At 60.6% G+C, this 55,565-nt stretch carries 49 protein-coding genes and 10 pseudogenes (2 of these 59 running past the window's edge); 34 read left to right on the plus strand and 25 right to left on the minus strand.

Translation table 11 applies throughout. The features are described 5' to 3' along the window. Both ACE10W_RS04640 and gmd read right to left on the minus strand, forming a co-directional pair. Positions 1-948 carry the 5' portion of a GDP-L-fucose synthase gene (locus ACE10W_RS04640; protein WP_011084445.1) on the minus strand. Its footprint begins 60 nt before the window's first position, so only the first 948 of its 1,008 coding nucleotides appear in the window; the start codon lies at positions 946-948; its stop codon lies beyond the left edge, outside the window. After that, positions 920-2,005, minus strand: a complete 1,086-nt coding sequence (gene gmd / locus ACE10W_RS04645) for a GDP-mannose 4,6-dehydratase (protein WP_014498053.1) — start codon at positions 2,003-2,005, stop codon at positions 920-922. Before gmd ends, ACE10W_RS04640 begins: the two co-directional genes overlap by 29 nt. Before the next feature lie 1,332 nt (positions 2,006-3,337). On the opposite strand from gmd, the gene glmS reads away from it, so the two are divergent. Then, complete coding sequence (glmS, locus tag ACE10W_RS04650; protein WP_011084447.1) at positions 3,338-5,164, plus strand: glutamine--fructose-6-phosphate transaminase (isomerizing); 1,827 nt, start codon at positions 3,338-3,340, stop codon at positions 5,162-5,164. Between the two features lie 320 nt (positions 5,165-5,484). On the opposite strand, the gene ACE10W_RS04655 is transcribed toward glmS, so the two are convergent. Together ACE10W_RS04655 and ACE10W_RS04660 are read right to left on the minus strand one after the other, a co-directional pair. Beyond that, complete coding sequence (locus ACE10W_RS04655) at positions 5,485-5,718, minus strand: cold-shock protein (RefSeq protein WP_018647867.1); 234 nt, start codon at positions 5,716-5,718, stop codon at positions 5,485-5,487. Positions 5,719-6,557: 839 nt separating this feature from the next. Continuing rightward, positions 6,558-6,914: a hypothetical protein gene (locus tag ACE10W_RS04660; protein WP_014498051.1), complete on the minus strand. Its 357-nt coding sequence runs from the start codon at positions 6,912-6,914 to the stop codon at positions 6,558-6,560. 376 nt (positions 6,915-7,290) lie between these two features. On the opposite strand from ACE10W_RS04660, the gene ACE10W_RS04665 reads away from it, so the two are divergent. After that, the gene (locus ACE10W_RS04665; RefSeq protein WP_011084450.1) at positions 7,291-7,701 is read left to right on the plus strand and encodes a tyrosine-type recombinase/integrase; all 411 of its coding nucleotides are present in this window, start codon (positions 7,291-7,293) and stop codon (positions 7,699-7,701) included. Between the two features lie 17 nt (positions 7,702-7,718). On the opposite strand, the gene ACE10W_RS04670 is transcribed toward ACE10W_RS04665, so the two are convergent. Further along, positions 7,719-8,027 (minus strand): hypothetical protein, encoded by a 309-nt coding sequence (locus ACE10W_RS04670; RefSeq protein WP_244437128.1) that lies wholly within the window; start codon positions 8,025-8,027, stop codon positions 7,719-7,721. A gap of 463 nt (positions 8,028-8,490) precedes the next feature. Between ACE10W_RS04670 and ACE10W_RS04675 the strand changes: the two genes are divergently transcribed. From ACE10W_RS04675 to ACE10W_RS04685, 3 genes and pseudogenes are all read left to right on the plus strand, one after another. Next, the gene (locus ACE10W_RS04675; protein ID WP_014498049.1) at positions 8,491-8,790 is read left to right on the plus strand and encodes a type II toxin-antitoxin system RelE/ParE family toxin; all 300 of its coding nucleotides are present in this window, start codon (positions 8,491-8,493) and stop codon (positions 8,788-8,790) included. Between the two features lie 51 nt (positions 8,791-8,841). Then, positions 8,842-9,147, plus strand: a pseudogene (locus ACE10W_RS04680) (HigA family addiction module antitoxin). Positions 9,148-9,736: 589 nt separating this feature from the next. Then, positions 9,737-9,952: a hypothetical protein gene (locus ACE10W_RS04685; RefSeq protein ID WP_018647863.1), complete on the plus strand. Its 216-nt coding sequence runs from the start codon at positions 9,737-9,739 to the stop codon at positions 9,950-9,952. A gap of 954 nt (positions 9,953-10,906) precedes the next feature. Here the strand turns inward: ACE10W_RS04685 and ACE10W_RS04690 are convergent. After that, positions 10,907-11,104, minus strand: a pseudogene (locus tag ACE10W_RS04690) (transposase); the annotation flags it as partial. Positions 11,105-11,609: 505 nt separating this feature from the next. Between ACE10W_RS04690 and ACE10W_RS04695 the strand changes: the two are divergent. Both ACE10W_RS04695 and ACE10W_RS04700 read left to right on the plus strand, forming a co-directional pair. Continuing rightward, on the plus strand, positions 11,610-12,098 hold the full coding sequence (locus tag ACE10W_RS04695) for a hypothetical protein (RefSeq protein ID WP_026312792.1): 489 nt from the start codon (positions 11,610-11,612) through the stop codon (positions 12,096-12,098). 136 nt (positions 12,099-12,234) lie between these two features. Then, positions 12,235-12,808, plus strand: a pseudogene (locus ACE10W_RS04700) (transposase). A gap of 30 nt (positions 12,809-12,838) precedes the next feature. Here the strand turns inward: ACE10W_RS04700 and istB are convergent. The 3 genes and pseudogenes from istB to ACE10W_RS04715 all read right to left on the minus strand — a co-directional run bounded on the left by istB (position 12,839) and on the right by ACE10W_RS04715 (position 15,845). Beyond that, positions 12,839-13,543 carry an IS21-like element ISFK1 family helper ATPase IstB gene (istB, locus tag ACE10W_RS04705; RefSeq protein ID WP_038952402.1) on the minus strand — a complete coding sequence of 235 codons (705 nt, stop codon included), beginning with the start codon at positions 13,541-13,543 and terminating at the stop codon, positions 12,839-12,841. Positions 13,544-13,551: 8 nt separating this feature from the next. Beyond that, positions 13,552-14,928 (minus strand): annotated as a pseudogene (istA, locus tag ACE10W_RS04710) (IS21-like element ISFK1 family transposase); the annotation flags it as partial. 128 nt (positions 14,929-15,056) lie between these two features. Next, on the minus strand, positions 15,057-15,845 hold the full coding sequence (locus ACE10W_RS04715; RefSeq protein ID WP_231166594.1) for a hypothetical protein: 789 nt from the start codon (positions 15,843-15,845) through the stop codon (positions 15,057-15,059). 322 nt (positions 15,846-16,167) lie between these two features. On the opposite strand from ACE10W_RS04715, the gene ACE10W_RS04720 reads away from it, so the two are divergent. Beyond that, a complete protein-coding gene (locus tag ACE10W_RS04720) occupies positions 16,168-16,890 on the plus strand; it encodes an EAL domain-containing protein (protein ID WP_231166593.1) in 723 nt (240 codons plus the stop codon). 336 nt (positions 16,891-17,226) lie between these two features. Here ACE10W_RS04720 and ACE10W_RS04725 read toward each other — a convergent pair whose 3' ends face one another. Beyond that, positions 17,227-17,418 carry a hypothetical protein gene (locus tag ACE10W_RS04725; protein ID WP_014498042.1) on the minus strand — a complete coding sequence of 64 codons (192 nt, stop codon included), beginning with the start codon at positions 17,416-17,418 and terminating at the stop codon, positions 17,227-17,229. 411 nt (positions 17,419-17,829) lie between these two features. Between ACE10W_RS04725 and ACE10W_RS04730 the strand changes: the two are divergent. Both ACE10W_RS04730 and ltrA read left to right on the plus strand, forming a co-directional pair. Beyond that, positions 17,830-18,608: pseudogene (locus tag ACE10W_RS04730) on the plus strand (IS5-like element ISBj2 family transposase). Between the two features lie 387 nt (positions 18,609-18,995). Further along, on the plus strand, positions 18,996-20,471 hold the full coding sequence (gene ltrA, locus ACE10W_RS04735) for a group II intron reverse transcriptase/maturase (RefSeq protein ID WP_370205531.1): 1,476 nt from the start codon (positions 18,996-18,998) through the stop codon (positions 20,469-20,471). 98 nt (positions 20,472-20,569) lie between these two features. Here ltrA and ACE10W_RS04740 read toward each other — a convergent pair whose 3' ends face one another. Beyond that, entirely contained in the window at positions 20,570-21,919 is a 1,350-nt protein-coding gene (locus ACE10W_RS04740; protein ID WP_038951335.1) for an IS701-like element ISBj6 family transposase, read from the minus strand. 899 nt (positions 21,920-22,818) lie between these two features. Between ACE10W_RS04740 and ACE10W_RS04745 the strand changes: the two genes are divergently transcribed. Next, the gene (locus ACE10W_RS04745) at positions 22,819-24,357 is read left to right on the plus strand and encodes a DUF1521 domain-containing protein (RefSeq protein WP_014498039.1); all 1,539 of its coding nucleotides are present in this window, start codon (positions 22,819-22,821) and stop codon (positions 24,355-24,357) included. A 714-nt stretch (positions 24,358-25,071) separates the two neighbouring features. Here ACE10W_RS04745 and ACE10W_RS04750 read toward each other — a convergent pair. Together ACE10W_RS04750 and ACE10W_RS04755 are read right to left on the minus strand one after the other, a co-directional pair. Then, entirely contained in the window at positions 25,072-25,275 is a 204-nt protein-coding gene (locus ACE10W_RS04750; protein ID WP_011084467.1) for a hypothetical protein, read from the minus strand. 628 nt (positions 25,276-25,903) lie between these two features. Then, positions 25,904-26,146 (minus strand): annotated as a pseudogene (locus ACE10W_RS04755) (hypothetical protein); the annotation flags it as partial. A gap of 398 nt (positions 26,147-26,544) precedes the next feature. On the opposite strand from ACE10W_RS04755, the pseudogene ACE10W_RS04760 reads away from it, so the two are divergent. The 3 genes and pseudogenes from ACE10W_RS04760 to ACE10W_RS04770 all read left to right on the plus strand — a co-directional run. Continuing rightward, a pseudogene (locus ACE10W_RS04760) lies at positions 26,545-27,351 on the plus strand (IS6 family transposase). A 288-nt stretch (positions 27,352-27,639) separates the two neighbouring features. Beyond that, positions 27,640-28,446, plus strand: a complete 807-nt coding sequence (locus tag ACE10W_RS04765; protein ID WP_011084471.1) for a hypothetical protein — start codon at positions 27,640-27,642, stop codon at positions 28,444-28,446. 85 nt (positions 28,447-28,531) lie between these two features. Continuing rightward, positions 28,532-28,732 (plus strand): annotated as a pseudogene (locus ACE10W_RS04770) (transposase); the annotation flags it as partial. A gap of 209 nt (positions 28,733-28,941) precedes the next feature. Here ACE10W_RS04770 and ACE10W_RS04775 read toward each other — a convergent pair. Beyond that, positions 28,942-29,694: a DUF1488 family protein gene (locus tag ACE10W_RS04775; RefSeq protein WP_304550869.1), complete on the minus strand. Its 753-nt coding sequence runs from the start codon at positions 29,692-29,694 to the stop codon at positions 28,942-28,944. A 986-nt stretch (positions 29,695-30,680) separates the two neighbouring features. Between ACE10W_RS04775 and ACE10W_RS04780 the strand changes: the two genes are divergently transcribed. The 3 genes from ACE10W_RS04780 to ACE10W_RS04790 all read left to right on the plus strand — a co-directional run bounded on the left by ACE10W_RS04780 (position 30,681) and on the right by ACE10W_RS04790 (position 32,395). After that, positions 30,681-31,292, plus strand: coding sequence for a DUF2441 domain-containing protein (locus ACE10W_RS04780; protein WP_375762507.1), 612 nt, complete (start codon positions 30,681-30,683; stop codon positions 31,290-31,292). Between the two features lie 84 nt (positions 31,293-31,376). Then, complete coding sequence (locus tag ACE10W_RS04785; RefSeq protein WP_375762508.1) at positions 31,377-32,057, plus strand: hypothetical protein; 681 nt, start codon at positions 31,377-31,379, stop codon at positions 32,055-32,057. 191 nt (positions 32,058-32,248) lie between these two features. Next, a complete protein-coding gene (locus tag ACE10W_RS04790) occupies positions 32,249-32,395 on the plus strand; it encodes a hypothetical protein (protein WP_375762509.1) in 147 nt (48 codons plus the stop codon). Between the two features lie 373 nt (positions 32,396-32,768). Here the strand turns inward: ACE10W_RS04790 and ACE10W_RS04795 are convergent, their stop codons facing one another. After that, positions 32,769-32,981: a hypothetical protein gene (locus ACE10W_RS04795; RefSeq protein ID WP_375762510.1), complete on the minus strand. Its 213-nt coding sequence runs from the start codon at positions 32,979-32,981 to the stop codon at positions 32,769-32,771. A 627-nt stretch (positions 32,982-33,608) separates the two neighbouring features. On the opposite strand from ACE10W_RS04795, the gene ACE10W_RS04800 reads away from it, so the two are divergent. After that, positions 33,609-34,283, plus strand: coding sequence for a methyltransferase (locus ACE10W_RS04800; protein WP_375762511.1), 675 nt, complete (start codon positions 33,609-33,611; stop codon positions 34,281-34,283). A 257-nt stretch (positions 34,284-34,540) separates the two neighbouring features. Here ACE10W_RS04800 and ligD (ACE10W_RS04805) read toward each other — a convergent pair whose 3' ends face one another. Together ligD (ACE10W_RS04805) and ACE10W_RS04810 are read right to left on the minus strand one after the other, a co-directional pair. Next, the gene (gene ligD / locus ACE10W_RS04805; RefSeq protein WP_375762512.1) at positions 34,541-35,488 is read right to left on the minus strand and encodes a non-homologous end-joining DNA ligase; all 948 of its coding nucleotides are present in this window, start codon (positions 35,486-35,488) and stop codon (positions 34,541-34,543) included. Next, positions 35,485-35,823, minus strand: a complete 339-nt coding sequence (locus tag ACE10W_RS04810; RefSeq protein WP_375762513.1) for a hypothetical protein — start codon at positions 35,821-35,823, stop codon at positions 35,485-35,487. Before ACE10W_RS04810 ends, ligD (ACE10W_RS04805) begins: the two co-directional genes overlap by 4 nt. A 342-nt stretch (positions 35,824-36,165) precedes the next feature. Here ACE10W_RS04810 and ACE10W_RS04815 point away from each other — a divergent pair, with 342 nt between their 5' ends. Beyond that, positions 36,166-37,293 (plus strand): AI-2E family transporter, encoded by a 1,128-nt coding sequence (locus ACE10W_RS04815; protein ID WP_375762514.1) that lies wholly within the window; start codon positions 36,166-36,168, stop codon positions 37,291-37,293. Positions 37,294-37,492: 199 nt separating this feature from the next. Here ACE10W_RS04815 and ACE10W_RS04820 read toward each other — a convergent pair whose 3' ends face one another. Beyond that, a complete protein-coding gene (locus ACE10W_RS04820) occupies positions 37,493-38,785 on the minus strand; it encodes an Nramp family divalent metal transporter (protein ID WP_375762753.1) in 1,293 nt (430 codons plus the stop codon). A 200-nt stretch (positions 38,786-38,985) separates the two neighbouring features. Between ACE10W_RS04820 and ACE10W_RS04825 the strand changes: the two genes are divergently transcribed. The 4 genes from ACE10W_RS04825 (at position 38,986) to ACE10W_RS04840 (ending at position 41,399) form a co-directional block, all read left to right on the plus strand. Next, on the plus strand, positions 38,986-39,330 hold the full coding sequence (locus tag ACE10W_RS04825) for a DUF1236 domain-containing protein (protein ID WP_375762515.1): 345 nt from the start codon (positions 38,986-38,988) through the stop codon (positions 39,328-39,330). 90 nt (positions 39,331-39,420) lie between these two features. Next, complete coding sequence (locus ACE10W_RS04830; RefSeq protein ID WP_375762516.1) at positions 39,421-39,840, plus strand: hypothetical protein; 420 nt, start codon at positions 39,421-39,423, stop codon at positions 39,838-39,840. A 555-nt stretch (positions 39,841-40,395) separates the two neighbouring features. Further along, positions 40,396-40,599, plus strand: a complete 204-nt coding sequence (locus tag ACE10W_RS04835) for a hypothetical protein (RefSeq protein ID WP_375762517.1) — start codon at positions 40,396-40,398, stop codon at positions 40,597-40,599. Positions 40,600-41,168: 569 nt separating this feature from the next. Beyond that, positions 41,169-41,399, plus strand: coding sequence for a DUF6894 family protein (locus ACE10W_RS04840; protein ID WP_375762518.1), 231 nt, complete (start codon positions 41,169-41,171; stop codon positions 41,397-41,399). 284 nt (positions 41,400-41,683) lie between these two features. Here ACE10W_RS04840 and ACE10W_RS04845 read toward each other — a convergent pair whose 3' ends face one another. The 3 genes and pseudogenes from ACE10W_RS04845 to ACE10W_RS04855 all read right to left on the minus strand — a co-directional run. Further along, a complete protein-coding gene (locus ACE10W_RS04845; RefSeq protein WP_375762519.1) occupies positions 41,684-42,643 on the minus strand; it encodes a sensor histidine kinase in 960 nt (319 codons plus the stop codon). Positions 42,644-43,083: 440 nt separating this feature from the next. After that, a complete protein-coding gene (locus tag ACE10W_RS04850; RefSeq protein WP_375762520.1) occupies positions 43,084-43,932 on the minus strand; it encodes a carbohydrate porin in 849 nt (282 codons plus the stop codon). 59 nt (positions 43,933-43,991) lie between these two features. Continuing rightward, positions 43,992-44,378: pseudogene (locus ACE10W_RS04855) on the minus strand (carbohydrate porin); the annotation flags it as partial. A gap of 324 nt (positions 44,379-44,702) precedes the next feature. Here ACE10W_RS04855 and ACE10W_RS04860 point away from each other — a divergent pair. The 5 genes from ACE10W_RS04860 to ACE10W_RS04880 all read left to right on the plus strand — a co-directional run bounded on the left by ACE10W_RS04860 (position 44,703) and on the right by ACE10W_RS04880 (position 47,872). Beyond that, positions 44,703-45,665, plus strand: coding sequence for a DUF3618 domain-containing protein (locus tag ACE10W_RS04860; protein WP_375762521.1), 963 nt, complete (start codon positions 44,703-44,705; stop codon positions 45,663-45,665). Between the two features lie 10 nt (positions 45,666-45,675). Continuing rightward, entirely contained in the window at positions 45,676-46,344 is a 669-nt protein-coding gene (locus tag ACE10W_RS04865) for a hypothetical protein (RefSeq protein WP_375762522.1), read from the plus strand. Then, a complete protein-coding gene (locus ACE10W_RS04870; protein WP_375762523.1) occupies positions 46,341-46,757 on the plus strand; it encodes a phage holin family protein in 417 nt (138 codons plus the stop codon). The genes ACE10W_RS04865 and ACE10W_RS04870 overlap by 4 nt, the downstream gene beginning before the upstream one ends. Further along, positions 46,754-47,485: a hypothetical protein gene (locus tag ACE10W_RS04875; RefSeq protein ID WP_375762524.1), complete on the plus strand. Its 732-nt coding sequence runs from the start codon at positions 46,754-46,756 to the stop codon at positions 47,483-47,485. Before ACE10W_RS04870 ends, ACE10W_RS04875 begins: the two co-directional genes overlap by 4 nt. A gap of 198 nt (positions 47,486-47,683) precedes the next feature. After that, positions 47,684-47,872 carry a hypothetical protein gene (locus tag ACE10W_RS04880; RefSeq protein WP_375762525.1) on the plus strand — a complete coding sequence of 63 codons (189 nt, stop codon included), beginning with the start codon at positions 47,684-47,686 and terminating at the stop codon, positions 47,870-47,872. Positions 47,873-48,140: 268 nt separating this feature from the next. Here the strand turns inward: ACE10W_RS04880 and ACE10W_RS04885 are convergent, their stop codons facing one another. From ACE10W_RS04885 to ACE10W_RS04895, 3 genes and pseudogenes are all read right to left on the minus strand, one after another. Next, entirely contained in the window at positions 48,141-48,701 is a 561-nt protein-coding gene (locus tag ACE10W_RS04885; protein WP_375762526.1) for an MOSC domain-containing protein, read from the minus strand. Beyond that, a pseudogene (locus ACE10W_RS04890) lies at positions 48,701-50,384 on the minus strand (helix-hairpin-helix domain-containing protein). The gene ACE10W_RS04885 and the pseudogene ACE10W_RS04890 overlap by 1 nt, the downstream one beginning before the upstream one ends. Continuing rightward, entirely contained in the window at positions 50,385-50,585 is a 201-nt protein-coding gene (locus ACE10W_RS04895; protein WP_375762527.1) for a hypothetical protein, read from the minus strand. Between the two features lie 269 nt (positions 50,586-50,854). On the opposite strand from ACE10W_RS04895, the gene ACE10W_RS04900 reads away from it, so the two are divergent. The 4 genes from ACE10W_RS04900 to ACE10W_RS04915 all read left to right on the plus strand — a co-directional run bounded on the left by ACE10W_RS04900 (position 50,855) and on the right by ACE10W_RS04915 (position 52,655). After that, positions 50,855-51,175 carry a hypothetical protein gene (locus ACE10W_RS04900; protein WP_375762528.1) on the plus strand — a complete coding sequence of 107 codons (321 nt, stop codon included), beginning with the start codon at positions 50,855-50,857 and terminating at the stop codon, positions 51,173-51,175. A gap of 35 nt (positions 51,176-51,210) precedes the next feature. Beyond that, positions 51,211-51,831 carry a hypothetical protein gene (locus ACE10W_RS04905; RefSeq protein WP_375762529.1) on the plus strand — a complete coding sequence of 207 codons (621 nt, stop codon included), beginning with the start codon at positions 51,211-51,213 and terminating at the stop codon, positions 51,829-51,831. Positions 51,832-51,905: 74 nt separating this feature from the next. Continuing rightward, the gene (locus ACE10W_RS04910) at positions 51,906-52,367 is read left to right on the plus strand and encodes a YidB family protein (protein WP_375762530.1); all 462 of its coding nucleotides are present in this window, start codon (positions 51,906-51,908) and stop codon (positions 52,365-52,367) included. A 24-nt stretch (positions 52,368-52,391) separates the two neighbouring features. Further along, positions 52,392-52,655 carry a GlsB/YeaQ/YmgE family stress response membrane protein gene (locus ACE10W_RS04915; RefSeq protein WP_375762531.1) on the plus strand — a complete coding sequence of 88 codons (264 nt, stop codon included), beginning with the start codon at positions 52,392-52,394 and terminating at the stop codon, positions 52,653-52,655. A 378-nt stretch (positions 52,656-53,033) separates the two neighbouring features. Here the strand turns inward: ACE10W_RS04915 and ligD (ACE10W_RS04920) are convergent, their stop codons facing one another. Beyond that, on the minus strand, positions 53,034-53,957 hold the full coding sequence (gene ligD / locus ACE10W_RS04920; RefSeq protein ID WP_375762754.1) for a non-homologous end-joining DNA ligase: 924 nt from the start codon (positions 53,955-53,957) through the stop codon (positions 53,034-53,036). Between the two features lie 380 nt (positions 53,958-54,337). On the opposite strand from ligD (ACE10W_RS04920), the gene ACE10W_RS04925 reads away from it, so the two are divergent. Next, on the plus strand, positions 54,338-54,757 hold the full coding sequence (locus ACE10W_RS04925) for a CopG family transcriptional regulator (protein WP_375762532.1): 420 nt from the start codon (positions 54,338-54,340) through the stop codon (positions 54,755-54,757). Between the two features lie 4 nt (positions 54,758-54,761). Beyond that, a protein-coding gene (locus ACE10W_RS04930; protein ID WP_375762533.1) for an alpha/beta hydrolase family esterase crosses the window boundary here: on the plus strand, positions 54,762-55,565 show its 5' portion. 390 nt of this gene lie beyond the right edge of the window; only the first 804 of its 1,194 coding nucleotides appear in the window; the start codon lies at positions 54,762-54,764; its stop codon lies off the right edge, out of view.

A 55,565-nucleotide genomic window follows, 5' to 3' on the forward strand; every position in this document is an offset into this window, starting at 1 on the left:
TCTCTCAGCGCAAAACACCCGGTATGCCAGCTGAATGCCTTCCGTGAGCGAGGTGGTGGCTCGCCAGCCGAGTCTGGACAGCCGACTAACATCCAGCAGCTTGCGCGGCGTTCCGTCCGGGCGCGACGTATCCAAGCTGATTTCACCGCGAAAGCCGACGGCGGCCGCGACCATCAGTGCTAAATCGGCGATGGTGATGTCCTCGCCGGTGCCGATATTGACCGGTTCCGGCGACGAATAGGTCTTCATCAGGTGCACGCAGGCATCCGCCATGTCGTCGACATAGAGGAACTCGCGCCGGGGCGTGCCGGTGCCCCACACGATGACGCGCTTCGCTCCCGAAACCTTCGCCTCGTGGAAGCGGCGGATCAGCGCGGCGACGACGTGGCTCAGCTCGGGGTGATAATTGTCGCCGGGGCCGTACAGATTGGTCGGCATCACGCTGATGAAGTCGCTGCCATACTGGCTGCGATAGGCCTCCGCCATCTTGATGCCGGCGATCTTGGCGATCGCATAGGGCTCGTTGGTCGGCTCCAGCGGACCGGTGAGCACGGAATCCTCGCGCAGCGGCTGCGGCGCCAGCTTCGGATAGATGCAGGACGAGCCCAGAAACATTAGCTTCTCTGCGCCGTTCTGATGCGCGGCCTGGATCACGTTCGCCGCAATCGCGATGTTGTCGTAGATGAACTCGGCGCGCAGCGTGTTGTTGGCGACGATGCCGCCGACCTTGGCCGCGGCGAGGAAGATCACTTGCGGCCGCGTCCTGGCGAACCAGTCGAACACGGCGGCCTGGTTGCAGAGATCGACCTCGCGCCGGTCGACCGTGACGAGCCGCACCTCCTCCCGTGCCAGCCGGCGCACCAGCGCGGCTCCGACCATGCCGCGATGGCCGGCGACGTAGACGCTCTTGCCCCTCAGCTCAAACGGTGCGTTTGCCACTGGCCGCATCCCGTTTTGTCTCCGCCAGATCGCTCGTCATCATCTCCTCGACGAGCTGGGCAAAGCTGCGCTTCGGCGTCCAGCCGAGCACCTCGCGCGCCTTGCTGGCGTCGCCGACGAGAAGATCGACCTCGGTCGGACGGAAATAGGTCGGATCGATCTTCACCACAATCTTGCCGCTCGTCTCGTCGACGCCGGTCTCCTCGACGCCCTTGCCGCGCCAGGCGATGCGACGGCCGACATGGGCAAAGGACAGCTCGACCATCTCGCGCACCGAGCGCATCTCGCCGGTGGCGAGCACGAAGTCGTCGGGTTTGTCGGCCTGCAGGATCTTGTGCATGCCCTCGACATAGTCCCTGGCATGGCCCCAGTCGCGCTTGGCTTCGAGATTGCCGAGATAGAGCGTCTGTTCCAGCCCGACCTCGATACGCGCGACGCCGCGGGTGATCTTGCGGGTCACGAAGGTCTCGCCGCGGATCGGGCTCTCATGGTTGAACAGGATGCCGTTCGACGCGAACATGCCGTAGGCTTCGCGGTAGTTCACCGTGATCCAGTAGCCGTAGAGCTTGGCAACGCCGTAGGGCGAGCGCGGATAGAACGGCGTCGTCTCCTTCTGCGGGATCTCCTGCACCAGGCCGTAGAGCTCGGAGGTCGAGGCCTGGTAGAACCGCGTCTCCTTCTCCATGCCGAGGATGCGGATCGCTTCCAACAGGCGCAGCACGCCGATGGCGTCGGCATTGGCGGTGTATTCCGGGCTCTCGAAGCTGACGGCGACGTGGCTTTGAGCTGCGAGATTGTAGATCTCGGTCGGCCGGATCTGCTGCACCAGGCGGATCAGATTGGTCGAATCCGTCATGTCGCCATAGTGCATCAGGAACGGAACGTTGCCGACATGCGGGTCCTGATAGAGGTGATCGACGCGCGCGGTGTTGAACGAGGACGAGCGCCGCTTGATGCCGTGCACGACATAGCCGAGCGACAGCAAATATTCGGCGAGATAGGCGCCGTCCTGACCGGTCACGCCGGTGATGAGAGCGACACGCCCCTTTGAGTTGCGAACCGTCATGGTCTTCCTTAGTTGCACCGGAAAGAGCTGCACTCTGAGAAATCATTGCGAAGCCGCTTCTCGAAAAGATCGATATGCGGATGCGCGCTCCATCGCAATTAAAGGATACGCTCGGCAAGCCAAGTCATACACCGGACTCAGGAAAACACACCATATACATTGATTTAGGTGGACTGAATGATGCCGGCGCATGAGCTTCAAAGATGAAAGTCGAGCGAACCCTCGCAACGGCGACGATCCCAAGCAGGCGGGATGGATGGTAGGCCCTGTTAGACGCGCTCGGGGGCGCTTTGCCTCCTCGCGATATTTCTGGGGTCCTTATCTTTCCACGCGCGCAGGTATGTTTTCCGTTTGGTCCCTCATGGCGCGGAAGAGTGACGTGGTGAGACTTCCGACTAGAAGACGTAGCCTTCGCGGCTCATAATCAGCGCCGCTTTGCTAATTGCGGGTAGGCAATGGACGGCCTGATGCAAAACAGAATGAGAAAGAAAGGCAAACGTTGGTATAGACTTTGTAACGTTTCGATATCGAAATCTTACGTTCGTACAATGGAGCTTTGATGCCAGTCCTCTAACTTGACCGGGCATAAGTTGCCTCTGTCCAATCATGAAAAGTCTCTTAAACCCTCATCGCAAGTGTGTTTCCAGCAAGTCGGGAGCAGCTGCGCAAAGAGATGAGCAGGGACTATGCGGAACGTGGGCAGATCTCATCTTTCTGTCTGAAATGGAGCGAAGCCCAGACGAAGCGTCACTCGCCCGGGAGAATGATTAGTGAGACGCGAGGACTCAGTTGTTGCCATATTGACCGTGCCCGGCAAGCTGGCATCGCTTCTCGCTTCTTCTGAGAACACAAACTGCGTCCTGAAATGGCTCCTCGGTGAGAGTGAGCCAAGCAAGATAACCTGCTTCACCGTAGGATAATTGGCTTTCCGTTCTGTTCGAATGCCCTCAATCTATGGAGCGAGACTATTTGATACATCTTGGCAGCGGCTTGTTGCGCCGGCGACAGTTAGTGAGGCCGTCGAGCGAGCCTGTTTGGGCGGACTTGGATGCGCCGTGCAGGCGCACTAGCGCATCTGATTCTGCTTCAGGCAGTCACGCCAATGGCGATGGCATCGCAGTGTTTCTTCGATCGGCCAGCCAAAAGCGGAATCTAGCTGGGCGAAGCGATGATGGCCGGGAGATCTAAATGAGGCCAGAGAATGCGGCGGTGATAAAGGCGCCCGCTGAAAATCCCGAACCTAAACCTGTTACCTTTGGGCAAACGAAGTTTGCGACGGTGCTCCTGTTGGAGGAACGTCAGACTTCTTGAAGCTGGGCTGCATGGATTGATATGTGTGGAATTGTTGGCATTTTGGGCCGTGGTCCGGTCGTTGATAAGTTGGTCGCGTCGCTCAGGCGATTGGAATATCGTGGCTACGATTCCGCGGGCCTCGCAACTCTCGAAGGAGTCCGGATCGAGCGCCGCCGCGCCGAAGGTAAGCTGAGGAACCTTGAGGAGCAGCTGCGCTATTGTCCGCCGTCGGGGCATGCTGGCATCGGTCACACCCGCTGGGCGACTCATGGAAAGCCGACCGAAAGCAATGCTCATCCGCATGCGACGGAGAATGTCGCGGTCGTTCATAACGGGATCATTGAGAATTTCCGCGAGCTGCGAGCCGAGTTGGAGCGGAATGGAGCCGGCTTTAACTCGGAGACGGACACCGAGGTAGTGGCGCATCTCGTCGATTCCTATCTCAAGAATGGCTACTCGCCGCAGGATGCGGTACAGGCGTCACTGCCGCGACTGCGTGGTGCCTTCGCGTTGGCATTCCTTTTCAAAGCGAACGACGATCTTTTGATCGGTGCTTGCAAGGGCTCGCCGCTCGCGATCGGACATGGTCGCGGCGAAGTGTATCTAGGCTCGGACGCAATTGCGCTCGCACCTTTGACCGACACCGTCACCTACCTTGAAGACGGCGACTGGGCCGTGCTTACGCGCGCAACGTGCGTGATTTATGGTGCAGACGGCTCTATCGTCCAGCGGGAAACATCAAAATCTGGCGTATCAGCGCTCCTTGTGGACAAAGCGAATTACCGCCACTTCATGGCCAAAGAAATTCACGAGCAGCCGACAGTGGCCGGCAAGACATTGGCGCATTATCTCGATGTTGCGGCCAAACGCGTCGCCCTGCCGCTCGCGTTGCCCTTCGACTTTAATTGCATTCAGCGCATTTCAATTACTGCGTGCGGCACGGCTAGCTACGCTGGGCACATCGCCAAATACTGGTTCGAGAGGCTCGCGCGTTTGCCTTGCGACGTCGATGTAGCCTCTGAATTCCGCTACAGGGAGGCGCCTTTGCGCCGAGGCGATCTCGCAATAGTCATCTCGCAATCGGGCGAAACCGCTGACACATTAGCTGCCTTGCGATACGCCAAGGGCAAGGGCTTGCATACGATATCTGTGGTTAATGTACCGACGTCGACGATTGCGCGCGAGAGCGAATCCGTTTTGCCTACCCTGGCAGGGCCAGAAATCGGCGTCGCTTCCACCAAGGCATTTATCTGCCAGCTGATGGTATTGGGGGTGCTTGCCGTCAGAGCAGCTAAGGAGCGGGGTAAGCTGTCTGAAATCGATGAATCGCAGCTCGTGCGCGAGCTCATTGAGGTGCCGCGATTGATTGCTGCGGCCCTGTTGGTCGAGCCCCAGATTGAGAAGCTCGCGCGTTATATCGCCGGCGCGAGGACAGTACTCTATCTCGGTCGTGGCACATCGGCCCCCTTGGCCTTGGAGGGCGCGCTCAAGTTGAAGGAAATTTCCTATATCCACTCAGAGGGCTACGCCGCCGGCGAGCTCAAGCACGGCCCGATCGCACTGATCGATGAGGCTGTGCCTGTGGTGGTGATCGCGCCTTACGACGAGGTCTTCGAGAAGACCGTCTCTAACATGCAAGAGGTGGCCGCTCGGGGCGGCAAGATCATCCTGATCACCGATGCGAAGGGTGCGTCTGAAGCGATGGTAGACACGCTCCTGACCATCGTGCTGCCGGCAATGGTCGCAAGCTTTACGCCGCTGGTCTATGCCATTCCGGTCCAGCTCTTGGCTTACCATACCGCGGTCGCAAGGGGGGCGGACGTGGATCAGCCGCGTAATCTTGCAAAATCGGTCACGGTGGAATGAGGCTGGAGAAGTTAGTATCAAAGCATTGAGGTCTCGGCCTCGAGCCATTCGGCGCGGGTTTGGTGGCCTAGGTTCTGCGGGGACGGAATCCGACAAGTTCCCAATCCGGGTCGCTCGTAGCTGTCGTGCGGTTTTGGTGAACTTAGCTGATGCTGCCATCAGCCTCGTATAGCAGAATCGACTAGCCTAGGGGCGATCCGGGATGTTGCACGACTGGGACGGCGTTCATCACGCCCGTCCACAGCCCTGTTGCCCTGGTCGCCATCGACCGGAACAGGTGGTCGTCATCGATCGGAAATGGTGGTCGCCATCAATCGGATTCACTGGTCGCCGTGCCCCGGAGCGCGCAGCCTGACTTCGACGGCTCTGTACTTCGAGCGCTGTTTATTGAAACGAATACCGAAAGTCACGCGCGTGCCGGACACCAGATCAGCCCCTGCGCAGCCGCGAAGGTCCGATATGTGCACGAACAAATCCTTGCCGTCGCCATAGTCAGGCCGAATGAACCCCCAGCCCTTTTCAACGCTGTACGACACTACTGTTCCGGTGCGCATGTTTGTTCCACGGTCTTGCGGCTCGATATCGCCGCCTACTACTCCGGAGCTGCGGGTGCACTTTCCGTTCCTAACTCGGCGGCGACGAGCGCGAGCGAAGATGAGCGCCACCACTTGAACATCCTGACTCACCTCGCCTCACAGCAAACCGGCGGGGCGGACCAGGCGCTAGAAGCGACGAGCCCGCCCCTAACATTACCGCATCTGGAGACTCGGTGATGCTGCCCAGGACCGAGCAAGGGTCGTGCCGAATCGAGAATCGGAGATTCTGCAGGCGCTTCGTGGCGGGCTACAGGGTCAAGGTGTTCGCTTTGGTCTGAAAACTGATGGCCGACGGGGGCACTGTCCGTCCCAGTTGGTCCCGCCGAACTTCGGACTGCAGGCTCACGCTCGCGCCGCCAAATTGCCCCGACAACGTGCTGCCCATCACGGCCCAGCGCATTCTCTTGCACGCCCGGCCTGTACGCGATGGCGGCATTCATCCGACCTGCTAAGCACACAGAAATTTCGCTGGCGTATTGAACAGCAGGCAAGCGGGCCTTTTAATCGATCGTCTCCCTTCGGACGCGCACCCGTTCTCCAACACGCTGTGCGCGATTGAGGCTCGAAAACTACGCAATCACGAGCTCGACCATCTCCATCTCAGAATCACTGAGCCTCACGAGGAGGAGCATTCGCATGGGTAGTCGAGCAAGTAGCGAAGCTGGACTGGGGTGATTGTCAGGCTTGCCAAAGGTGCGTTCACCTCGGAGGTAATAGAGCGCCATCGACCCTATTTCACGCTTGGCGAATTGCTCAGCTAGCCGCAGATGACGGCCCGCTCTAAATGATCTTATCTCTCAGCCTTTGCTGAACGATTTCGACCAGAACTGCTCCGCGAAATCCAGATGGCACTTCATCACGTCCGAGGGAGTTTTGGAATTGGCAAGATTCTTCAGAAGATTGACCTGAGCGTGCAGAGAGGAAGCAGCCAGCTTTGACCCGTCCTTCAACGCCGCAGCGAACAGGTCTGTTGTCTCTTCGAGGGATTTTTTCCATTCCGGAGACGCAAATGAATGGCTTGATGCAGCCCTCGCTGATTCTCCAACATCGTGCGTGGTGCCTCCCGCTTCAGAGGCTGAAGCCTGGGCGGCCCGTTCGGGCTCTGGATGGGTCTTCCGTTCGCGTTTCTCGTATTCGGGACCTCTCGCGGTCATTCAACGTCTCTCCGTCTAAACAGGATCGCAGCTCGCTGCGTGGTCTAGATCCGACCAAGAGCTTCGGAAAGTACCACAACCGGCAACATGTCGAACCTATCTCATTTGGTAGCACTTGCTCATCGGGATTGCTTAAGCGGATATCCGCACCATTTGCGGGGTATGCGAACGACCGCGAGATTTGACTGAGAATTTCCTGCACGGCATGAAGAAAGTTGGTGGCAAGGAAGTCGAGAAGGACCGCGTTCTAACACTCGACGAACTGAAGCCTTCTTTGCGATCCTCAACGATGAGGAAGCGGGCATCACGGATGGAACGCGCTTGGCGCTGAAAGTCCGTATTGCTGACAGCCCAGCGCCGGGGCGAAGTCGCGAGCATGATGCGTTCCGAGCTTCACGGCCTACACGGGGAAAAGCCCCACTGGATCATTCCCGCTGTACGGACGAAGAACAAGAAGGCGGAGCACACAGTCCCGCTCTTCCCGACTGCCGTCAAGTTGATCGAGGCGGCCTTGGAGATCGGCAAGCCAGAGAAGGGAGAGGACCAAGGCAACAGACCCGTCGTTGCCAGTCGCTTCGAAAGCGTTGGGGTGCTTGCGAGCCACTGTATGAGCCAGGCTGTGCGGCGCTTGTTGGAAGACAATGAGCTGGTAGCCTTTACGCCCCATGACCTCAGGCGTACAGCCGCGACCATCGTTCATGCGTCTATGCGCGATGGCATATGTTCGAAGAGAAGCGAGAAGCGATTCCAGCGGATTGAAAAGCATTTAATCACAATCACCGGTTAGCAAACTTCTGCGACACTTCAGCTCCCCTCTCGTCTGTATCGAGCCAGTGCTGTCCGCTCCTCTGCGCTAATGCCCATGAATGTTACGCCGTTGTACCCGCCGTTTGAAAGGGCAGATCGCACGTCATCCGTCGAAGCGCCGATATCGTAAGCGATGTTAGCGAACATATATTGCTGGGTGTCGCTCTCATTGTTCGCGATCTGGGTATTAAGGTGATTGGCGGCGCGATGCGCAACCGCGTTATAAACCCGCTTTTTTTTGCGCTGCAACTTTCGGTTCACGCCACTGTAGTATCTGAGTTTTGGTTTGACGGGGAACCGAATCATGATCAGGCACCAAACACGCCAGCGCCCACGAGACGCCCTCTAGAAGAGCGCGTATGCGTGCAGCGATCTTGCCTGCCTCCTTCGGCCCAGGTTGAGTTTCACGCTATCGAGTATGCCCAACACTGCCTGAGCCTCCTCGGCATCAAACGTCGCGACTTGGCGATCTGCCGGGCTCAAAGACTGATCGGCGGCCCGGGCCTGATTGGCTGCAAGCACCTCAAGCGCTTGCGACCGCAGGGCTGTGATCTGCCGAAGATTTCGAGTGTTGATTGTCACCGCCCATTCGGACCCACAGTAGATAGCTGCACGTGACTCGGCGCTTTGACGTGAACCGAGGAAGCGCTGTCCCTACCACTCACCGCTAACTTCACCATGGTCAGCCCAAGCAGCGGAAGAAGCTAACCGGGATGCATATTCGGCGAACGCCCCTATCACAACTACCAGGATTGGTCGTAGCCAGCGCTTGGCGATCAGTTGTGATCTTAGGCAGTATGGCCGCGCCACTAGCGGCGAACCGGCTGCGTCGACAAGAGAATGCACAAGCGCATCGCGCTCTCATCCTGATTGTCGCGCTATAGGAGTTCGTCTCGATACGCTCAACGAAGCCGTCAACAGTTCCGAACTGAAGCTGACAGGCAACGATTTCCACAAGCTGGCCGGAAAGTCCGTGCGCTACACGATTCACATCAATGGCCCGTGGTGCATCACATTCGAGTTTGAAGGAGGCGATGCATTCAAGGTTGACTTTGAACAGTACCACTGAACGCAGAATACCGAATAAGCCATGAGGGCTCCGACATGCTGGAGAGCATCAATGGCAGAGCAGAAGGCTAAGCGCGATCCTAACCGCTGCCCGTCTCATCCGGGCGCCGTCCTTGATGAAATTCTACAGTACATCAGGAAGTCTAAGACCGAGATTGCAGAAGCGCTGGGATTCCAGGCAGCATCTGCACGACATCCTCGCGGAGAAGAAGCCGGTCAGTCCGAACGTGGCCGCCCGGATTGGAAAGCCGGTCGGCAACGGCCCGGCCATCTAGCTTCGTTTGCAGGCAGCCCCCGATGCGTGGCACGCCGACGCGAAGTTGATGTCAGCGAGATCAAGATGCTGGAACCGGCTTAGGGCGACGAGTCCGGGTGCGGGGTCGCCCAAACGGTGTCGCAAGCGATGGTAGCCAGCCCGTCCTCGAAGACAGGGGCTGGCCACCTTTACGCCCGAGAGGTTCAAATTCCCCAAGGTGCTACCATTGTATGGTGGAGAAGAACTGGAGAGCACCTACCAGTACCGGTGGGGTGCCGCGCCCCGCGTGCATGTCATATTGAAGCGCTCGGCCCGCAACTGTTCGAGCTGGCTCCGCTCATAGGAGTAACCGCCGTGCCTAGGACCGATGTGGGGGCGGCAATCCAAGCATTCACGGACTACGCCCGTAGGCCAAGCCATACCCCGGCAGAAGACACCTACGGGCCACAGCGAACTGAAGAGCAGCTGGCCGCTCGGCGATTCCGGGTTGAAGTTATCTGCTCAAAAATGGACGCGGTGGCGGAGTGCCCTCTTTCGACCTTAGCCGAATTCGAGGCGCTCAGACGCGAGATGGGAAAAGATTTTCCCCCAACGCCACCCGCTTTACTCAACCATGTAGTGGACGCATTTTTACGTTGTGGGTCCTACCCGCGCGGCCGGATGACCGACCCTTAATCGTGGACGGAGCCAAATGATGCTTGGCACGTTCTCGCTGCACAAGATCGACCACGCTATACGCGACCTAGAACAAAAAGTCGCCCACGGCGCGGAAATCAGCCGCGAGGAGCTTGCGAGCGGACTGCGGATTACGAAGCATCTTCGAGATGAACTCGAAGTGGCGCTCAAGGTGATCGATGGCTTAAAGGATCATACCGGTCCCGGGTCGACAGGCCGCACAAGGTGGTAGCCGCGATCTAAACAGCGGGAACGTTAGCGGCCACGTGGCTCGGCGCCCGCTTGGAGAAAAAGCGCTCTCCCTACCACGCGCCAGCCTCAAACAGCGGAAGAAGCTGACGGTGGGATACATTCATCGCAAAAAGCCGTGGCACAACTACCAGAACCGGGGTTGCAGCCTCGCGGGGCTCGGGGATCAGCCTCAGATCGCAGGCAGTGCGGGTGAGACTCGGCGCCGTTCGGTTGCGCCGGAGCGGACGCTGTCCCTGCCCCGCCCGCACTGCCGATAGTTAGCGGTCACGTGACTCGGCGCTCAAGTAACCCCCACGCATACACAGGGGAAGCGCTGTCCCTGCCACGCGCCGCTAACCCCCACACGGCCAGCCTCAAAGCAGCGGAAGAAGCTGACCGGGAGGTCATCGCTCGCAGAACGAGCGTAACTTACAGAACCGGGAATGGCCCGTGATTTAGAAGCAGTGGGCGCGACACGGTGCCGACCGACCAGGGGGGCTGAGTTGAAGCACCTGCCGCATCCGCACTGCTGGTGAGTTTAGCGGAAGGTGACACTCCACCCCACTGCTCTGGAAACCCCAGCAATGTCCGTGCCACCCCCGCTAAACCCAACAACCAATTATTGGGACTAGCTTACTGAAAGCTGACGAGACTGCGCGCCCATTCACAAAACGAAAAGCGGCCCACGGGGCCGCTTGCCGTGGAGACAATAAAGACGTTCAGGCCGCAGACGAAAGGCGTTCGGCTCGCTTACGATCAGCGGCAGCCGCACCACGACGACGGCCCGGATCGGCAGTTCTGTGCGTCAAGTTCAGCAAAATCGATTATGGGATCCGGCCGAGCCATCCCCTCGGAGCCGCCGTCGCTCGCTTGCGCAAAAGCGTAGCCCTGGCGAGCGACGGCGGCGGAGAGGGGGGCGTGCACCCCCTTGGTGGGCCTGAGCATCGTCAGGCCGCCGGCGTAGCGCCTCCTTGTGCTCCTTCGGCAGATCCATGTTTAGATGGCGATGGTCCTCGAGCCAGGCCTCATGGCGCTCGACGGTCAGCGCCCGTACCAGCCTTAAACAGCTCTCGGCATTGGGGAGGATTCGCACGACATAGGTTCGCCGCCTGATCTCCTCGTTGAGGCGATCGAGCAAATTGGTGAGATGTCTCGGTGCCAACGTTCCCGCTGCGGTGTTCTACATCGTGGAGTATGGTGCGACCATCGGGACAGCGGCACCGGGAGCACGAAGTGCGGGCAGGCCGATGTTATTCCAGAGCCGAGAGCTCGAGTTAGTAGCTGGCGGCCGCCTCCGTGATGGGCTCGAGTATCCCGAGGTCACGCGGGTCGAACTCGATCGAGCGGCGCCCCCTCCACCGGCGTATCGGCGCGGCCCGCGCCCATCTGCGCCATGTGCATCGCGATTCTCCGCGCGCGCTCACCTGCTGCGGACCTCACCATCGAGATCGAGCTCGGAGGGGGATGGCATCCGCTGCGAGACTCATGCCCAGGGCACGGCCGTCGAGAGGTGTCCGGGGCTGGAGAACATCTGCATTCTGCAGCGCGTCGTCGGTCATAAGGTCACCTGCAGGCGGTACGATCGCGCGAACGATGTTCTTGTCGATATCGCCCCTCCAGCCTGGAGGTCGGGAGTAATGAGATGGGGAAGTAATGACATGGATTGGCGCCGCGACCTCATGCTGTGGCACCCGCGTCTGTTCCTCACGACGGCCGAGGAGCCTAGTCGCTCGTTCGGCTACCCGCACTGCGAGCGAGGGTGGCAGGATATCCTGGTCCGGCTCTGTCGCAGGATCGAAGTCGCGCTCCGCGACGGCGAGACCTTCGAATTCGTCCGCATCAAGCAGAAGATGGGCATCCTGCTCGTCGACTGGGACACCGAAGCCTCGAAGTCCACCGAGTCCGCGATCGGCCATGCAGTTGACCTGGCCGTCGCCCGCTCCGCCTGCACCTGCGAGATTTGCGGCGCGGAAGGCCGGCTGCATGCCAACAAAGGGTGGCTCGAAACCCGCTGCGCAGAGCACGCGGCCGGCGATCCAGTGCCGCCCCACTTGGGGCAGGGCTTCGACAACGTCCGCCGGCTGCGCCGCCGGCGAGGCCAGGCCAGCGTTTACTACGCGCTTACGACCGCGACGCCGACACTTTGACCGAGGTGCCGCCGCCCTCGCCGCAGCAGGAGCGCTAAGATGGCCAGATTTCGCTGTAGCGCCTAGGACCAGCAAGGCGAGTTCACCTAGCCGCGCCGGCGAATGCGCCGTCCGGCATCTCAATGGCTATCGCGGCATCCTCCAAGTGGATGGCTACGCCGCCTATAACAAGCTCGCGCGATCCGATCGCGGCGATGATGGCATCACGTTGGCCGGCTGCTGGTCACACAGCCGGCGCAAGTTCTATGAGCTGCATGTTGCAGGGAGCTCGGAAGTGGCAACGGCGACGCTCGAGCGGATGGCGAAGCTCTGGCAGGTCGAGAAGACCGTGCGCGGTCAAAGCCCCGACGCCCGCGTTGCCGCGCGCCAGCAAGCCTCCGCGGCTGTCGTCGCAGATCTCTTCGATCTCTGGCAGCAGACCTTGCGGCGGATCTCCGGCAAATCAAACTGCCGAGGCGATCCGCTATGCTGTCTCGCGCCGTGCCATCTTCGAACGCTTCCTGCTCGACGGCCGCATCGAGCTCGACTCCAACATCGTCGAGCGCGCCATCAGACCGCAGACAATTACAAGAAAGAATAGCCTGTTCGCGGGCAGCGACGGCGGCGGACGAACCTGGGCGACCATCGCAACACTGCTGCAGACTGCGGATTTCACGGATCGTGAGCATCGATTTCGCGCGATCGTGAGCACTGAATTCAGACGATCGTGAGCAGCCCGCTACGGCCGATGGGAGATAGAGTCAGTGTTCTGGTTGGCCGTCAAGGGTGATGGTTTTGGCGCTGCGTTTTCGCATGCTTTCTCCGGTGAGCTGGAGGCGGTGGGCGTTGTGGACGAGGCGATCGAGAATGGCGTCGGCGACCGTGGGGTCCCCAATGGCTCCATGCCAGGTGTCCACGGGGAGCTGACTTGTGACGATGGTGGATGCGCGGCCATGTCGGTCCTCGAGGATTTCGAGCAGATCGCGGCGTTCCGCGGCGGTGAGCACCGATAGTCCCCAATCATCCAAAATCAGAAGCTGAGCGCGGCCGAGGCTTTTGAGGAGCCGGGCGTAGCGTCCGTCTCCGCGCGCGAGCGCCTCGAACAGCCTTGGAACGCGATGATAGAGGACTGATCGGTTGTCGCGGCAGGCCTTGTGGCCGAGCGCGCAGGCTAACCAACTTTTGCCCAGGCCGGTTGCCCCGGTGACGAGCAAATTCTCGTGGCGATCGATCCAGCGACCTTCGACGAGTTTGGCGAAAACGGCGCGGTCGATGCCCCGCGGGGTGCGCAGATCGACGTCCTCGACGCAAGCAGTCTGGCGCAGTGCGGCGATCTTGAGGCGCGTGGTGAGCCGCCTGGTGTCGCGTTCGGCGGCTTCGCGGTCGACCAACAGGCCGATGCGATCTTCGAACGGCAGGGCTTCGAGATCGGGCGATCGGCGCTGCTCCTCGAAGGCCTTGGCCATTCCGGTCAGTCGGCGCCGTAGCTTTTGACGAGCGCCAGAATGCCAAGGCAGGTTCGAAAGCCTTGTTCTGGATGGGGCCGGGCGTCGATCACGGCCTGGAAAAACGCTGCTGTCGAAGGACCGATCCGCTCGCCGGCGGCGATCACCGCGGCGGGGGTCTATTCGCCGTAGCGGCGATGGGCGCTGGGCATGTGGTCGGCGATGGTGGTGTGTCCGCGTCGGTTGGGCGCGCGGGCATGGCTGGCGATCCGCTGGCCCTTGTGGAAGATCTCGACCGTCCGATCGTCGATACGGGCATCGACCAGCTCGCCAATCAGACGATACGGCGCGGAGTACCAATGGCCGTCGACCTCGACATGATAATCGGGAGCGAGGCGGCAGCGCTTCCAGCGTGCGAAGGCATAAGGCTGATCTGGCAGCGGGGTTAGCTTGGGTTTGTCGAGTTCGGCAAACAGTTCGGCGCGGCTTGAGCCGAAGCCACGCATTTGACGAGCATTGAGTTCGTCGACGAGTGTCTTGATGGCGGCGTTGAGCTCGGCCCGGGAAAAGAAGCGCTGATTGCGCAGCCGGGCCAGAATCCAGCGCTGGGCGATTTGCACCGCGACCTCGACCTTCGCCTTGTCTTTTGGGCGCCGCGGCCGTGCGGCGAGAATGGCCGTGCCGTAATGGCTCGCCATCTCGGCATAAGTGCGATTGAGGCCGGGATCGTAGCGGTCGGGGTTGCTGACGGCGGCTTTGAGGTTGTCGCAGACCACGAACGTCGCCGTTCCGCTCAAAAACGTGAACAAGTTGACGTGGGCCCGGATCCAGTCGGCCAAGCTCTCGCTGGGGCAGGCCTCGGCGTAGGTGTAGTTCGAAGCGCCCATCGCCGCGACGAACAGCTTCATCGGCTGCACTTCCCCGGTCAGGGGATCGACGATGTCGATGGTGTCGCCGGCGAAATCCACGAACACCTTCTCGCCGCCCAGATGAATCTGCCGCATCGAAGGTCGGACCCGCCCCTTCCAGGCCTCGTAGGTAGTGCAGAACCACGTGTACCCGAAACCGTCGGGATTAACGGCGCGATACTCCTCCCAGAGCAGGCGACGGGTTACGTTGCGCCGGCGGAGCTCTTTATCGATGTAGCTCCAGTCGGGCACCGGCCGCTGCGGGCTCTGAGACGCTGGTCGTGGGGCCGGGAAAAGCAAAAGCTCCAGGTCTTCATCGGTCATTCCCTCCGGAAGCGGCCAGCTCAACCCAGCAGAGCGGGCGCGGCTCAGGTAGCTGTGCACAACGCCGTTGCTGACGCCCACGCTCCGCGCGATGGCCCGCTCTGGCAGGCCTTGAAAATGTTTTAACCGAAGGACTTCCTTGATCCGGCGCATCGACAATCTCTGGGTAGGCATTGGACTTCCTCGTTAACCACGAGGTCATCCCTAAGCCGGTTGAGTTGTCGGCCGAAGCGCTGCAAGGCTCCGAAAGCCTTGCTCACGATCCTGCGAAATCGTTGCTCACGATCCCCTGAAATCCGCGCTCACGATCCCGCGAAACGCGCATGAAACTGACGAGAACCGCTTTGCTGGGCGATTTCCCGCCTGTTGCGTTGCGTAGCTTCGGCATTCACAACGAATTCGCCATTGGAAAGCATTGCGGGAATGCTGTCCGAGACGCTTGTCCCAGCGCCGGAGACGAAGCCGCCGGTGCTAAAGCTAGGTATCGACATAGAGCTGATCGCGGCGACCTTGGCCATACCGGCAGCGAGCACGCCCGCAGCCAACGCATCATTGAATGGCGGCACGGCCGATGCCAACGCCTTCGTGAAGGCGGTGTAAGTGTTGATCCTTGCCTCGACAATGCCGAACGCTTTAGCCGCCGTCGCCATAGCCATGCTGTGCTTGCCGAATTCCTGCGAGAGTTGTGCAAATTCGCCCGCCATGGAGGCGCCGGCGGTGTTCCACGTCGATTGGGCGTTCTCCGCTAGCCTTTGTTGCGCATCCAGGAATTGCTGCGCACTGATCGTATTGGCGTTGAATTGCGCTTGGATCTTAGGCTCCTGTAGGTAACTCTCAGAGGGAGTCAAGTTCGCTTGGATCGTCTGGAGCCCGGCCAGCGTCATGGCGTATTCCGAAGTCTTCTGCTTCAGCAGGTCGAGCTGCACCTGCTGCGCGGCGGTGATCGCGGTGTTGTTCGCCCGCGCGATCGACTCCGTTTGCAATTGCAGCTTCATCGCCTCCATTGCGCCGGGAAGCAGTCCATAGGTTGCCACCTCGGCCTTCATTCCCTCCGGCGACTTGCTTTGCGATGCAATGAACTGATCGACCACGTTTTTTCCGCCCATCACCGAAAAGTTGAAATCCTTCTGAGTCTTCGATGCCTTGTCCGTCGATGCAGCCGCGGCTTCCTGGGGACCGCGCTCACCGCAGTATCGACCGCGATGAAGGCGCTCGTCACCAGTGGGGTGATTGTTTCACGGCCGCCTTCGAGAAGGTGAAGGGCGGCATCGCTGGGATTGAGGAGACGGCAAGGCGCCGTGTTCAAAGTCGCTCGCCAAATACATCTCAACCGTCTCCGGTTGCGAGCCCTTCCACAAATTGTCGACGATTCTTGCGTCATTGATGCCGCTCGAGCCCGCACCGAGCCCGGCAGTGGATGTGCCCGAAGCGCTGAAAGCCAGCTCGCTCGAGCTGTGGTATCAGCAGAAACTTCATCTCCGGACATTGGTTCCGAGCGGCGCCGAGGCGCTGATCCGGATGCGCCATCCCGCATGGGGCGTCGTGCCGCCTGCCTACTTCATCCCCGACGAAAGCGATCCGCATTTTCATGCGCTGTCCGAGTTCGTGATCGCGCGCGCGATCGAGGACTGGCGCTATCTGCTCGGGCAGATCGGACCGGTCGATCTCTCGATCAACCTGCCGATCTCGTTTCTGGCCGACGATGCTGCGGTGCGCGAGCTTTGCTACCGGATTCCGGATCATGCGGCGTTCGCCGGCCTGCTGATCGAGATCGACAGCGCCGAGGTGATCGACAATCTCGACCTGGCGATCGATGTCGCCCGGCGCGTTCGCCTGCACAATATCCGCATCTCGATCGACAATGTCGGCGCGAAGTGGCCATCCTTGCTGGGATTGCCGGATCAGCGCCTCAAGCAGACGGTGTGCCGGCGTATCGTCGAGCTCGCACACGACTCCGGCGCGCAGGTTATTGCGCAGGGGGGCGAGACGCGCGCGGACTTTCTTGCCGCACATGAGATGGATTTCGATCAGGTCCAGGGTTACCTGTTCGGCAAGCCGATGGGCGTCAAGAAGTTCGCCCGCTCGCGCACGCACTTCTCGGAGAAAGAGCCGATCGTCCTGACGCATGGCGCCTAGTCAGGCGCGAGTGTCGCCATCGATCGCGCGCAGCGCTTCGCCGCGGGCGATCAGGCGCTTTGTGTGAATCGGCGGATGGAATGACCCTGCCCAGATTAATGATGTCAACGGCTTAACGTGCCGATCGGCGCCGGGCCCCGCGCCAACTCACATGCTGACGGCGGTCGTCTTCCCCTCGGCTTTGCTATGCACTTCAAACTCGAGAGATCGATTCGTTCAGGATAATGTCCTGAATAACGAGATAAGCCGTACGGCAGTTGCCGCACGGCTCTTCCGGAGTTCGTCATTCACTGCGCGGATCCGGTAGCGACGCGCTGAGCCGCCGTCTTGGCAGACTTATTGGACGCGCTCGTCGGCGACCTTCTTCTCAGAAGAGAGCTCGGTCGTAATTCTGCGCATTGCCACGGCCTGGGCCTGAACTTTTTGGCTAACACGCTCGAACTCAGCCATCTGGTTCTGGAAACCGGCATCCTGGGTCTGCTGGGTAGCAGGAGCGGCGCCGTTACCGCCAACACTATTAACCGCCATGTCTATTCACCTTTCTTTATGATAGTCGTTAGTTGTGGCCTGCTACGTCGGGCGGGCCGACGATACGAGGGGCAGGAATAGAAAGAAAGACGGTGCTCGCCCCCCAGACTTCTCAGGCTCAGTTCGGCGCTCTTGCCGAGACCAACGGTCTTGGGCTGTACGTTGTCCGTTTTGCCGGCGTTCTTGTTTTCGGCGGCCATCGCTTTCTCCTATGCTCGTCTTGTTACGTCTCAATAGACGTGCTCGCCTAGAGTTCAGCAGCCTCACGCTAGGCGCGCTACCTTTCGAGAAGCTGACGAGTCTCGGTCGGGGTGATTAGGTCGATCCTTTGCAGCAGCCCATCACCTGCCGGCAGCTGCAACCTCACCTAGGGTCTGTACCTAAATAGCGCCACGTGATTCTCTTGCCTACGTGTTGATTCGGGGGCGAGAGAATGCGCGCTGGTTTGTTTTGGCTGAACGACAGGCAATGGGCGCGTATCGAACCGCATCTGCCGAGGGGACTGACGGGGCCGGATCGGGACGACGACCGACGCATCGTCAGCGGCATCATTCACATGCTGCAATCGGGTGCACGATGGCGTGATTGTCCACGTGAATACGGCCCTTACACGACGATCTACAATCGCTTCAATCGCTGGGCCAAGCGAGGACGATGGTGCGCAATCTTCGAAGCGCTGGCCAAGCCTGGCGAAGACGGCGTCGTACTGTCGCTCGACTCGACCTCGATTAAAGCTCACCGGTGTGCCTCCGGCGGAAAAGGGGGGAGCACAATCAAGCAATCGGCCGCTCGCGCGGAGGCCGCACGACAAAAATCCATGCGCTGAGCGATCCGCTCTGCCGGCCGGTCGTCCTGCATCTGACTCCAGGCCAGGATGCCGATATCGCTGCGGCTCCCGATGTCCTGGCGCTCGCGCCACCCATGAGCGTGCTCCTCGCCAAGGGTATGATGGCGACAAGCTTCGCGGCGCAATCATTCGTCGTGGCGCCAAGCCCGTAATCCCCAATAAATCTAACCGTGTCGTCATCCATCGCTTCAACAAACGCGCCTACAAAGGACGAAATGTCATCGAACGCTGCTTTGGCAGGCTCAAGGACTTCCGGCGCATCGCCACGCGATATGACAAGCTCGCCCGTAATTTTTTGGCCGCTGTTCATCTCGCCGCTCTCGTCGCATATTGGCTCAATTGAGTCTGGACCCTAGCACTACTTTGGGTGCGCCGGGAGACCGGCAAGGAGGAGATGGTGAAAGTCCATTGCGATGAAGGTGTAGCGAACCACATCGGCCCCGAGCCGTGCGCAGGCGTCCGCGAGGGTGTCGGCGAAGCGTCGGTAGGGGAGCATGCAGGCCAGCCATTGAGCCGCGAAACAGTGTTATCTCGGGAGCCGACGCTGTCCAAAGAGCGGAAGGCAATATGGGCGAGTGCGCAAACGCGAGCACCCGTCCAACCCGGCGTGGTCGTAGACCCTGGCATGTATGGAAGCTCCTTGTACGGGAACCGGGATATCTCCGGGTCGGCCATCTTCCTTCTCGGAGGAGATGGTCCGCAGCGGGAAGGCGAGGAGCTGTAGCCGCTGATGCACGACACGGAGAAGTCTGACTCTGGCATAGTAGCTGAGAAGCCAACGAACAAAGCCGGATTACTGGCGGCGGAGTGGGCGGAGCCAAGGCCGGGGACCAAGGGAAACGCGGAACAGCAGCGCATGCACCGGACACAGGGCCGGGCTCGCATGACCCAGTCGCTGGACCGCGTACGGACAGCCGCAAGGCTGAGGAAGAAGGACCGGTTCACCGCGCTCTTTCACCACATCAATGTCGATACACTGCGGGCGGCGTTCTTTGCGCTCAGGCGTAAGGCTGCTCCCGGAGTGGATGGCATGACGTGGGAGGACTACGAGGAAGATCTCGAGCCCCGGCTCGCCGATCTGCACAAACGGGTCCAACGAGGAGCGTATCGCCCGCAACCGTCTCGCCGGACGTACATACCAAAAGCAGACGGCAAGCAGCGTCCGTTAGCGATCGCGGCTCTCGAAGACAAAATCGTCCAGGGGGCCACCGTCATCGTGCTCAACGCCATCTACGAAGGAGACTTCTGTGGCTTTTCCTACGGGTTTCGGCCCGGCAGAGGACCACATGATGCGTTGGACGCGCTCTGCACAGCGATCGAGACGCGGCAGGTGAACTGGATCATTGACGCCGACATCCAAAATTTCTTTGGCGCAGTCAGTCAACCTTGGCTGGTTCGCTTCTTGGAACATAGGATCGGCGACAAGCGCATCATCCGCCTCATTCAGAAATGGCTGAAGGCGGGTATTCTCGAAGACGGCGTCGTAACCGCTGATGACAGGGGAACGGGTCAAGGTTCGGTGATTTCACCGCTCCTTGGCAACATCTACCTGCACTACGCTCTCGACCTGTGGGCCAAACGCTGGCGACAGCGCGAGGTCTCCGGCGGCATGATCATCGTGCGTTACGCGGACGATGTAGTAGTCGGCTTTGAGCGCGAGGATGACGCACGTCGTTTCCTTGACGCGATGCGCGCGAGACTGGAGGAGTTCGAGCTGACGCTCCATCCGGCCAAGACCCGCCTGATTGAGTTTGGTCGCCATGCGGCGGCTCAACGCAAGCAGCGCGGACTCGGAAAGCCGGAAACCTTTGCGTTCATGGGGTTCACGTTTATCTGCGGCAAATCACGCCGAGGGCGCTTCCAGCTTCAACGGAAGACCCGTGGCGACCGCATGCGAACCAAACTCCGCGAAATCAAGGAGGAGCTGAGGCGCCGAATGCACTGGCCGATCCCTGCACAGGGGAGATGGCTGAGGCAGGTCTTGACCGGCCACTTTGCGTACTTTGCTGTTCCGACGAATGGCCGAGCGCTCAATGCGTTTCGGTTCTACCTGACCGATCTCTGGAGGCGTACGCTTCGGCGGCGCAGTCAGCGGACCTGTCTGACCTGGGATCGCATAACGCAGATCACCGACGACTGGCTTCCCAAGGCTCGCATCCTTCATCCATGGCCGAAGCTGCGCTTCGCCGTCAAACACCCGAGGTAGGAGCCCGGTGCCTTAATTGGGCTCGCCGGGATCTGCGCGGGGGGCGCCCAGTGATGGGTGTCCCTACCGCGAACAGAATGTGTTTTGGCCGCTGTTTTTCAAGGATTTGCTTTCGGCAATATGGGCATTGCTGAGGCGGCGGCCGAAGGATGAGATCGACGATGGCATGGCGTACGGCGGGCATGGTTGGTTGAGGCGGAGGCCCGTTGATTCTTTTTTTTCCGCCCCGCGTATGCGAGGCGACGATGTTGCAGGAAGGCGTAGGCAATCATTGTCATAAGGGCGTGGCGATGAAGACCTTGCCATGATCGCCCTTCGAAGTGATCAAGTCCAAGCTCCTCCTTCAACTGTTGATGCGCCTGCTCACAAATCCACCGTGCCTTGATGGTGGCGGCCAGCGTGCGCAGATCCGTCGTCGCCGGAAGATTGGCGAGATAGTATTTGCTCTCCCCGGAGGCACGTTGCTCGCCAATGAGCCAGACTTCGTCGCCTGGGAGATGCTGCTGACCTTTATCCCATATCCGCTGCGGAGGGCCGTCGGCGGTGCGGACACGGAGGGCAGCAAATCGGGCTTTGAGCCGACCTTTCGTCCCGCTACGCCAACTCACGGTTTTCCATTTGGCGCTGGCCAGCATTTGTTCTGCCGCAATCGATAAGATATCGGGCACGTGGTGCTTTCGTGGTTTGCCACGGACTTTGGTGATCGGCCAAATGAGCTTCACATCGACGGGATACACTTTCTGGTGCCGAGGGATACCGACCGCCCAGGCCAGCCCGCGCTCTGTTAGCCCTTGTCGAAACGGTGCGCTGAGGCCGTATCCTGCATCCGCCAGCACACATCCAAAGCGCATGTTGGCTGCCATCGCGCGGTCAATCTCGGCCAAAGCGATCTCCGGCTTGGACCGTGGCGTTCGGTGTTCGATTGGCACGCGAGCGCGCTTCAAACGGGGCATGTCGCTTGTCCAGCTGTCAGGCAGAAAGAGACGTAACGCGACCATCACTGGCACTTCGCCGCGCGCAAGCGTTAAAGACACCAGCGTTTGGCAATTTGCAGTTTTACCGAGAGCCGATGCGTATTGCGCCGCAACACCGACCGATCGCTCACCCTTCTTCGGCAGTGAGGTGTCATCAATAACCAGCACCGCATCCCTGCCGCCGACGAGTCGGTCCGCCTGGTTGAGCAGCTCTGTCTCCAGCGGCGTCGCGTCCCAGACACCGTCGGCAATGAAATGGTGCAACTGGTCGTAGTTGCTCGTGACAAGGCGTTCCGCCATCGGCTGAACGCTCTTGCGATCGCCAGGACCGATCAATCCCGCAACATACAGAGGACACATCCGCTGCCGGGTCTTATGACCCAGCCGGTCCAAGAACGGCATCAGCCAGCGTTCGAGTTCGTCTTCCCATCCCGGCATGGTCAGCCCTCCAAGAGCCGACCACCCATGAATCATTGAAAAATTGATTCGGGAATCCTATAAAACGCGGCAAAATCAACAATCTGCCAAAGTAGTGCTAGTGAGGCTAGCAGCGAAATTCTGACCTACGTGCGCGGTCAGGCGCGCACTTGGATCGATCGGCCAACAGGTTGGCTGTGGCGTTTGTCGATCAGCGCTGAGTCATCCAATCTGAAGTCTTTGGAGACTCATGGCGTGGGGCGGTAGCCTGGTTAGGGCCGCGCGCTGATGCTGTAGAGGCTGTTGGTGTGATCGCCCGTATCCCCACAGATCGCGTCCGGAATCTTCGGATCGCCGCTGGCGGCAATAGCGGCGTGGCCGGAGCGGTTGGAATGCTGCTTCCCAGATCCGCTGGAGTGACTGGCGGAATTGCGGCGACCGCGTCACTTATCGACAGAATGATATGCCTCTCGGTCCCGATGATTGTTGCATCAAGAGCAAGCGGCGTGAATCTCGCATGCAACAGGACCGATCGGCGCAGCCGACATCGGACAGTCGATCGATGTTAACGAAGCGACGTATCACATGTGATCGGCGGGCGTCGATAGTTGCCTGAGATGGTCCGTCGTGACGGCCGGCCGCCGCGAGCAACCATGCGATCCGCACCCCTCGGATGCTACGAGGGTTGCGATGCTCAGTCGGTGGTTCATTGTCGTCAGCTTTTCGACAGGTGCTGCAGGTAGAGTCCCTGCGAGTTCGATGGGCGCGATATGCTCGCGCCGAGCCGCTGCGAAGGTGATGAGAGAGGGGGCTCATCGAGGCTGCCGGGGCTGGTGGCGAGAGGCATTCATTCGCTCACCATCGGGCCAAGGGTGCGGCCTGAAATGCTTCCTGTTGATGCGCGCATAACGCTCGCAGTTTTACCGCTTTCTTCGATGCAATCAGGAGTGAACTAAATGGCGTATCTTCCCGTGGCCGGTCTCCCCGTGGTCGGCGCACTCGATTCGACGGTGAATGGGGTGGGGTCAGAGGGGGTGGTTGCCAGCCCAGCTTTCAGCACACTGTTGGGACAGTATGTCACGCCGGGTGCCTACCAGTACCTGCCGGCAGGCGCTGCCGTCGTTGTCGCTCCGGTGGTCGTTCCTGCAGGTGGCGTCACAACCGCTGTCGTGGCTCCGGCGGTCGTCACTCCAGTCGTGGCTGCTCCCGTGTACATGATGGCTCCGCCTCCTCCTTTCATGCTGTTGAGCCAGCAAAGTTCGGGTTCGGAGCCTTCCGTCGATCCGGTATGGACGCATGAGGTCAAGGATGGCAAGGCCACGATCAACCTCGGCGACAAATATACGATCACAGCCAATGAGAAGGATGGCACCTGGACTGTCCGCAACAACCAGACCGGCCATGTCACGAAGATCCATGGCGATCCCCATGTTGACGCTAACGGGGACGGCAAGGATGACTTCGACTTCAAGAAAGATATGACCTTCCAGCTCGACGATGGGACCAAGATTACCGTCAATAATGTCGACTACGGTAATGGTGAGACCATCTCCTCAAGGCTGACCATTACGAACGGCCACAACGCGATGGTTGTGGAGGGGCTCGGCGACGACAAGGATGGCAAAAACAATCTGAGGGTGACTCAGTCCAACGCTGGCATGACTCTTGATGAGCTGACACCCGATGGTGCCCAGACGATCCATGAGAGCGGCCAAGGCTGGGTCGATGGCGCCGGCGGCGTGGTGAATCAGGCGAGTATCGATGCCGGCGAACAGGGTCGCGCGCCGGGCAACTACCAGTCTGCAAGCGCAACGCCTGCCAGTGCAACACCCGTGTTCTTCGTTCCTCCTCCACCGCCGCCTCTTGCGATGGTTCCGTTTGCCGTCGCTCAGACGCCAGCGCCGTCATCTCAGCCAGCGCCAGTGTGGTCGCACGAGGTCAAGGACGGCAAGGCGACGATCAACCTTGGTGATAAGTATACGATCACGGCCGATGAGAAGGACGGCACCTGGACCGTTAGGAACAACCAGACCGGCCATGTCTCGAGGATCCACGGCGATCCTCACGTCGATGCTAATGGCGACGGCAAGGACGATTTCGACTTCAAGAAAGGTATGACCTTCCAGCTCGACGACGGCACGAAGATTACGGTGGACACGGTCGATTATGGCAAGGGAAAAACCATCTCCTCGAAGCTCACCATCACCAACGGCGACAATGCCATGGTTGTGGAGGGACTCGGCGACGACAAGGATGGGAAAAACAATCTGAAGGTCACGCAGTCTAATGCTGGGCGAACGCTTGATCAGCTGACGTCCGATGGAGCTCAGACAATCCATGAGACAAATCAGGGGTGGGTTGACAACTCCGGACGCAAGGTGACGCAGTCGGTGATCAACCACAATGAGAACCCGGATGCGCCGCCGGATTTCAAGACGATGATGCGCGAGGCCATGTTCCGGCGCATTTTCGGTCGCGATGCACAGCCGGCATGAGGCCTGATCCCGGGGATGTCGGAAACTCGTGGAAGCGGGCGCTAGCGCCCGCCTTTCATTTTCGCCAAACGGCCGCGAGAAGGGCAGCTTGGCGATCTATCGATTTAGGATCGACGGTAACAGCCAGATTGTCTTGGCAATCGCAGCCTTGGCGCCGACAAACGGGCGGAGGGCCTCCAGGCCCGGCTACCCGGCTAGAATTGCTGCGGCGCGTTGCCGGCGATGGAGGCGCTGCACGGGAACGGTGCTCTCAGGTCTGTCTGCACGTCAACGTCCTGCAGATGCAGGCGTCGCAGCGAAAATCCCGGCCAAGATCGTAGATTGGATTGGGGACGGCCTCGGCGGCGCGATCTACCCTCGGCTCAAAAGCATAAGCCACTGTTTCGCGTTGAGCCCTGCCTGTCTTTAGCCTACGAAGCCGGGCGTGAACCCTTGCGCTCCCAGAACATCCATCATCCTCTCACGAAGCCGGAGGCGCCATGGCTTTGAGCATCACCATTTCCGTCAAAGTCTGCTGTTGGGGACGCCAAAGGGACGTCGCAGCAGCCCGCTGCCAAAAAGATCCAGGTGCATTCGGATTCGCGGAGCAGTTCGCAGCGGACCTGAAAGATCATAGAATGCGCATCTAACTGCTGGCGTGTGCCAAGTCTCACTTGGCACGTCTTCGATTCAATCACCAGGCGGCCGTATCGCTATCTGGCGCCGACCATCGGCTCATCCATCATCAAGCTCGCTCATGGCCTCATCCATATCCGACTGCGAATCGCTTATGACTTGCGTCGCGACGGAAACGAGAGCCTTTTCGAATGCTCGGCGCAGTAGCGCTGCACGCGTGTCATCGCCGCCGTTCTCGGCGGTGTCGGAGGGGGCGCCAACCTGCGACGCTGTTGCATTGATATCGGCTGCGTCTGCGTTCATGTCGTAACACCCGGATAGCGGCGTCGCCTAGATGACCTATCCTCTTCATGCTAGCAGGAGCAGCTTGCGAAAAGCTGACTAAGATCGAGCTTCCTTGGCGGCTTCATCCATGATCGAGAAGGATCATGAGCACGCGCCAGCGGAAGTGATGACATTCAAAGCGGCGCGCGATGCTGCTGTCGAGCTGGCTGCACGCAAGCGGGCCAATCTCGTCAAGGTGCTGCCTTAAAGCATTGCGGACTCAGGGCTTTACCTCCGACGGTTCAATCACGAAGTAGCATGTACCGGGGCGAAGGCCGCATACGTTATCGCAGGTGCACGGGCCGCCATCACATTCGTCTCCTTTTCCGCCAGTTAGCAATTCGTGGAACAGAAACGCGCCCTCTGCAAATTCCTTTGCGTTGCCTTGGCGAACTCCTCGGATACCGTTTTTCGATTGAGCGATTGCTTTCGTATACAGATGAAGTTTCGGGCAGTTCGCAGCAATGCCGAACGCCGCGCCCTGCAGAAATGCAACGCTTCGGCCATCGGCGTGCGCTGATGATGAGCACGGCCGTTGTTGGCGATTTGAACAACATCAGACCTCTTGTCCCCATAACACCATACCGATTGCGGCGCTAAAGCATCGCTACCCTGCTGTTGGCTGATCTTCCTTATCCGCGCCGCGCATCACGATCTTCAGCGCATCATCCGGCAACGGCCGCTGCAGTGCCTTTGCTTCATCCCGCGGCGCGCGCATCCATACGTCGCGCTCCTCATCGGTCGTCAGGAAGCCATAAACGAGGTGAGGGCCGGGGGCCGGCTTGGACTTGGTGCCCCGGTCGCCCTTGAACCCGGTCCAGATGCCCGCGATCAGATGGGCATGGCGGCTACCGGCCGGTTGTACACGCCGCTCGCGGGAGAGATCGACAGGCGCGCAGCCAGCCAAGGAGCAAGGTTGTGTTCCAGCCAGCCATGGCAATCGCTGATGAGCGATCCTCATCAGTGGTCGCGTTGTCGACCGTGGTGAGGCATCCGGGCGAAACTTTGCGCCGCAATGCTGCTCGAAGAACAGGGAGTCGTCCAGAAACCTGACGGCGTTTGCCAATGAGGTTGGTGAGCGTGATTTTGGTTTGATGAGCGCTCATCCATGCGAATAAGTTGCTGAGAAACACGATGCCAGCAGGTCGGACAAAGCCGAGATTGCCGAAATCGTTGATGACCTCCGGCGGCCAGCCGTTGACGGCGTGCGCCGCAAGATCGGCCGCAACCTTCGACAGGGACAGTCCATTGAACGGTACCGTCAAATTAACGAATTGGAGCGGCGGAGGGGTAGACGACCGGCAGACCGCCCGGGACCCTCTTTATCGCCGCCATCGCACCGGAAGTGATCAGTTATCCCGTTTGGTTATATTTCCGGCTTCCCTTAAGCTTGCGGATGGTCGAGGAAATGCTGGCGGCGCGTGGCATTGGCGTGACCTATGAAACCGTGCGCCAGTGGGGACGGAAATTCGGCAAGCCGTTCTCCGATCGGATCCGCCAGCGCACTCCCCCTCGCGGTGACAAATGGCATCTGGACGAAGTCGTTATCTCGATCGCGGGCGAACAACATTGGCTCTGGCGCGCTGTCGACCAGAGTGGCTTCGTTCCTGACGTCTTGATCCAGCGCCGAAGAAACTCGCGCGTTGCGCAGCGGCTCATGAAGAAGCTCTTGAAATCCGCCGGCACGCCGCCGCGCGTTATGATCACGGATAAGCGCGTTCGTACGGCGCTGCGAGGGCGAAGATGGGCTTACACGTCGAACATCGCCAGCACAAAGCTCTCAACAATCGGGCCGAGAATTCTCATCAGCCGACGCGGCGACGCGAGCGGATCATGACGCGCTTCAAATCGTCCCGTCAGGCTCAACGGTTTCTGTCCGTTCACGATCAGGTCGCGAACCTTTTCCACATCCCCTATCCCGGAGCCGCCACCGCCGACTTCCGTCGTGCTTCGCGCGAGCGAGCCTTTGCGACTTGGCGCGAGATCTCCATGACAAGCGCTATCGCCGACTCTCGACCTCTGAGAATCGCCTCCTTCGGCTCGGCGGTCGATTAAGTTGACGATGCCCCCTGATGAGCCAGAGCCTCCCTTCTCGAAAAGCCTGATCAGTCTCAAATTGTCTGACGACGGACAATCGTTGCCACTGTCTCAGCCAGGCTGCTGTCATCCGAAAGACGGCAAATCCGGGCGCGGGTCCACCCTTCTTCCCGAGCTCGTCAGCTTCTCGAAAGCCAACCTTCCTAGCATTCAAGCCCGGTCTCTAGATGCCGATGCCGCCCATGCTGAACTAGGGGGCCCGCTAGTGGATCTGCAGGAGATTTTGTTATCAGGAAGGAGAGCTTTATGGATTCCAATCGGATAAGCGGTGCCGGCGCGCAAGGGTCTCCAACGGGTTACGTCCGGACACAGGAGGATCATGATCTATTTAGGCAGGCCGCGAATGAAGCCCGGTCATTATCATCTGCCGGGCCTGTGTCGGCACAGACGCCGATTTGGCGTTCGAGCGCTCCATACGGAAGCTTTTCACGCGATGGCTACTCTTGGAACAACGACGTATGGGGCCCGCACCCTGGGCCTCAGACGATTTCGGTGAGTGCAGCCAACCGGTGGAGCGTGTGGTCGAACCAGCCCAATACTCCTGGCATCAAGAGCTATCCGCACGTGGCTTTCAATATCGGGAAACCGCTCAGCTCAATCAACACTCTGAGCTCGAGCTTCAATCAGGAAGTTCCCACTGGCGGCGCCTGGGATGTCGCCTACGATATCTGGGACAGCTCAGACCGACATGAGATAATGCTCTGGACAAACTACACCGGAAACTCGGACGGGAGCGGCAACGTTAAGCCCATTTCATATCATTATGCCCCTTCCGGTGCGGCGATTCCGGTCTACAGCAATGTCAATGTAGGCGGGGCGACTTGGAACGTGTTTGAAGGCGAAGGCTCCGATGGTCACAAGGTCATCTCATTGCTGCGCACTTCGAAGACCAACAGCGGGACAGTGGACATCAAGAGTATCCTGCAGTGGATCAAGTCGAAGGGGTACTTTGGCGACATAAACGTCGGTAGCGTCCAATACGGCGTCGAGATTACCTCGTCCCCGGGGGGAAAGAACTTCAATTTCAACAACTGGTCCGTGACTTCGAAGTGAAGTCCGCGCGGGCGGTAAGGTGAGCTGCACTATGCCAATGAGCCACGCTGACTGACGGCCTTGGCTTGCCGCTCACATCCCGACCGCCACGATCGCTGAAGTCAACCGCGAGATTGAGGCGATTGCCTCTCAAAGCGATACTGCACGTCGATTAATGACTATCCCGGGCATTGGGCCACTCGCGGCGACAGCGCTTTTGGCAGCAGCTGGATCTGCCCCACAGTTCAAAAAGGCCCGCGATATGGCAGCTTGGCTGGGTCTTGTTCCTAGAGAATACTCTACGGGAACTGACCACGACGGAAGCGGTGAGCACCGCAGAAGCTATTGAGACCCTTCGGCCGTTGCCTTGGGCGAGATTGCTCCTCAACCGGATCGAAGATGGCGGTGGTTTAACCACGGAAAATATGTCCGCGCTGTTCGAGGCGCGCTTCGGACAGGCGCTGCATGACTGCGGCATCACTCCGGTATACGAATATGCGGCGGGGGTCGGTGAGACTAGCGTTGATTTCGCCTGCGGAGTTTGGAACGTCGAACTTCTCTCGTTCGACGAGACAGACGCGGCGAAGGCCGCCTCCTGGGAGGAAGGATCGACCTTCGGCAAGTCGCTCTCTTCGCCTGCGCCGCCAACGGCTGACGAGGCTCAGCTCGACGAGGCGGAGCGGCAGCGCCGAAGTGATCTGCGGAAGCAAAGTCCCGAAGCCGGCGAAGCAGGTCCTTGTGTCGATCAAATGCTTGAACCATCTCCTCGGAGCCAGGCCGAAGACCGCGCTCTTCGATATCTTCAAGAGTGTCGCCGTGGACTCTGCAGATGACAATCCTCCCGTCGGTCACAACGCCAAACTGAACCGTCGCTCCCTGCGCCTCGAAGGCTTCGTGGACAAACAGATCCGGACGACGAGCACGTGTCTTTTCCGGCTGGAATAGCGGAAAAGTTCGCAATGCTGCGAGCGCATCCTCCTTCGATGCGAACAGCGCGGGGTTGTGATAGAAGCGAATGAAATACTGCAGCTCTTCGCGTTCGTAGGTTTCCTCGGAAACGATACCAAGGAAGTGGACTCGCTCTCGAAAGAGCCGCGCACCCCGCATCCGGTTGCGCGCATCAAACGCGCCGGCAATTGGAAATTCTCGCCCGTCATCGGCGATCCATCGATACCTCGCCCATTCAGGCACGGCGTCCGCACCATAGGCTATCTGCCGGCAATCCCAACGATCAATCTGTCCGAAAGTCCGAGCATCAACGACCAGCATTGATCGCCTCGCGCCGTCTGGCGCGGGGAACTTGGACGGCTGCCCGTCATTCTGCGCTTTGCCGACGATCCTCTCGATCCCCTTCAGTGTCTCTCCTTGCGCTGGAGAAGGCTAAGCGAGATCTGGTCGAACGCGATGGCACCATTTTTCTGGTACCCAGGGATTTGAGCTTGCTTCCGGTCCGGGCGCCGCGCGCTTAAAATCGAGTCACTCCTAAAGCTTAAAGCTAGGGATCGAGTCACTCTTACCGGGGACTTGAGCTACGCGCACAGCGACCGCCAGGCGCATTTGACGCTGCGCAAAGTCAAAAAGACCCCCCTTGACTCCTTCGCGCTCGCGCCTGGTCGTCAGAAAAAATCAGTCGAAATAACCGTGCAGCATCAGCGGCCTATGAAATCGAGTCACTCTTAAAGGAGGCGATCGAGTCACTCTTATAGAGGAATCGAGTCGCTCTTTCGGTGTCCGCGCACAATTTGTCGGGACCAATCAGAAGCGAGTCGATTAACTCATTGATCTGCAACGAGCCGCCAAAAAATCGTGAGTCGACGAACCAAGAATTCGTGATTCGATTTGGCCAAAAAACCAAAATTTGTGAGTCGATACGCTTAAGCCACACGATCTGGCGCAAAGCGCCAGAAACTAAACGCTATATGTAGGGACTTGTTTATTTTTCGGTTTGGAATTGGCCGGACAGTGAAGCGGCGGAAGCCGTCGCCGTTGGCCAAGAGGGATCTCCGTTCGAACCGAATAGACAAGCGTGATGAGTATACGCCGAAGCGCTTGTAAAATGGCAGCAGGGGCGACTGATGCATGTCGTTGCCGCAGCTCATCCGGCGCTGCGCGTGCAAGTACGCTCAGGTTTCGGTTTCGGAGGGGGCCCATCCTCAGGGCGTCGCCGGCAGGTCGGCCGACGCTCTGCAGCGCCGGATGCCCCAAGACATGCGATGGCGAAAATCCTATGATAATCTCCCGCGAAGCGAGGGGGCATGGTCGAACCAATCAAGAGTCGCAAGCTGTATCAAGTGACGGTAACCACGCCGTACAAGCAGGCGTTCGTGAAAGGCCAAAAGGCCACCATCGGACGGGATTACACGCCGTTCTTCCGTTTCTTCGAGAATGTTCGCGAGTATCCCGTGACCGACGGCAGCACAGGGGTGGTGTCGCCGGTGAATGCCTTCGACTGGCTGCACCGGGTCAGGATCGGCACCATCCAGAGCCTGCCGCAAACGGTCGCTGCCATCGCCTGGGAGGTCAGCCAGCATTACCTGATGCTCACGCGCGAGTTGTTGATGGAGCAGATCCGCGTCGGCGAGTTCAAGGGCCGACCACCGTCCCGGCAGCGCTGCCTTTATCTCGCGGAAACCGCCGAAGAGGCCCGAAGCTGGCTGCCGCTGCTCGGCGATCAGGGGAGTATCTGCGAGCTCACCTGCACAGGCACCATCCACAAAGGGGATTCCCGCCAGATGGTGATGCTGAGCGAACCCCTGTCCGTAACCACCGATCGCGCGCGGGCTTACTGGCGCGGTGATGCCACCGCCGCGCCCCGGTGGGAAATCCTGTTCGTCGGAGAGGCCGAAGTGACGGGCCTCGGATTGTGATGACAGATCGTATCATCCTCACCGAAAGGGCTTGAACCGCCGCTAGATTGCATGCTCGTTTACGCCATCATTCGGGAGGGGGTGTTGCTGGAAGCCAAGCTGCCGACGCACGACGAGGTTCTCGACTTCGGATCGGCGCACAATCCGCTGGTGTGGCGGAAGCATCGTGAGTTTCTCACCGATCCTTCAAAGCTGGACGCCGTGCTGACGGCTTGCCGCGCAACGCCCGGAAAGCTCAGCCGCCGGCAAGTGTTTGCTCTCGCCGACGCGAGCCGGGAAGAAGGTGTGATCGCCGCCATCGTCTGGGGATTTCCGCGCGGTTCAATGCCCGGCGGGAAATGGCTCGGATTTGCCGAGGCGTTCGGCAAGCCGGACGCTTTTGGGGAGGCGTTGAGAGGACTTAAGGCAAATCCGAGCGCCGCGACCCCCGCCATTGTCGGCCTGAACAGCCTCGTACCCGGCCTCGGATTCGCCACCACGACCAAGATGGCTTATTTCGCGCGGGTGACGTTCCAAGAAGGGCCCGCGCTCGTTTTCGACGCCAACGTCATCAAGGCCATCGCTGATCCTGGCGGCGCATGGGCGCGGCTGTTTCCGAAGACGAGGGCGCTTCTCGGCCCACGGCCAACCCATGCCCATGGCGTGCTCAGCTACGGTAGCTTCATCGAGGAGGCCTCCGCTCTGGCGGCTCGCCACGATACGGCGGCGGACGTGATCGAGGTCGCTCTGTTCCGGTCCGCCGCGCGCCCCGGAACGTGGTCCTAGAGATAAACCATCGGCACCGACACCGCCCGGCACTGTGGGTGGAAGACGGGAGGCTAGAACCGATACCGTCAGGGGCCAAAGCGGCGGCCGGTCAGAGAGGTTCGCAAATCCTCAGGCAAAGGCGGGCGGTGCGCTCTAAGATGGAGCTTTCGAATCGTGCTTTTTTGCGAATCCATTGCGAGCGCCCCTGAATGTCCACCCCTGTCAGCGTGACCGATCGCGAACGCTTCGATGCCGAGCGTGCTTTTCGCGAGCGCGAGATCACGGCGCAGGAGCTCGCGCAGAAACTTAAGAAAGGCAAACGGACCATCCAGGGGGCCGCATCCGGCGGTCGTTGAGAGCCATCAAAAACCTCGTCGGCGGAAGCATGGTGCTGGCGTTCTGCGCGCCCGGCCGAGACCGCGTCTACGCTGCAGCCGACGGAAAAGGACTGAGATGGCGCAAGACGATGCGAGTTTCGTCGGGCGCTGCGTGATCGTCGGCTAGGTCGAAGGCGATCTGGTAGATGCCGCGGCGAGGCTTGAGAAGCTGAAGAAGAACGTCCGTGCCGAAGCTTCGAGGCGGCGGGTCGGCTGTCCAGATGCCGACGTTATTTTGTCCCTCGAGACGCGGGCGGATCGCGTTTAAGGCGGCTCGGCCAAGGGGCTTTAAGCGGTTCGAACTAGGCCCTCCGTCTACAGTTGGCCACTTCGCGCCGCAGCGCCCCTCGCGCTACGATTTCGGAGGGAGATCGTTAAAGTCGCCCGAGCACATGGCGTCCTCCGCGGCACGTCGCTCCAGTTCTTCTTTGGACGCAGGTGCGAACATCTCCTTTGCGATTTTCATGAACTCTTCAAATTCCACGATCGCGAGCTCAAAGCGCTCGAGCTTTTCTACCGTGATCATGCCGTCGCAGCACGCCATCAGGTTTTCGTATTTCGCCATCGCTTACTCCTCTTTGCCAATAACTCGGACTTTGGCTTCGCATGCCCGGGCGAGCGCGTACGGTGCACAACGAGATACCAAGTTGCGAGTGAAATTCGCGAATGGGGGTAACGGCGGCGTGGAAAACTGCCCGGTGGGAAGCTAATTGTTTTTCGACGCAACCAACGAGACTCGACCTCAAGTTGGTTCAACTCCATGGGTAAAGGTCTCGCCAGTTTGCCTATTAGGTGCTGGTTGGAAACGCAACAAACAAGGCGATCGAGATCAAGCTGTCGATCAATGGCGGAGAAAGTGGGACTCTCTTCCCCAGAGCGCCAGATGCGCGAAAACCACCGAAAAACAAGGATACCTGAACGGGCCGGTTGGTTTCTGTGACCACCGCTGTGTACCACCGGTTCGGGGATTCGGACCTTCAATCTCAGCCATTTTCGAGGCGGTCGAGGATCATAGGATCGGATCACAGGGAGCTCTCGCGGGGGGCGGAGACGAGAGATGATAGGTGCGGAGATCGCGGAAGGACCATTCGCGACCTTTCGCGAAGTCAAATTTGCAGCCGCTCCACGTCCGCCTTCGCGGCGCCAGACGGTTCGTGCTAGTCATCAGGGGACGAGACAACGACGGCCCGCCTTGACAGCCCAGACCATTGCCGACCCGCAATCCTTCATCCGTGCCAACACCCGGCTCCGGTCGGTGCCGCTGGTGCCGGAAATCGCGGTCTTCCTCGCCGATGAATCCTTGCCGCTCTGGCAGCAGACCGAGAACGAGCTGAACGAGGCCGGCCTTCCCCCGCCCTTCTGGGCCTTTGCCTGGGCGGGCGGCCAAGCGCTGGCGCGCTACGTGCTCGATCATCCCGATAGCGTGCGGGGCCGGCACGTGCTCGACATCGCTTCCGGCTCCGGACTCGTCGGCATCGCGGCGATGAAGGCTGGCGCGCTCGGGGTGACCGTGTCCGACATCGACGCCTTCGCGATCGCCGCGGCCGAACTCAATGCGGAGGTCAACCAGGTCCACCTCACGTCGTGCGGCGAGGACGTGCTCGACACTCAACCAAACGACCGATGGCAGGCCATCCTCGCGGGCGACATTTTCTATGAGCGGGACACCGCGGCGCGCGCCTTCGCATTTCTGGCCGACCATGCGCGCGCCGGCGCGACCATCTTGATCGGCGACCCCGGGCGCTGTTTCCTTCCGAAGGCAAAGCTTGTCCGACTCGCCGACTATCGCGTACCGGTGACCCGTGACCTAGAAGACACCGAGATCAAGCATACGGCGGTTTGGACCATCTCGCCGGATTCTCTGTAAGTTGCGTTGCACGGCGTCAGTCGTGGTCTTGACGAACTCAGGCGCCCAACAGTGCAATCACCGCCAGGTCAATCACCGCCAGGTCAATCGCCGCCTCGGAATTTCCCCGGCGGAAGGCGGCCTCGAGATCAAGACCACCAACGGACATCGTTCGGACCCGTACGGAAGGCTCTCGGGTTACCGCCTTTGCCGCCGTGGCCTTCGGCATCCGAGCGGGCCGCCGGCTGACTCAGGTCGTACGGCTCCTCTATGCGGCATTATTTTCGCGACCAGCTCTTTTCGCGAACGACCTCCTTGGGATTTTTGTCGGACCGCAGACCGAGATAGACTGGCTGGCGCAGCTCTCCCTTGCTGGTCCATTCCGCGAACTTAACTTCCGCGACCAACCTGAGACGCACCCAGGTCGTGACCTGCTCGTCCTTCACCTTGGCGGGAAAGGGCGACTTGGCCGTCTTGAGCTTCACGAGCTTGCCGTGAAGCTCTTCCAGAACCTGGTGGCTGAAACCGGTGCCGACGTGGCCGATGTACCGCCACGCATCGTCCTCCCGTACCGCCAGCACGAGGGCGCCGAAGAAGGGCCGGGTTCGCCTCGGCGCCGTGAACCCAGCGATCACCACCTCCTGCCGCTGCGCCGTTTTGACCTTCAGCCAGTCGGCGGTCCGGCGTCCGGACGCATACGGGCTGTCCGCGCGCTTGGCCATGATGCCTTCGAGATGTCTCTGCTCGGCTTCTGCGAAGAACTTCGTTCCATTGCCTTTGCGGTGGTTGCTGAAAGCGATCAGCTTGTGGCGCGGCAGGATGGCCTTGAGCCGCTTCTTGCGCTCCAAGAGCGGCAGCGCGCGCAGGTCCTCGCCGTCCGCGAACATGAGGTCGAACGCGCAGTACAGAAGCTTGGCCTCATGGCGCAGGGCATTCTGGAGTAATTGGAAATGCGATGCGCCGTCCTTGCCGATTGCGACGAGCTCGCCATCGATCACGGCATCCGCCTTCACGCCCTCTAGCGCTTTCGCGACCTCGATATAGGAGTGGCTGATGATCTTCCCGTTTCGGCTGTAGAGCGCAACCCTACCACGCCGGATTTCCGCAACCATGCGGAAACCATCGAATTTGTCCTCGAATACCCAATCAGAATCGTCGAACGGGGCGTCGGTCAGCGTCGCCAACATCGGCTGCAGGCGCTTAGGTAGCGTTGACTTTCGGCTCATTTCGAAGTTGACGGCGTATCGCGAACCGCCTGCTCGGGTCGGCTCCCTCGGAATGTGCCGATCATGCGCGTCCGAACAGAAACGAAACTTTTCCAGAGCTTCGCGAGCCAGGGGATCGTGAGAAGCTTAGGCTTCACGATGACGAAAAGCCGCTCCACGACCAGAATGCTGACCGCGTAGCACCCCACAATCATCGCCGTCCCGGTGATCCAATGGCCCTCTCCTGCCACCGCTACCGCGACGAGCTTCAGAGGCTCTACCGTAGCCGCCGGTAGAGCCAGCAGGAAGAGGGACGGATAGGGCCCAAGTCCCTCGATCGACTTTCTTAATTTCATGCGATGCTCCTCCGGGGAAGAACGAGGGCATCCTTCCGGTTGTTCCTGGTAACGGAACATACGTCGCCTTGTCTCGTTTTAAGCGTGCAGGGCCTGAGGAGGAAAGATTAGATGCGCGCGGTCAACGAACGCGGCGGCGAACTCAAAGACGAAATATTGCGCTTGGAAAATGAGGTAGCCACCTGGCGTAATAGACGGATCCAGAGACGAGGGACCACGACAGGCAAAGTGCATGTGGTCCGTATCTCCAAGCGTGTGATCCCGCAGTCTGGTCCGTCAGCGGACCAAACGTCAGCTACCGCAAGGCCGTAGCGGCGCAGCCGGGAAAGGCCCGAAGGTCGCATGACCGCCACAGCCAACGGGACACCGAAGAGACTTCATTCGGCAGCCTCGCCGGCCGAACAAAAGCCGCTCCCTCTGGGGGCGGGGGCCCGCATGAAGGCCAGAATTGTCCTGGCACTATTGTTGGTCGTCCTTGGACTTTGGACCGCCGCGAGCTTCCTGCCTGCTCTCATATGGGCCGCCATTATGGCGGTCGCCCTGTGGCCTCTGTATCTGGCATTCGCCACACACGTCTCGGGTGCTCCGTCCGGCTTGGCAGCGTTCCTCTTCACCGTCCTCGTCGCACTGATCCTAGTGACGCCGATTGCACTTGCCGTGTACGAGGTCGCACAACAAAGCAACTTGCTTGCCGATTGGCTGAAGAGAGCACGCGAGAGCGGCATCGGGGTGCCCGACTGGATCGCCCGCCTGCCGATCGCCGCCGAGAGCATGGAGCAATGGTGGCGGGCCAATCTTTCGGATCCGCAGGCAGCCGCGGAATGGCTGAAGTCGCTGAATGCGGACAACGTATCCGAGCTCTTTCGAACGTTCGGCGGTCAGCTTATACACCGGCTGTTCCTCTTGTTTTTCTCGTTGCTGGCGTTGTTCGCTCTGCTTCGCGGCGGTCAGTCAGTTGCGAGCCGCTTCCTCGAGACATGCGACAGGCTCTTCGGCAATGCGGGAGAAGGTCTGGTCGAGAAGATGATTGATGCGATCCGTGCGACCGTAAACGGTACGGTATTGGTTGCGCTTGGCGAAGGATTAGCGATAGGCATCGGCTATTTCGTCGCGGGGGTGCCCAACGCGCTGATCTTCGTCATCTTTACGACGGCGTTTGCGATGATCCCGTTCGGCGCCTGGGTGGCATTCACCGTCGCAGCCATCGTCACGACATCGGAGGGTGGAAGCGGGATCGCTGCGGCGGCGGTTTTCTTGTGGGGCTCAATCGTCATGTTTGCCGGCGACCATTTCATCTGGCCGACGCTGGTGAGCGGCTCAGCGAGGCTCCCATTCCTGCTCGCGTTCGTCGGAATTTTCGGCGGCTTGGCCGCATTCGGCCTTATTGGCCTCTTTGTGGGCCCAGTCATCATGGCCGCGCTATTGGCGATGTGGCGCGAGTGGATTTTCCGTCCTATTCCTGAGGCATGACGAAGCCGCAATGGCGGAGACGGGCATCGCCCAGTTCACCTAACATGGCAACCAACATAGTGTCCTCAGCGGGAGCGGGATCGTCGGCCTCTTATGCCGCTGTGTTTTGAGCACGTCGTCACCAATCGAGCCCCCATCAGCGGCGGGCCAGATCTAAGAAACTGTTTCGCTCCAGCCGGAGTTTCGATCGGTGGGCCGATTAGCTCCATATAGTAAAAGCCATACCGACGATGCACAAAAACATTGCGATGGTTGCGATCCATCCAAGCCAATAGACAGGTCCCGAAACTACCAAATCGCCCATGACCGATTTCCGCCGCACCAGCAGCATCATGACGGTCATGATCGGCGCAGCCAGCACACCGTTGATGACCGCGCTCCAATAGAGGGCCTTGATCGGGTCTAGTGCCGTGAAGTTGAGCCCGACACCGAGCGCGACCGATAGTGCGAGCACGCTGTAGAACGCTGCGGCCTCCTTCGGCTTGCGCGACAATCCGACAGGCCATTTGCGTCCTTCTCCGATCGCGTAGGCGGTCGAGCCGGCCAGGACTGGGATCGCGAGCAGGCCAGTTCCGATGATGCCGAGGGCGAAGATCAACTCGGCCAGCGCACCCGCGACGGGCCTCAATGCTTCCGCGGCCTGGGCGGACGATTCGATGTCGGTTTTTCCGGATGCGTGCAACGTCGCGGCGGTTGTCATGATGATTGCAACGGCTATGACGTTCGAGACCGCCATGCCGACGAGCGTATCGATCCGGATTCGCTTGATTTCCTCTTCCTCCTTCTGCGGCTCCTGCTTGAGCGGTTTCTTGTCGGGATCAATCCGCTGCTCCTCCGCTTCCTGAGAGGACTGCCAGACGAACAGATAGGGCGAGATCGTCGTCCCGAGGATCGCGACCAAGGTCGTCAGAAAAGGTCCGCTCCATTCGATCTTCGGAACGAGCAGTCCTTTCAGAGCCTCGCCCCAAGGCACCTTTGCGAGAAAAAGCGCGATCACGTAGGCGAACAGCACAAGCGTCAACCACTTCAGGATGGAGACGTAGCGCTCATACTTGAGAAAGATTTGCGCGATCACGGAGACGGCGCCGAAGACTACGACATAGAGCGTTGCCGGGCCCCCGATCAGAAGCTTGAGCGCATCGCCCATCGCTCCAAGGTCGGCGGCGACGTTGATCGTGTTGGCGAGGAAGAGCAGGACGATCAGAGACCAGATGATTGGAGCCGGGAAATTCCGGCAGACGTTTCCTGCGATGCCGTGGCCGGTGACCCGACCGATGCGTCCGGAGATTTCTTGGATTGCGGCCATCAGCGGATAGGTGATTAGCATCGTCCAGCCGATGCCGAATCCAAGCTGGGCGCCCGCCTGACTGTAGGTGCCAATGCCAGAAGGATCGTCATCGGAAGCGCCGGTGATCAGGCCAGGACCCAGGCGCTGCAAAAAGCTGTCCTGATCTTCATTCTCGACCGGCTTCTTGCTCGCACCCGCCTTCATCGTCACGTCCGACCCTCCGCTGTTTTAAATCCGCGGAACCGTAAACGCTCCTGCCGCCCTAAGGGTCCGCACGGTCGCGCGCGCCGTCGATTTCAGTTGCACCTCGCTCGGGAAAAATAGGCAATTTCCTGACGCGAATCCGGAACCTTGCCATCATTCGCGGGTTCTCGCATGCCGCATCCTGCGGCCAGGAGATTTTCATGAAGAAGCTGATGCTGACGTGCGCGGCTGCTGCGCTGATCTCGACGGGCGCGATGGCGCAGTCCACCGTCGTCACCACCACCGGCACGGGACATGCCGCTGCCGTACAGATCGAGCCCGAATACCGCACGAAGATCCGCACCTACGTCACCGAGCACAAGGTCCGTCCAGTGGAGACCCGCGAGAAGATCGTCGTCGGCCAGCCAGTGCCGCGCGACGTCGAGCTCGAGGCGGTGCCCGCCGACTGGGGTCCCTCGCTCACCAAGTACCGCTATGTCTACTCGGGCGAGCGCGTGATGCTGGTCGATCCGTCGACCCGCACGGTCGTCCAGGAGATCGACTAATCCCTCCAGTGGCGGGTCGCTTAATGAAGCGACCCGTCACTCCAATCCGCCCCCGCCGATACCTGATTTCTCTTTTGCGAGCGGCTGTTCATGCCGATCACTCGTTATTTCGTCTTCGTCGGCGGACTGCTGCTGGCGCTGCTCTTCGCTTCGGACCGGTATCTGCCGGCGCCGGTTGAGCAGGCGGGCCCGTCCGAGCCGGACAGAACCATCATCCGCATCGCCTCCGCGAGAAGTCTACCGGAGAAGATCGTGTTCGACACGCGTCCTCGCACGGATGTGCGGATCATCGCGCAGGCCGATCCGGTCCCTGTAGTACCGCAGCAGCAGCTGCGCGAAGCCGTGGCCGCAGTGCCTGCCGCACCTGCCATTGATGTGATGAAAGAGAAACCTGTGCGCGCGGCCGCAGCGGCTCGCCCGCATCCGAAGCGCTCGGCAAACCTACAGAAAAGAGCGCCCGACCGGCGTCTTGCCTTCGAGCGGCCCGAACCATTTGCCGGCGGATGGTAGTGACGAATGCTGGCGCGTGATGTCGAAAAAAGAAAGGCCGCGCCTTCCATAGCGTGGTCCCGTTGCATGCGGACATAGTGCCGGTATTGCCGATGCCAGTGGCCAAACGACCAGCCCGCGTCTCCAGCGCCGCCGCGCGTCACGCGAGCGGGCCCGCGCAAAAGCGTGCTGCGCGCGCTTTCGGGCTGACACGGATAACCGAGTTCGTACCTGGCGTTTCTCGGGCGACTCACGGCCAAGAGGGGCCGGCCTGCTTCAAGAGGAAGCTCGAGCCTGATCGACCGAGAACACCCTGCTAGTCATCAAGGTTGATGAAGTTCGCGAGTATGCTTGCGGAGACACGGCCCCGGCCTCGCAGGGGGCTTGGGGTGCTCCGCCAGCTCGGCGGCGAGCCAGCGAAAGTCCCAAGCTTGTCCGGCAGCCTTTGCTCCTGAACCTGCCCGGCGGCACGTGCGCCAAGCTTCCCGATTTACTAAAGGCCTAGTTTCATTCACGGAACCGAAACCGGCCATCTCCGTTTTGGAGTCGTTTGAAATCATTTCTTGGGAAGGCACCATGACGCAGCATCGTCGTAGGGTCATACAGACCCGCTCCCTCGAACAACGAATGGCAGAACAGGCGGCAAAGCTAAAAGAACAGGCCAGCGAGTTACCCGCCGGGGCCGAGCGCGAGGCCCTGCTGAAACGAGCGAGGATTGCGCAGACCGGCGCGCATCTGAGTGATTGGCTTCGTTCACCCGGCATACGGCCGCCCGAATGAATCTCCACTAATCAATGCTGGCTGTCCTGAAGGGGGGGATGTGAAGCTGCTCGGCGAGTATCTCGAACACGCGATCCAGTTCGAACGGATGGCGGCCGAAGAATCGGATCCTAAGTTGAAAGCGGCGATGGAGAGCCAAGCCAAGGCTTATCGTAGGATGGCCGCGAAGCGAGCCAAGATGCTCGGCTTGCCGGAGCCTAGCCCTCCGAGCAGTAGACTCAGACCGGGCTAGGGAACAATTGTCCACTTTGGTACTTATCGAGTCGCCTTTGGCAGGGTGATTCCCGTGAATTTTTTCAGTGGCGACAAATTCTCTGGACCGAAGACGCGGGAAGAGCAGCGCTGCAAATGCGGGGCGCAGCCCCGACTGGCTCATACGATGATGGACCCAGTGCGCGGCCTGACCGTGCGCATGTTCGAGTGCCGTTGTGGCGAGCGCTCTTGGACTGAGGACAAAGAGTAAGGCCTGCCCGGTTTGGCGCCTCTTTTCTGCGAACGTAGTTGTCCGGGTTGATCTTGAGCCGTCGCCTATTCTGGAACGTGCACTCGCTTGTCAGCATTACTGGCGTATGCCGCGCTATTTCTTCCACGTGACCCACAAACGCCATGAACCTGACCTTGAAGGCGAGGAATTGCCGGACAAGCACGCCGCTTGGCATGAGGCCACAGTGACGGCTGGCCAGATACTCCAAGGCCTCGACGGAAAGCTAACGCCGGACCAAGGATGGCGGATGGAAGTCACGGACGAATTTCAAAACACGCTGTACGTCTTGCACATTAAAGCCGAAAAGCCAAAGTAAGACGGCCTCAGTTATCGGCCTCTCATGGCGTCCGTCGCGCTCATGATGACCCATGATCGCAAAGCGCGGGTCACCTCGCTCGAAGATCCGGGCCAGAAAATCGGCGCCTCGACTACCGCAACCCTGACACACATGTTCAGGCTCAGCGTCAGATAAAAGCATTGGTCCCAGCCAATGATCGGCATCGAGCGCAAGGTGGTGACCGCAGTATAGACCATGACGCCAAGTTGTGCCGCATCTTTGCCGAAGGTGACCTTGAGTGGGCGAGCATCGACCTGCGGCGCTCATGCCTCACGCGCGAGAGAAACCTGCACCTCGCAGCCTTCCGAAAGAGGTCTTCTCGTCACTGCCCCCTTCATCTGGGCCGCCAGCAGGCTGATCAACCGCGTGCCGAGCCCGCTCTTGACTTCGACCGGACAGCCGACGCCGTCGTCCTGTACGGTCACAACGATGCGGTCGTCCTTGGCGTGCACGTCCACCTCCACCGCGCCGCATCGACCCTCCGGAAAGGCGTACTTGAAGCAGTTCGTCACCAGTTCGTTCACGATCAGCCCGATCGAAGCGGCCTGTGAGCTCCGCACCTCGATATGCTCGCAGCGGACACCGATCGAGATCGTGCGTACGCCACGATGGAAGTCGGCGAGGCTCCCGCATAGGGCTTCGGTGTACGGCGCGAGGTCGATGCGGCTGCTGTCTGCGGTATCGCGCAAACGGTCGTGGACCTTGGCGACCACGTCCACCCGGCTCACCGCTGACGCAATCGCCGTCTGGACCGCAGGGTCGGTCGCCGAGCGGGCCTGAAGCCTAAGGACGGAGACTATGGTGGCCAGGTCGTTCCGCGTTCTATGCGCGAGCTCCTGCAGCAGAACTTCCGAATATCGTTTGGCTTCGGCAAGCTTCTGCAGAGTGTGCCGCAGGAGCTCGGTGACGGCTGCGATGCAGATGCCGGTCAAGACGAACAAAACGAGCGGGATCGCAGCAGATGATGGAGGTCCCGGGATGAAGTAGGCGGCAGCAAGCGCGGTCCCTGCCGCGGTGGCCACGATACCACTGCCGCGGTCGAAGAGGACGGAGGACAGGAAGATGGCCGGGATGAAGAGCAGAACGGGGTAGGAGCGCAGGTGATCGTCCAGCATCACCCGGGCGAAGAACGCGATGCCGACCAGGCCGAGCGTCAAGGTGTAGCGCACCCAGATCGGAAAGTCCGACCTGGCCGTGAAGAGGCGGTGCAGAAAGGCTTCCATTTGGGAGGAACGTGCGTTCCAGGCTCGATGTTCCGAGCGCCTGTCAGGCCGCTTCAGATAGTCTTCTCAAGCGCCTCGCGTCGCAGGGCGAGCTTTTGCCTGACTGTCTGGAAGGACACGGTTCGGCTTGAAACTCGGTTTCCATCGCGTCAATGCCCTCGCCACCCGGACAGCCGATCCGCTCGGCCGACAGCCGGCCACATAGTGCGCGGACTCGGAAGGTTTGCGACCCCGAAATACTCGAAACCACGCTGGCGCATCACTTTCGCGATCGGCCATCAATTTCAGCGGATTTCGAGCGTCTGGAGCACCATCCGTGGGCATTCGGAAGCTCGCCGTTCTTGTGCCGGCACATCCGGCAGAGGGGAATGAGCCGTCGTTTAGGACGAAGCGAGATGAGCTCTTCACCTTGCGCATACAGCGCACGCAACTCAGGCTCCCTAGAATTTCAACGTCGTGCGCAGGCCAAAGACTGCTGCGTTTTTCAGCGCTCGGCCGGGCAGCGGGCCCGTCGGGTCCTTCGCTCCGCCGCCCGGCCGGATGATGTATTGGAAATTGGGCTGGAGGGTCCAGCCGTCCCTCACCTGATACTGATATACCGCCGTGAGGAGGCCTTCGAAGCTGCGCACTGGCCACGCCGGACCGGCGAGTGCGCGATAGTCAAAGTCCAGCGCCTGGGCTCGCTTCGAGACGTGCGCGTAGCCGGCCGCGATCCCGAACTTGTCGTCCGGCCGTTCGTCGCTTAGTCCGATGAATTCGAGCCCGGTGTCGGCGTAGAGATCGATCAGGTTGCGGTCGGCCGGAGCGCCGGAGACGCGAGCGAAGATGCCGATTCCGCGGTCATCGCTTTTGGGCACGCGATAAAGCTGCTGCTCGAAGACCGCCCAGCCGCCGATGTCGCCCCCCAACATGAGTGGAGTGCCGCTGCTGGTCGGCGCCGAAAGCGAAACGCCGTTGCTTGCGAGTTGAAGGTCGGAGAATTGACCGAAGTGACGCCATCCGCCGAATTTGACTTGGCCGGTCAGATTGGGATCGCCCTTCTTGTTGTTCCAGGCGTACTGGATCTGCCCTAGCAGTAGAGGCGGATCGTTGATCCGAAAGTTGACGCCATATCGGTTGCGCTCTTGCGGGTCGCCCGGTCCAGGGCCCGCCTGATTGCCGTCAAAGATGCCTCCAAGGATGGACAGCTGATCGGTGATGTTGACCAGCAGCCGGGTGCCCATCGCGGCCAATGGCGGCGACGGACCGCCGCTGGGCAGGTCGAGCGACGTGATCGCCGGCCAGCCCACTTTTCAAAGTAGGCCTCGTAGAGGCGGGTCGAGGGCAACGCTTCGATGCCACTCACGACGAAAAAATTGTCGAGATAGTTCCGCGACAATCCCTCGCCTTGGATCTGGAACATGTTGGCGTGGAACGTGAGCTTGTCGATGCCGACGAGCTTCTGCAGGTCGACATCGACCGCAAGGTTTAGCCGGCCTTCGTAGATCGCTCCCTGCTTCAGTCCGCCGGACACATTCACCAGCGTCTCACCGATGTAGGTCGCGGCGAACTTGATCCCGTACTTTTGGAATGGGTTCGGCAGAAGCCCAAGGGTCTTCTCCTCGACGATGCTCTCGCCGGTGTCGGGATCGGCGGGCTTGTCGTCGTCGGTCTTCTTGTCCTCCTGCGCGAATGCGTGGGAGCCTTCGAGAAGACCCGACAGAAGGATCGCCAGCGCCAGGCCTCTAACGGACATTTTCAATCGAGCCGCATAACAAGATTCTCCGTCGGGTCGGAGTATTGGGACACGCTCCAACGGCAAACTCAAGGGGTTACCCACCCGCGGCTTGTCCTCCTTCGTGAAAGCGACCGCAGAGGCTTGGGATCCTCTGACGAGCAGATCTCGAACGAACCGGCCGTCGAGACCGCCCCGCAGTCGGTCCTGCGGCAGCCGGCGGGAGAACGCACGGGCGCGTCGGCGCGCGGCGATGCGGCGGAAGGTGCTTCAAGGCTGCTAGGAACCATCCAATAGAGGGGGAGTTCGTCCTCGAAGCACAATCCAAGAAGACAAGAGGAAGAGATGACGCGATCGGTGGAGGAGCTACGACAGGAGTCCGAGCGTAACCGGGCGGAATTGGCGGCCACGGTCGAACGTCTCAAGCAGGGGATATCGGACACGACGCGAGATCTGCGTCACATGGTCTCGCCTCAACACGTTAAATCGGAAATGTCGGGCTACGTTAGCGACAAGGCCCAAGGCTGGGTCGAGGGGCTCAAACAGCAGGCGATGGATAACCCGATGCGCGCCGTCGCTGCCGGTACCGCCATAGCTGTACCGCTGCTGCGACTGGCAAAAGGAGTGCCTCTGCCGCTTCTCATGATTGCTGCAGGCCTCGCTCTTACCTCCAAGAGCGTGCGCGACCGGGCTGCTGGAGCGGTATCGCCCGTGATGGATGGTGCCGGTCGGGTCATCGACCAGACCGTCGACAGAGTTCAGGAAGCGAGAAGTGGGGCCCAGGCGAAACTCTCCGAGTCCCAAGGACGCGCCGCTGGCGCGGTCAACGATGCGATAGATTCGGCCAAGACAGCGGCCCAAATCCTCAAGGCCCAAACAACGGAGGCCGCCGGGACGATCGGTGACAAGATTACGGACGGGATGGACACCATCAAGGATTCGGCGTCCGCAGCTCCAGAACAGGCGCGTCAGATCATCGGTGACAACGCCGCGCTGATCGGAGGACTCGGTATCGCCATCGGGGCAATCATCGCGGCGGCCCTTCCGGAAACGAAGCTCGAAGACAGGGCGGCAGGGCGGGCGAGCGACAGCCTGAAGCGCGCTGCCGGTGAGGCCGCTCAATCGGGATTTGAGGCAGCAAAGGATGCCACGTTGTCTGCGGCCGATGCCGCGACAAGAAGCGTGAGTGACGCTGACCTTGGGCGGCATGCGAGCCGAATGACCAGTAATCTGGCCGACAACCTCAAGGAAGCGGCCACCGAGGTTGTTGACGCAGCATTCAGCCCTTCCCCAAAATCGAGCACTTGAGAGGCACAGCATGAGCGATTCAGATGTGGTCAAACCGACCAACTTCAACAAGGGCAAGAGCAGCTCCTCCACCGGTCTGAAGGACCAGATCAACGACGCAGGAGCCGAGATGAAGCAGCGCGCCGGGGAGGCCATGCAGGCATCGGCGGACATGGCTCGGGACAAGTTCGGCGAAGCCGCCGATGCAGCCAAGAATGTCGCGAGCGGCACCGTCGACCAGATTCAGGAACGGGCACGGGAGCAGCAACAGACCGGTGCCGATTTCATCGAGCGCTTGGCGGGTAACTTCCGCCAGGCTGCCGGCGCATTCGAAACTGACGCGCCCTTTGCCGCACGCGGTATAAATTCGGCCGCCGACTATGTGGAAGAAGCGGCCGCGAAGGTTCGCGACGGCAGCTTCCGCGACCTCGTCGACGGTGCGACCGATTTCGCGAAGCGGCAACCCGCGGCATTTCTCGGCCTATCTGTTTTGGCTGGATTCGCTGCTGTGCGCTTCCTGAAGGCTTCGGGCGGCTCCTCGACCTCGCAGCGGACGAGTTCGCAGCCCAGCGCCGAGAGTGGCGCATCCGGGACTCGGACATCTTATGCAAGCGAGGCCGTCGGTGGACAGACCTCTATGGGATCCACAATGAAGGGACAGCGACCGAATCCATCTTCGGGGGGCGGCGGCGCATCATGAGCATCAAGCACGATATCGAAACCGGGAAAAGTGATCTTCACAATATCTCGGGCCTTGTCGGCGCCGCTATGGCTCAGGTCGCGAAGCTTTTCCAAAATGAGGTCGATCTCGCGAAGGCTGAACTTGCCGAAAAGGTGCAAAAGCTCGGCGGAGCGTTGGGACTTCTGGCCGGCGGCGCGGTTCTCGTCATCCCCGCCATCGTGATGGCGCTGTTCGCGCTGTCATCAGCGTTGATCAGCGCAGGGTGGTCGTCAGCATTGGCTTACCTGACATCGGCGGTCGTCGCCGCCGCCATTTCTGGCACTTTGTTTGCCGTGGGCATCAAGCGGTTGGACGCACGAACCCTCACTCCGCGGGAAACAATCCGGCAGCTTGAAAAGGACAAAGATACTGTGAAGGGAATGGTGAGATGAGCAGAGCGCAAACCGGTTTTGTTGACAGTCTACTCGCTGCCGCCCGAGAGAACCCGCTTTCCGCCGCGCTTATCGGGAGCGGAGCACTCTGGCTGCTTGTCGGCGACGGCAAACTGAAGGGCGCTGCGCAATCCGCCGCCAACGTCGCGTCTGGTATAGTCGATAGCGGTGCCAGCAATTTGAGGGCTGCAGCCTCGGGATTGCAGCGGACCGCGGCGCCGCCGACCGCACCTGAGATGGATCATGAAGGGGGCAGCGTGGCCGGGGATTCGCGCGATGCCGCGCAAACGGCAACCGACTCCATGTCTGATGCAGTAGACAAGGTCCGCGACCGGTTTGACGAGGGCGTCGCTTACGCCCGCGAACAGGTTGCTAAGATGGGCAATCCTCTGCCAGCAGGGGATACCTTGACCAAAGCGCAGTCTTCGCTCGGCGAACTGATGGAGCGCCAGCCGCTGGTCATCGGGGCCATCGGTTTGGCGGTCGGCGCTGCACTCGCAGGCGCGTTCAGAACGACCCAGATCGAAGACAACTACATCGGCGGGGTCAGCGATCAGGTGAAGGAGGACCTGAGCAGCCGCGGTACCGCTGTATCGAAAGCACTGCGCGAAGCTGCTGATACGATCGCAGCGGAAGCGAGTGACATCGGAGCCGAAGCGGTCGATCGCATGAAGCAGGCGGGAACTGATGCCGCTCACGCTGCTAAGGAAAAGGCCAAGCAGTTGTGAGGGGCGGGCCGGTAGGGCCTTCTCACGCGCTACTGCCCGTCGGAATTTGAAGTTAAACATGAGCCGCGGAATGCCTTGGATGACCGCTTAGGCATGCTCGCGATTTGATTGGCGACGCGATCTTATTGGAACGTTGCCACATTCAAGCTGGGATAGCTGGGAAGTTTCCTGGGTATGTCTTTAGGGAAGGAGCCGCAAATGCGTGAGGAACGAAAATCATCAAAAGCGGGGGAACGGGCCGCTGAGGGCTTGCGCGAAGCCGCTTCCAAGGAAGAAGCGAAAAACGAGAGCAAGATGGGGCACGATCTAGCTAAGGGCGCTGATCGGTTCGAAGAACGCTCTAAAAGTTCGGATGGAAAAAGCGCAGAAGAGAAGCAAAAAGGGTAGATCCAAGCAGAAGACAAGTCGTCGCGACTTTCCTGACAAGAGCCCTCCACAATGACTGGAGGCATGCGGACGAACGATAGGTCTGCCCTCTAAAAGAAGGTGGTTCGCGCGAGAAACGCGGTTAGACCACTCCGCGGGGTTGGTAATCCGCGACTGTCGATTGCCTCCCCAGTCCAAGCGTACCGCCGTTACCTGCTTGCGGCCGTGTCGCTCCGGCCCACCGAACGCGTTTCGATTCGGCTGTGGGGTCGCCTATGCACGGGTCATTTTATAGAGCCGGCAAGGCGCGAAATGAGGACGGGAGCCGGATCCGCGCAGTGTCGCCGGCCGCGACGGGTCCACCGACCCGCACCACGCCCAGCACGCCGCATTTGAATGGAGGGGCCGTTTCCGCTGACGAGAGCACGTGCCGTTTCAGGCCGGCCCGGAAGCGGTCGATCAGGACACAGGGCGTCCGGAGGCCGGTCAACTCGATGATCGCCGTAGGCCCGAACTCGATCTTCGTCCCGAGCGGCATCAGTTCGAGGTCCAGTCCAGCCGTGGTGATGTTCTCGCCGAGGTCTCCCGCTGCGACCGCGAAGCCAGCTTCTCTGAGGTGCGCAAATCGCTCTGATGGAATCAGGTGAACCTGCCGTAGATTGGGAAGCCGGGGCTGGCGACGGGCGAGGTATCGGTGCCGGACAAACGGGCCGGCGTGGGCATCACCATCGACACCATGGCCTTCCACCAAAACGATCTGATCCCGCGGCGGCTTGCTGAAGTGGTGGCCGCGATCAGCGGCTACCGCAATCACCTTTCCCTTGAGCGAGACGTCGTGCACAGGCCACATCAGGCGGCGCAGGCGAGCGAGCGCCTCTTCTGGCGGAGATACCGCCTGATTTCCGGCAACTTCATCGCGTTCAAGACCCGGTCCGCGGGGACGCCACCCTTGCGGGCCATCACGACGCCCCAATGCATGTGGTCGAGCTCAGGGATCGAGTGCGCGTCCGGATTGATGCTCATCATGCAACCGAACTCGAGCGCCGCCTGGTGCCAGCGCCAATCGAGGTCGAGCCGCCAGGGATGGGCGTTGATTTCGACGGCGACGTAATGCTTCGCACAGGCCCGAAGCACCTTCTCGATGTCGATCTCATAGCCCGGCCGCCGCTGGAGCTGCCGCCCGGTCATGTGCCCGATGATGGTCGTGTGAGGATCGGAAATGGCCCGAAGCAGGCGCTGCGTCTGCGCCTTGCGGTCCAGCTTGAAACGGCCGTGGATGCTGGCGACGACGAAATCGAAACGTCCAAGCACCTCGTCGTCGTAGTCGAGCGACCCGTCCGCCAGAATGTCGGACTCGATGCCTTTCAGGATCCGGAAATCCTTGCCGAAACGCTTGTTCAGCCGATCAGCTTCCCGATGCTGCTGCGCAATCTCCTCCACCGACAGACCTCCGGCATAATGCGCAGACTTGGAATGGTCGGCGACCCCGAAATACTCGTACCCGCGCTGGCGCGTCGCCTTCGCCATCCTCTCCAGGGTCTCTGTCCCATCGGAGGCATCGGTGTGGCAGTGCAGGATTCCGCGCAGGTCCTCGTCGGTGACGAGCTTCGGCAACTTGCTCTTCAGAGCCAGCTCGACCTCGTCGCGCCCCTCCCGGAGCTCGGGATCGATGAAGGGCAGACTGAGAGCGCGGTAGATATCGGCCTCCTCGCCGGCGACCAGTGTGCGGCCCTTGTGCAGGCCGTCGGGCTCCAACTGCATGCCCTTCTCAACGGCCAAGGCTTGGAGCTGCTCGATGTGAGCAGCGGAGCCGGTGGCGAAGAGAAGGGCGGCGCCGAAATGTTTGCGGTCGGACAGCCGAATCTGCTGCCCGTCGGCGGGTGACGACTTCGGTGCCTCGGCGGCCTCCGGAGCCTCCGCAACGATCGCGAGGTCGCCGACGAGTTCGCAGCCTCGACGGAAATCGCCGGCGATCGTTACCCGCTTGAGCTCAGGCCGGTCCTTCGTGATCGATTCCTTGGCGCGTGCGAGCAGGGCGGCGGCGCGGTGCAGATGGAGGCGGCCTTCTCCACTCTTGGCGATGGCCAAGTTCTGCAGGATCTTGGCCTGCAGTGAGGCGCCGAGTCCCTTGGCCTTTTTGATGCGGTCATCCTTGGCGGCGGCCTCCAGTTCGGCGAGCGAACTGATACCGAGATCTTTGTAGAGACGCAGCACTTTCTCGGGGCGGAGACCCGGCACGGCGAGCATTTCGAGCACACCCTCGGGGTAATTCCTTCCGCAGCTTTTCGAGGCTCGGATGAGTGCCCGTCTTATGCAGCTTGGTGATGATGTCGGCGATAGCATCGCCGACCCCCGGGATCTCCGTAAGACGATCTTCGGCGATGAGCACGTCCAGAGGAACGGCAAGGGCCGCCAGGCTGTCGGCGGCCCGAGAGTAGGCTTTCGGCCGGTATGGATTGCCGCCTCGCAAGGCGGTGCGCTGCGCGTACTCTCGCAGGAGACTTGCCACACCGCGAGCGTCGAGCGAAGGCATTCAGCGGGCCTCCCGATCCGCATTTTGCTGCGCAGCCGGAGTACGGCGACCGCCGGAGCACTTACTTGGCTGGCGCTCGAGAAAGCTCTCGAGCTTCTGAGCTGCGCGAAAATCCTCGAGGTGCTGCGTGTTCGGGCCGTAAGCCGCCTCCTTCTTGAGGAGGTTATAGATCCGGCCGACCACAAGCTGCAGGCGCTTCATCCGGCTCTTCGGCATCGATCGCGCCTTGCAAAGAGCCCGGACTGCGTAGGCGCGGAAATAGTCGAATGCGTCTGACATGATGCCAGTAAACGCCGGCTACCCCTCATGGTTCGATCAGCAGCCATGGGTCTCATTCTCCGATGCCGGCACGGCGGCGGCTTCGCGGCGCCGGGCATCCCGGCCTGAGTGCTGCGTCAATCCGAATACCATGAAAACTTGGAACCTCTGGGCGCAGCACATGTTGTGCCCGGCCAATACTGGAGGACGACATGAACAAGAAACTTCTTCTGCTGCTGACGGCGGCTTCGCTTCTGACGGGTCCGTCGTTCGCGCAAAATCCGCCGGCGACCGACCGCCCGAACAACAACGCGGTCAACAGTTCCGGCCAGAACAATTCCGACAAACCAGTTTCGGGGGCCAACAGCTTCACCGAGGGCCAGGCCAAATCGAAGATCGAGCAGGCGGGTTACACCAATGTGACGGCCCTGAAGAAGGACGACAACGGCGTGTGGCGCGGCAAGGCCAGCAAGGGCGGCACATCGACCAACGTCAGCCTTGACTTCCAGGGCAACGTCAACGCGGCGAAGTAACCGAGCGCAGTAGCGAACGCAGACAAGGATTCAAAATGACCGTTACGATTTCACGTCTCTACGACAACTACTCCGACGCACAGCGCGCGGTGACGAGCCTCGAAGCGGCAGGTCTGCCGCATTCGGACTTGAGCATCGTCGCGAACAATTCCGACAACTGGTACAGCAGCGACAAGAAGGTTGACCGCGACCGCGATGGCGTCGACGACCGTGCCGAAGGCGCCGCCACGGGTGCCGGCGTCGGCGCGGGTCTCGGCGGCGCTGCCGGTCTGCTCGCGGGCCTCGGGCTACTGGCGATACCGGGCCTGGGCCCGGTGGTCGCGGCCGGATGGCTCGCCTCCACGGCGCTGGGCGCGGTCGCGGGCGGCGCAACGGGCGGAGTCGTCGGTGCGCTGACGCAAGCGGGCGTTTCCGAGGAAGAAGCACCTCTCTATGCCGAAGGCGTAAGGCGCGGCGGCACGATGGTTTCGGCCCGCGTTCCCGACGGCGATCGTGCGCGGTACGAAGCGATCCTTGACCAATCCGCCGTCAATCTGCGCGACCGCAGCGCGGCTTGGCAAAAGTCGGGTTGGAAGAGCTACGATCCGGCGTCGCAACCTTACGGAGCGGACGAGGTCCGCCGCGAGCGCCAACTCTACGGTGCAGGCGTACGGTAAGGCCAGTCGGCGACCCGCCTCCAAGGCGGGTCGCTTTTTTTACACGCGACAACAATCGAATAGAGGAGCGGAAAATGAGCCGCGGAATGCCATCGATGACTGCCCTCTTGGGCATGCTCGCTATCGCCGGGTACCAGAATCGAGACAAGCTGACGGAGATGTTTCGCAACGCGACCTCCGGGCAGCCGGCGGCAGGCAACAAGGACTCGCTAAGCGGCATGCTCGGCAACTTGGGCGGCCTCGTCGGCGGCGGTGGCGTGGGTTCGCTGCTCAACGGCGGGATCGGCGAGCTTCTCGAGCACTTCAAACAGAACGGTCAGGGTGACGCCGCGCAGTCCTGGGTCGATCACGGGCCGAACCGGGAGGTCACGCCGCCGGAACTTAAGCAGGCGATCGGTCCGGATGTCCTGCAGAAGCTGGAACAGCAGACCGGGCTGTCGCAGCAGGAGATACTCGACCGCTTGTCCCGCGAGCTGCCGACAGCCGTGGACAAATACACGCCCGACGGACGGCTTCCTTCTTCGTCGGCTGGCTAACGCAACGCGCACTTGGAGGAAAACATGGGCATCATCTGGACGATCATCATCGGTTTCATCGCAGGGGTCATCGCGAAATTCATCATGCCCGGCGATAACGAGCCGACTGGTTTCATTCTGACCACGATCCTCGGAATCGTAGGAGCGTTCGTGGCCACCTATCTCGGTCAGGCGCTCGGCTGGTATCGGCCCGGCGAAGGAGCGGGGCTAGTCGGCGCCGTCGTCGGTGCGATTATCGTACTGTTCGTTTACGGGCTGGTCGCAGGCAGAAGCCGTCGGACTATCTAGTTCACAGCCTGTCGCCCGTGCGTCGCAACCCGTAAGCGACGTGGCCCGTTTTGAAGCTGTATGCGTGAAGCGCGCGCTATCGATAACATGATAGAGCGAGCACGTTTTTCGGCCAGTACGATCGCTGGAATCGGGGCGCGCCTGATCGAAGGGCCGCGCGTCCTCGTTGCAAGCGATCGGCGCACCTCGAAGGCGTCATCGCGCATGTATCGTTTCTTCGTTCGCGCTCAAGTAGATGATCGATCATTCTCGCGATCACTGTCCGGAACTTCGATACACGCTTGCCCGAGTACGCCGAGCCTTGGCCGGTTCGGCGGGTCCATTCGCACGGCGAAGGGCTATCCATCAGGATTCGCCGCAGCGAATGCGCAAAGGATGCTACTGCATGTCTTCCCGCAGTCCCTTGAAGAACGGGTGGCGGACCTTCCCTTCGGCCGACTTGGCCCGATATTCGACCTCGGCGAGCAGCTTCGGCTCCACCCAGATGCCCTTGTGGGCGATCCGCTTCGCGTACGGCTGCGTCTTCCGGATTAGCGGCTTCAGTCGCCTTTGCAGGTCGGCTGCGGAGACCTTATCGAAGCCGTGGTCGACCTTGCCGGCGTAAACCAGGTCGCGGCCTTTCTGCCGGCCGAGGTAGATTCCGTCCCATTTTCCTTCGTCGAGCGCGAAACCGGCGATCGCCAGGGTCTCCCGCTGCGCGCAGGTCTTCTTGACCCAGTTGTTGCCACGGCCGCTGGCGTACGCGCTGTCGCGTACCTTCGAGACGACGCCCTCCAATCCGATCTTGCAGGCGTGCTCGAACATCTCGCGGCCTTCAATCTCGAAGCTTTCGCTGAATTGGATCTCGGTGCCGTCAATGATCTTCTTGAGTTCGGTCTTGCGCTGGAAGAGTGGCAGCTTCCGGAGGTCGCGGCCGTTCAGGTAAAGGAGATCGAAGGCGACCAGTACGATGCTGGTCGCCCTGCCTTTCAGTTCGTTCTGAAGGACCGAGAAGTCCGTCGTACCGTCCGCGGCGGGAACTACGACTTCGCCGTCCACGATCGCCGACCCCGCCTTGATGTGCCAAGCCGCGTCGGCGACCTTTTTCAAGCGGTTGGTCCAGTCGTGACCACGGCGGGTGAGGACCTTCACGGCTTCGTTCGCCAGATGGACCTGGACGCGGTAGCCGTCGAATTTGATTTCGTGAATCCATCGCGCCCCGGACGGCACCTTCTCGATCGATGATGCCAAGGCCGGTTCTACAAAGCCGGGCAACGGCGCCTTCACGCCGACCGCCGCCGGTTTACGTCGCTCAAACGCCACGCAACGAACTCCAACGCTACAACCGGTGGACTCAATGCCGGTATCGCGGGATTCGTTTCCGGAACCGACGAATCCTTGCGGGCATTGCATGGCGCTCTGCTCGCTCACTGTTGGTCCGAACGGCATTCAGGGCAACATCGGGATCCCTTGGGACGCGCTGTCGCCGATCCTGCAGGTGCTGATCGCGGGCCGGTTCAAGTTGGTCCTGATGCGTGGCAGCAGGTTTCGACACCGGAGCGCGAAGCTGAACAGCCTCCGGATTGAGACCAGATGATGCGCCGGCCGGCTGAAGCGGCTTTGCCTCTTGAATAACTCCTTTGCACCTCCATATGCCATCCGTACAACATCCAGAGGGATGGTAGATAAATTGGAACTCACTCATGGCTGACAATGTCCGCGAACTCCGGCCGAAGCCCCCGGACACCGAGAAGATCACGATCAACCTCGGTTACGTCGATCTCGGTCAGGTCGATCTGATGGTGCAGGAGGGGTTCTATTCCAACAGGACCGACTTCATCCGGACGGCCATCCGCAATCAGCTCGAACGGCATGGGGACGTCGTCAAGCAGTCGACGGCCCGGAAGAGTCTGGACCTAGGGCTGCGAAACTACACGCGCCACGATCTCGAAGCGGCCCAGCGAGCTGGCGAGATGCTGCACATCAACGTTCTCGGCCTGGCGACCATCGACCATGACGTCACGCCCGAGCTGGCACGCGCCACCATCGCTTCGGTTTCGGTGCTCGGGGCCCTTCATGCCACTCCCGCGGTCAAGGCCGCTCTCGCCGACAGAACGAGGTGATGCGATGTTGGATCAGAGCATAGTTCGCGAGGCCACTCGCCTCACGCGGGCGGGTCGATTGATCGAGGCGGCCGCGCTCCTGCAACGCATGCTGCGCGAAGAAGGCGCGTCCTCGGGAACGACGGGCCGCGCAGTCCGAGTCGGGCTCGCGAGGCTCGAGCCGCCGACCCTCGAGGTGAAGGCCCACGTCGTCGAGGAGAGGAAAAGCGGACGGCCCATGGAGCATGCGTCCATCCTCGGACACAGACGTCCCGCGCCGTTCAAGGGCGTGAAAGACTTCGCGGGACTCGGACTGCGCGGCCTGAGCAGGCGCGCTCCGCCGTCCACGTCGGACGTCGTGCCCGATGGTGCGAGCTTCATCGAAGGCACCTTCGGCAACGCTGCCGGAAGCCGGACCTACAAGCTGTTCATCCCGAGCCGCGCGCCCGCGCCGCCACGTCCTCTGATCGTCATGCTTCACGGCTGCACTCAGTCGCCCGACGACTTCGCGGCGGGCACCCGGATGAACTTTTTGGCGGAAGAGCAGAACTGCTTCGTGGTCTATCCAGAGCAGCCGCACGGCGCCAACCAGGCGAAATGCTGGAACTGGTTTCGCGCCGGAGACCAGCAGCGGGGCGACGGCGAACCTTCGCTGATCGCGGGCATCACCCGCCAGATAATGCGCGATCACGGCATCGATCCAAAGCGAGTTTACGTTGCGGGCCTTTCAGCCGGCGGAGCCGCGGCCGCCATCATGGGGGCGACCTATCCGGACCTATACGCTGCGGTCGGCGTCCATTCGGGCCTGGCGTGCGGGGCGGCCAGCGAT

Source organism: Bradyrhizobium sp. B025 (assembly GCF_042257955.1).
In the GTDB taxonomy this organism is placed as follows: domain Bacteria; phylum Pseudomonadota; class Alphaproteobacteria; order Rhizobiales; family Xanthobacteraceae; genus Bradyrhizobium; species Bradyrhizobium diazoefficiens.

Coding starts and splice junctions, on each gene's coding strand:
- ACE10W_RS04895 (WP_375762527.1), bottom strand. CDS start 50,585: ATGAAGCGCCTGCAGCTTGTGGTCGGCCGGATCTATAACCTCCTCAAG.
- ACE10W_RS04750 (WP_011084467.1), bottom strand. CDS start 25,275: ATGAACGCAGACGCAGCCGATATCAATGCAACAGCGTCGCAGGTTGGC.
- ACE10W_RS04740 (WP_038951335.1), bottom strand. CDS start 21,919: ATGATTCATGGGTGGTCGGCTCTTGGAGGGCTGACCATGCCGGGATGG.
- gmd (WP_014498053.1), bottom strand. CDS start 2,005: ATGACGGTTCGCAACTCAAAGGGGCGTGTCGCTCTCATCACCGGCGTG.
- ACE10W_RS04840 (WP_375762518.1), top strand. CDS start 41,169: ATGCCGCGCTATTTCTTCCACGTGACCCACAAACGCCATGAACCTGAC.
- ligD (WP_375762512.1), bottom strand. CDS start 35,488: ATGAGCCGAAAGTCAACGCTACCTAAGCGCCTGCAGCCGATGTTGGCG.
- ACE10W_RS04660 (WP_014498051.1), bottom strand. CDS start 6,914: ATGACCGCGAGAGGTCCCGAATACGAGAAACGCGAACGGAAGACCCAT.
- ACE10W_RS04845 (WP_375762519.1), bottom strand. CDS start 42,643: ATGGAAGCCTTTCTGCACCGCCTCTTCACGGCCAGGTCGGACTTTCCG.
- ACE10W_RS04795 (WP_375762510.1), bottom strand. CDS start 32,981: ATGGCGAAATACGAAAACCTGATGGCGTGCTGCGACGGCATGATCACG.
- ACE10W_RS04910 (WP_375762530.1), top strand. CDS start 51,906: ATGAGCCGCGGAATGCCATCGATGACTGCCCTCTTGGGCATGCTCGCT.
- ACE10W_RS04885 (WP_375762526.1), bottom strand. CDS start 48,701: ATGTGGCCTGTGCACGACGTCTCGCTCAAGGGAAAGGTGATTGCGGTA.
- ACE10W_RS04815 (WP_375762514.1), top strand. CDS start 36,166: ATGACCGCCACAGCCAACGGGACACCGAAGAGACTTCATTCGGCAGCC.
- ACE10W_RS04875 (WP_375762524.1), top strand. CDS start 46,754: ATGAGCAGAGCGCAAACCGGTTTTGTTGACAGTCTACTCGCTGCCGCC.
- ACE10W_RS04915 (WP_375762531.1), top strand. CDS start 52,392: ATGGGCATCATCTGGACGATCATCATCGGTTTCATCGCAGGGGTCATC.
- ACE10W_RS04810 (WP_375762513.1), bottom strand. CDS start 35,823: ATGAAATTAAGAAAGTCGATCGAGGGACTTGGGCCCTATCCGTCCCTC.
- ACE10W_RS04905 (WP_375762529.1), top strand. CDS start 51,211: ATGACCGTTACGATTTCACGTCTCTACGACAACTACTCCGACGCACAG.
- ACE10W_RS04745 (WP_014498039.1), top strand. CDS start 22,819: ATGGCGTATCTTCCCGTGGCCGGTCTCCCCGTGGTCGGCGCACTCGAT.
- ACE10W_RS04880 (WP_375762525.1), top strand. CDS start 47,684: ATGCGTGAGGAACGAAAATCATCAAAAGCGGGGGAACGGGCCGCTGAG.
- glmS (WP_011084447.1), top strand. CDS start 3,338: ATGTGTGGAATTGTTGGCATTTTGGGCCGTGGTCCGGTCGTTGATAAG.
- ACE10W_RS04775 (WP_304550869.1), bottom strand. CDS start 29,694: ATGCTGGTCGTTGATGCTCGGACTTTCGGACAGATTGATCGTTGGGAT.
- ACE10W_RS04900 (WP_375762528.1), top strand. CDS start 50,855: ATGAACAAGAAACTTCTTCTGCTGCTGACGGCGGCTTCGCTTCTGACG.
- ACE10W_RS04765 (WP_011084471.1), top strand. CDS start 27,640: ATGGATTCCAATCGGATAAGCGGTGCCGGCGCGCAAGGGTCTCCAACG.
- ACE10W_RS04670 (WP_244437128.1), bottom strand. CDS start 8,027: ATGATTCGGTTCCCCGTCAAACCAAAACTCAGATACTACAGTGGCGTG.
- ACE10W_RS04790 (WP_375762509.1), top strand. CDS start 32,249: ATGTCCACCCCTGTCAGCGTGACCGATCGCGAACGCTTCGATGCCGAG.
- istB (WP_038952402.1), bottom strand. CDS start 13,543: ATGGCCAAGGCCTTCGAGGAGCAGCGCCGATCGCCCGATCTCGAAGCC.
- ACE10W_RS04685 (WP_018647863.1), top strand. CDS start 9,737: ATGATGCTTGGCACGTTCTCGCTGCACAAGATCGACCACGCTATACGC.
- ACE10W_RS04835 (WP_375762517.1), top strand. CDS start 40,396: ATGACGCAGCATCGTCGTAGGGTCATACAGACCCGCTCCCTCGAACAA.
- ACE10W_RS04725 (WP_014498042.1), bottom strand. CDS start 17,418: ATGGCGGTTAATAGTGTTGGCGGTAACGGCGCCGCTCCTGCTACCCAG.
- ACE10W_RS04860 (WP_375762521.1), top strand. CDS start 44,703: ATGACGCGATCGGTGGAGGAGCTACGACAGGAGTCCGAGCGTAACCGG.
- ACE10W_RS04865 (WP_375762522.1), top strand. CDS start 45,676: ATGAGCGATTCAGATGTGGTCAAACCGACCAACTTCAACAAGGGCAAG.
- ACE10W_RS04925 (WP_375762532.1), top strand. CDS start 54,338: ATGGCTGACAATGTCCGCGAACTCCGGCCGAAGCCCCCGGACACCGAG.
- ACE10W_RS04695 (WP_026312792.1), top strand. CDS start 11,610: ATGGATTGGCGCCGCGACCTCATGCTGTGGCACCCGCGTCTGTTCCTC.
- ACE10W_RS04780 (WP_375762507.1), top strand. CDS start 30,681: ATGGTCGAACCAATCAAGAGTCGCAAGCTGTATCAAGTGACGGTAACC.
- ACE10W_RS04655 (WP_018647867.1), bottom strand. CDS start 5,718: ATGCGCACCGGAACAGTAGTGTCGTACAGCGTTGAAAAGGGCTGGGGG.
- ACE10W_RS04820 (WP_375762753.1), bottom strand. CDS start 38,785: ATGAAGGCGGGTGCGAGCAAGAAGCCGGTCGAGAATGAAGATCAGGAC.
- ACE10W_RS04830 (WP_375762516.1), top strand. CDS start 39,421: ATGCCGATCACTCGTTATTTCGTCTTCGTCGGCGGACTGCTGCTGGCG.
- ACE10W_RS04825 (WP_375762515.1), top strand. CDS start 38,986: ATGAAGAAGCTGATGCTGACGTGCGCGGCTGCTGCGCTGATCTCGACG.
- ltrA (WP_370205531.1), top strand. CDS start 18,996: ATGCACGACACGGAGAAGTCTGACTCTGGCATAGTAGCTGAGAAGCCA.
- ACE10W_RS04665 (WP_011084450.1), top strand. CDS start 7,291: ATGATGCGTTCCGAGCTTCACGGCCTACACGGGGAAAAGCCCCACTGG.
- ACE10W_RS04870 (WP_375762523.1), top strand. CDS start 46,341: ATGAGCATCAAGCACGATATCGAAACCGGGAAAAGTGATCTTCACAAT.